The sequence below is a fragment of the Labrenzia sp. OB1 genome, from assembly GCF_001624695.1.
In the GTDB taxonomy this organism is placed as follows: domain Bacteria; phylum Pseudomonadota; class Alphaproteobacteria; order Rhizobiales; family Stappiaceae; genus Roseibium.
The window spans coordinates 57672-115342 of the sequence record NZ_JSEP01000013.1 but is presented as its reverse complement, the minus strand read 5'-3'; the positions used below and the strand labels follow the sequence as shown (position 1 = coordinate 115342).

The 57671-nt window shown below is 59.6% G+C and carries 42 protein-coding genes (2 of these 42 cut by a window edge); 30 read left to right on the top strand and 12 right to left on the bottom strand.

The features are described from left to right. The 6 genes from OA90_RS17605 to OA90_RS17580 all read left to right on the top strand — a co-directional run. Positions 1 to 590: the 3' portion of a putative hydro-lyase gene (locus OA90_RS17605; protein WP_068414876.1), read on the top strand. The gene continues 238 nt to the left of window position 1, outside the view; 590 of the gene's 828 nt are visible here — the last part of the coding sequence; the start codon falls outside the window, past its left edge; it ends in the stop codon at positions 588 to 590. A 36-nt stretch (positions 591 to 626) separates the two neighbouring features. Then, on the top strand, positions 627 to 1673 hold the full coding sequence (locus OA90_RS17600; protein WP_068414873.1) for a TRAP transporter substrate-binding protein: 1047 nt from the start codon (positions 627 to 629) through the stop codon (positions 1671 to 1673). Positions 1674 to 1685: 12 nt separating this feature from the next. Further along, positions 1686 to 2219 (top strand): TRAP transporter small permease, encoded by a 534-nt coding sequence (locus OA90_RS17595; protein ID WP_068414870.1) that lies wholly within the window; start codon positions 1686 to 1688, stop codon positions 2217 to 2219. Further along, entirely contained in the window at positions 2216 to 3496 is a 1281-nt protein-coding gene (locus OA90_RS17590; protein WP_068414867.1) for a TRAP transporter large permease, read from the top strand. The genes OA90_RS17595 and OA90_RS17590 overlap by 4 nt, the downstream gene beginning before the upstream one ends. 13 nt (positions 3497 to 3509) lie before the next feature. Continuing rightward, a complete protein-coding gene (locus OA90_RS17585) occupies positions 3510 to 4163 on the top strand; it encodes a DUF2848 domain-containing protein (RefSeq protein ID WP_068414864.1) in 654 nt (217 codons plus the stop codon). Between the two features lie 235 nt (positions 4164 to 4398). Continuing rightward, entirely contained in the window at positions 4399 to 5691 is a 1293-nt protein-coding gene (locus tag OA90_RS17580) for an amidase family protein (protein ID WP_068414861.1), read from the top strand. A 63-nt stretch (positions 5692 to 5754) separates the two neighbouring features. Here the strand turns inward: OA90_RS17580 and OA90_RS17575 are convergent, their stop codons facing one another. From OA90_RS17575 to OA90_RS17565, 3 genes are all read right to left on the bottom strand, one after another. Then, a complete protein-coding gene (locus tag OA90_RS17575; protein WP_156510552.1) occupies positions 5755 to 6114 on the bottom strand; it encodes a DUF6362 family protein in 360 nt (119 codons plus the stop codon). A 116-nt stretch (positions 6115 to 6230) separates the two neighbouring features. Continuing rightward, positions 6231 to 6641, bottom strand: a complete 411-nt coding sequence (locus tag OA90_RS17570; protein ID WP_068414855.1) for a hypothetical protein — start codon at positions 6639 to 6641, stop codon at positions 6231 to 6233. Continuing rightward, complete coding sequence (locus tag OA90_RS17565; protein WP_068414852.1) at positions 6641 to 6970, bottom strand: hypothetical protein; 330 nt, start codon at positions 6968 to 6970, stop codon at positions 6641 to 6643. Before OA90_RS17565 ends, OA90_RS17570 begins: the two co-directional genes overlap by 1 nt. A gap of 212 nt (positions 6971 to 7182) precedes the next feature. Here OA90_RS17565 and OA90_RS17560 point away from each other — a divergent pair, with 212 nt between their 5' ends. The 10 genes from OA90_RS17560 (at position 7183) to OA90_RS17510 (ending at position 22047) form a co-directional block, all read left to right on the top strand. Then, positions 7183 to 7917, top strand: a complete 735-nt coding sequence (locus OA90_RS17560; protein ID WP_068414849.1) for a S24 family peptidase — start codon at positions 7183 to 7185, stop codon at positions 7915 to 7917. 149 nt (positions 7918 to 8066) lie between these two features. Continuing rightward, positions 8067 to 8408 carry a hypothetical protein gene (locus OA90_RS17555; protein WP_068414845.1) on the top strand — a complete coding sequence of 114 codons (342 nt, stop codon included), beginning with the start codon at positions 8067 to 8069 and terminating at the stop codon, positions 8406 to 8408. Between the two features lie 258 nt (positions 8409 to 8666). Continuing rightward, positions 8667 to 9395, top strand: a complete 729-nt coding sequence (locus OA90_RS17550; RefSeq protein WP_068414842.1) for a GntR family transcriptional regulator — start codon at positions 8667 to 8669, stop codon at positions 9393 to 9395. 192 nt (positions 9396 to 9587) lie between these two features. Beyond that, complete coding sequence (locus tag OA90_RS17545) at positions 9588 to 10724, top strand: sugar ABC transporter substrate-binding protein (protein WP_068414839.1); 1137 nt, start codon at positions 9588 to 9590, stop codon at positions 10722 to 10724. A 265-nt stretch (positions 10725 to 10989) separates the two neighbouring features. After that, positions 10990 to 12513 carry a sugar ABC transporter ATP-binding protein gene (locus OA90_RS17540; RefSeq protein WP_068414835.1) on the top strand — a complete coding sequence of 508 codons (1524 nt, stop codon included), beginning with the start codon at positions 10990 to 10992 and terminating at the stop codon, positions 12511 to 12513. Then, complete coding sequence (locus OA90_RS17535; protein WP_199823756.1) at positions 12513 to 13559, top strand: ABC transporter permease; 1047 nt, start codon at positions 12513 to 12515, stop codon at positions 13557 to 13559. The genes OA90_RS17540 and OA90_RS17535 overlap by 1 nt, the downstream gene beginning before the upstream one ends. A 25-nt stretch (positions 13560 to 13584) precedes the next feature. Continuing rightward, the gene (locus tag OA90_RS17530; protein WP_068414831.1) at positions 13585 to 14535 is read left to right on the top strand and encodes an ABC transporter permease; all 951 of its coding nucleotides are present in this window, start codon (positions 13585 to 13587) and stop codon (positions 14533 to 14535) included. Positions 14536 to 14545: 10 nt separating this feature from the next. Further along, positions 14546 to 15457 carry an SMP-30/gluconolactonase/LRE family protein gene (locus OA90_RS17525; protein ID WP_068414828.1) on the top strand — a complete coding sequence of 304 codons (912 nt, stop codon included), beginning with the start codon at positions 14546 to 14548 and terminating at the stop codon, positions 15455 to 15457. 314 nt (positions 15458 to 15771) lie between these two features. Next, positions 15772 to 20076: a P-loop NTPase fold protein gene (locus tag OA90_RS17520; RefSeq protein ID WP_068414825.1), complete on the top strand. Its 4305-nt coding sequence runs from the start codon at positions 15772 to 15774 to the stop codon at positions 20074 to 20076. A 795-nt stretch (positions 20077 to 20871) separates the two neighbouring features. Next, the gene (locus tag OA90_RS17510) at positions 20872 to 22047 is read left to right on the top strand and encodes an MFS transporter (protein WP_199823753.1); all 1176 of its coding nucleotides are present in this window, start codon (positions 20872 to 20874) and stop codon (positions 22045 to 22047) included. An 83-nt stretch (positions 22048 to 22130) separates the two neighbouring features. Here OA90_RS17510 and OA90_RS17505 read toward each other — a convergent pair whose 3' ends face one another. Beyond that, complete coding sequence (locus tag OA90_RS17505) at positions 22131 to 28877, bottom strand: autotransporter outer membrane beta-barrel domain-containing protein (protein ID WP_156510551.1); 6747 nt, start codon at positions 28875 to 28877, stop codon at positions 22131 to 22133. Positions 28878 to 28898: 21 nt separating this feature from the next. Here OA90_RS17505 and OA90_RS17500 point away from each other — a divergent pair, with 21 nt between their 5' ends. From OA90_RS17500 to OA90_RS17450, 11 genes are all read left to right on the top strand, one after another. Next, the gene (locus tag OA90_RS17500; protein ID WP_068414816.1) at positions 28899 to 29120 is read left to right on the top strand and encodes a hypothetical protein; all 222 of its coding nucleotides are present in this window, start codon (positions 28899 to 28901) and stop codon (positions 29118 to 29120) included. Positions 29121 to 29259: 139 nt separating this feature from the next. Then, positions 29260 to 30243, top strand: a complete 984-nt coding sequence (locus OA90_RS17495) for a histidine kinase (protein WP_068414813.1) — start codon at positions 29260 to 29262, stop codon at positions 30241 to 30243. Beyond that, entirely contained in the window at positions 30231 to 30968 is a 738-nt protein-coding gene (locus OA90_RS17490; RefSeq protein ID WP_068414810.1) for a LytTR family DNA-binding domain-containing protein, read from the top strand. Before OA90_RS17495 ends, OA90_RS17490 begins: the two co-directional genes overlap by 13 nt. A gap of 701 nt (positions 30969 to 31669) precedes the next feature. After that, positions 31670 to 32500, top strand: coding sequence for an aldolase (locus OA90_RS17485; RefSeq protein WP_068415004.1), 831 nt, complete (start codon positions 31670 to 31672; stop codon positions 32498 to 32500). Next, positions 32497 to 33645, top strand: a complete 1149-nt coding sequence (locus OA90_RS17480) for a Gfo/Idh/MocA family oxidoreductase (RefSeq protein ID WP_068414807.1) — start codon at positions 32497 to 32499, stop codon at positions 33643 to 33645. The genes OA90_RS17485 and OA90_RS17480 overlap by 4 nt, the downstream gene beginning before the upstream one ends. After that, positions 33645 to 34310 (top strand): D-lyxose/D-mannose family sugar isomerase, encoded by a 666-nt coding sequence (locus tag OA90_RS17475; protein WP_068414804.1) that lies wholly within the window; start codon positions 33645 to 33647, stop codon positions 34308 to 34310. The genes OA90_RS17480 and OA90_RS17475 overlap by 1 nt, the downstream gene beginning before the upstream one ends. Further along, complete coding sequence (locus tag OA90_RS17470) at positions 34307 to 35344, top strand: carbohydrate kinase family protein (protein WP_068414801.1); 1038 nt, start codon at positions 34307 to 34309, stop codon at positions 35342 to 35344. The genes OA90_RS17475 and OA90_RS17470 overlap by 4 nt, the downstream gene beginning before the upstream one ends. A 37-nt stretch (positions 35345 to 35381) precedes the next feature. Next, positions 35382 to 36347, top strand: a complete 966-nt coding sequence (locus tag OA90_RS17465; RefSeq protein ID WP_068414798.1) for a substrate-binding domain-containing protein — start codon at positions 35382 to 35384, stop codon at positions 36345 to 36347. 68 nt (positions 36348 to 36415) lie between these two features. Further along, positions 36416 to 37927, top strand: coding sequence for a sugar ABC transporter ATP-binding protein (locus OA90_RS17460; protein ID WP_068414796.1), 1512 nt, complete (start codon positions 36416 to 36418; stop codon positions 37925 to 37927). Continuing rightward, positions 37924 to 38889 carry an ABC transporter permease gene (locus tag OA90_RS17455; protein WP_068414791.1) on the top strand — a complete coding sequence of 322 codons (966 nt, stop codon included), beginning with the start codon at positions 37924 to 37926 and terminating at the stop codon, positions 38887 to 38889. Before OA90_RS17460 ends, OA90_RS17455 begins: the two co-directional genes overlap by 4 nt. Then, complete coding sequence (locus OA90_RS17450; protein WP_068414788.1) at positions 38886 to 39860, top strand: hypothetical protein; 975 nt, start codon at positions 38886 to 38888, stop codon at positions 39858 to 39860. Before OA90_RS17455 ends, OA90_RS17450 begins: the two co-directional genes overlap by 4 nt. Here OA90_RS17450 and OA90_RS17445 read toward each other — a convergent pair. Then, on the bottom strand, positions 39855 to 40886 hold the full coding sequence (locus OA90_RS17445; RefSeq protein WP_068414785.1) for a LacI family DNA-binding transcriptional regulator: 1032 nt from the start codon (positions 40884 to 40886) through the stop codon (positions 39855 to 39857). The two genes, OA90_RS17450 and OA90_RS17445, sit on opposite strands and share 6 nt — an antisense overlap. A gap of 470 nt (positions 40887 to 41356) precedes the next feature. Between OA90_RS17445 and OA90_RS17440 the strand changes: the two genes are divergently transcribed. From OA90_RS17440 to OA90_RS28080, 3 genes are all read left to right on the top strand, one after another. Beyond that, positions 41357 to 42115 (top strand): helix-turn-helix domain-containing protein, encoded by a 759-nt coding sequence (locus OA90_RS17440; RefSeq protein ID WP_068414782.1) that lies wholly within the window; start codon positions 41357 to 41359, stop codon positions 42113 to 42115. A gap of 125 nt (positions 42116 to 42240) precedes the next feature. After that, positions 42241 to 42573, top strand: coding sequence for a plasmid mobilization relaxosome protein MobC (gene mobC / locus OA90_RS17435; protein ID WP_068414779.1), 333 nt, complete (start codon positions 42241 to 42243; stop codon positions 42571 to 42573). Then, positions 42563 to 44185 carry a relaxase/mobilization nuclease domain-containing protein gene (locus OA90_RS28080; protein WP_156510549.1) on the top strand — a complete coding sequence of 541 codons (1623 nt, stop codon included), beginning with the start codon at positions 42563 to 42565 and terminating at the stop codon, positions 44183 to 44185. The genes mobC and OA90_RS28080 overlap by 11 nt, the downstream gene beginning before the upstream one ends. 527 nt (positions 44186 to 44712) lie before the next feature. Here the strand turns inward: OA90_RS28080 and OA90_RS17410 are convergent. From OA90_RS17410 to OA90_RS17380, 7 genes are all read right to left on the bottom strand, one after another. Then, complete coding sequence (locus tag OA90_RS17410; protein WP_068414762.1) at positions 44713 to 46725, bottom strand: pentapeptide repeat-containing protein; 2013 nt, start codon at positions 46723 to 46725, stop codon at positions 44713 to 44715. Between the two features lie 14 nt (positions 46726 to 46739). Beyond that, positions 46740 to 48014, bottom strand: a complete 1275-nt coding sequence (locus tag OA90_RS17405; protein WP_068414759.1) for a hypothetical protein — start codon at positions 48012 to 48014, stop codon at positions 46740 to 46742. Between the two features lie 11 nt (positions 48015 to 48025). After that, positions 48026 to 49132 carry a serine protease gene (locus OA90_RS17400; protein WP_068414758.1) on the bottom strand — a complete coding sequence of 369 codons (1107 nt, stop codon included), beginning with the start codon at positions 49130 to 49132 and terminating at the stop codon, positions 48026 to 48028. Positions 49133 to 49392: 260 nt separating this feature from the next. Further along, positions 49393 to 52659 (bottom strand): hypothetical protein, encoded by a 3267-nt coding sequence (locus tag OA90_RS17395; RefSeq protein ID WP_068414754.1) that lies wholly within the window; start codon positions 52657 to 52659, stop codon positions 49393 to 49395. Further along, positions 52656 to 54791, bottom strand: coding sequence for a serine protease (locus OA90_RS17390; RefSeq protein WP_068414750.1), 2136 nt, complete (start codon positions 54789 to 54791; stop codon positions 52656 to 52658). The genes OA90_RS17395 and OA90_RS17390 overlap by 4 nt, the downstream gene beginning before the upstream one ends. Next, complete coding sequence (locus OA90_RS17385) at positions 54792 to 55910, bottom strand: serine protease (RefSeq protein WP_068414747.1); 1119 nt, start codon at positions 55908 to 55910, stop codon at positions 54792 to 54794. It lies immediately after the preceding gene. Further along, on the bottom strand, positions 55907 to 57671 hold the final stretch of the coding sequence (locus OA90_RS17380; RefSeq protein ID WP_068414744.1) for a DNA/RNA non-specific endonuclease. 2054 nt of this gene lie beyond the right edge of the window; 1765 of the gene's 3819 nt are visible here — the last part of the coding sequence; its start codon lies off the right edge, out of view — the gene reads right to left on this strand; its stop codon occupies positions 55907 to 55909. The genes OA90_RS17385 and OA90_RS17380 overlap by 4 nt, the downstream gene beginning before the upstream one ends.

The following is a 57671-nucleotide window of genomic DNA, read 5'->3' as shown; positions in this document are numbered from 1 at the left end:
CCCGCCTCGGCACCGATGTCGATATCCGTACCGACGCTGCCCGCTACAACATCTACCGTTTCGGCAAACTGGAACAGCAGGTCACCGATCTATCGGACCTTTGGCAGGACGATCTTGTCGCCTTCGCCATCGGCTGCTCCTTCACCTTCGAGAATGCGCTGCGCCGCGCCGGTATCGCCATGCGTCATATCGATGAGAATGTCACAGTCCCCATGTACCGGACAACACTCGAAACCGCGCCGAGCGGCCCGTTCGGCGGCGGCATGGTTGTCTCCATGCGGCCGGTGCCCGAAGACCGGCTGGAGGAGATCCGGAAGATCTGCGGCAACTACCCGCTCGCCCATGGAGCGCCGGTTTACATGGGTGCTCCTCGCGCAATCGGAATCTCCGATCTGAATGCTCCGGACTGGGGCCAGCCGGTCGAAATCCAAAAGGGAGAAGTCCCCGTGTTCTGGGCCTGCGGCGTGACCCCGCAGGCCGCCATAATGACGGCAAAGTTGCCCCTGTCGATCACCCATGCCCCCGGCGCGATGCTCATCGCTGACGTCGATGAACGGACCACCCCGATCTACCCCTACAAAGACGACTGATCGAAATACCAAGAAAACAGAGGATGGAACTGGAATATGAAAACCCTATTGACTCTCTCCGCCGTCTCCATGATTGCGCTATGCGCCGGAACGGTTGCCCAGGCCGAGGAAATCGCAGTGGTCGGCAGTTGGAGCGGCCTGCCGCTGCACAAGCAATATGAAGCCCCGTTCTGGAGCGAAAAACTCCCTGAAATCTCGGGGGGCGACCTGACCGCATCGCTCACCACCCACGACCAGATGGGCATCGGTGGCGGTGACGTCTTCCGCCTTCTGTCGCAGGGCGTCTTCGATGTCGGCATGACCGTTGCCGACTATGCCGTTTCCGACAGCACTGCGCTCGAGGCTCTGGACGTGCCGCTGATCGCACCCGATGCCGCCACGGCGAAAAAGGCCGTCGATGCGGCAAGGCCGATGGTCGACGACATCTACAAGGACGTCTTCAACGCCAAGGTCCTCGGAATTGCCCCCTATCCGCCGCAGGTGGTTTTCTGCAACGCCGATATCACCTCACTGGACGACCTGAAGGGCAAGAAAGTGCGCGCCTCGGGCCGCATGACCGCCAAGTTCCTGGAAGCCCTCGGCGCGGAAGGTGTAAATGTCGGTTTCGGTGAGGTGCCCGGCGCCCTGCAACGCGGCGTTGTCGATTGCGCCATCACCGGCGCCGGCTCGGGCTACAATGCCGGCTGGTGGGAAGTCTCCACACACCTGATGCCGATCCCGCTCGGCGGCTGGGATCCTGTTGTCACCGCGATCAACCTGGACAAGTGGAACACGCTCAGCGACGACCAGAAGGCGACACTTGAAAAAGGCGTACAGGAGTACATCGAGGCTCCCGCGTGGGAGAGCGCCCAGAACGCCCTTGAGAACGACATCGTCTGTTTGACCGGCAGCGGCGAATGTCCCTACGGTGAAGCCAGGAATCTGGTGCTTGTCGAGGCCAGCGATGCGGATCTGGCGAAAGCCAGGGAAGTCCTGATCACCGAAGTTCTCCCCGACTGGGCGGAACGTGCGGGCGGCGACTGGGCGAAGCGCTGGAGCGATACGGTCGGCGAAGTCACCGGCGTCAAAATCGAAACAAACTGAGGCCAAACCCCGATGACGTCCCTGGTATCCCTCATCCGGCGGTTGAATGACCGTCTCGCGATCGGCGTCGGCCTTGTGCTGATGGCATGCGTCGCATTCACCCTGGTGGAGATTGTCACCCGCCGGCTGGGGGCCTCGCTCGGGGGCGTCGACGAAATCTCCGGCTACGTGATGGCCGTCACCACGAGTTGGGGCATTAGCTACGCCCTGACGGAGCAGGCGCATGTACGCATCGACCTGCTCCGTCAACGCCTCGTCCCGTTCGGGCGGGCGGTCTTTGACATCATTTCCCTCCTCTGTCTGGCGGCAACGGCCATCGTCGTCGCCTGGCGGGGCTGGGCCGTGGTCGAAAAGACGCTCTCCACTGGCGCACGCGCCAACACCCCGCTTGAAACCCCGCTGTGGATCCCGCAGTCACTCTGGTGGGCGGGTTGGGTCTGGTTCGCCGTTTCAGCTGGCATTCTGCTCGTTGCTGTCCTGGTGAAGTTCCTGTCTGCGAACTACGAGGCCATCGATAAAATCGCCGGTGCGCGGGGGGAAGCATGATTTCCTTCACATCCTTCGGCCTTCTCGGCCTGCTGACACTCTCCATTCCGGTCGGTATCGTTCTCTTCCTGCTGGCCTTCGGCATCGACACATTCTTCAGTCCGTTCCCCCTGATGCGCGGTCTCGGCCAGGTGGTCTGGTCGTCCTCCAACAGCGCCACACTCATTGCCATTCCGCTCTTTGTTCTGCTGGGTGAAATCCTTGTGCGCAGCGGTGTGGCCCGGCGCACATATGCCGCGCTGGAGAAATGGGTCGCATGGATGCCGGGCGGCCTGATCCACGCCAACATCGCCACCTCGACCATGTTTTCCGCGACCTCCGGTTCTTCCGTCGCCACGGCGGCAACCGTTGCGACCGTTGCCATGCCGCAGGCCCAGGAGCTCGGCTACAATCAGAAACTCTTCTCCGGCGCGATTGCCGCCGGCGGCACCCTCGGCATCATGATCCCGCCGTCGATCAACCTGATCGTCTACGGCTTCCTGACCGAAAGCTCGATCCCGCAGCTCTTCCTCGCCGGACTGGTCCCCGGCCTTCTTCTGGCCGCCCTGTTCATGGCGACGACAATCATCCTGTGCGTCTTCTGGCCCTCCCTCGGCGGCCCCCGAAGCACAAGCACGGTGTCCGAAAAACTGGCCGGACTTGCAGATCTGCTGCCGATATTCGGCCTCTTTGCCGCCATTGTCGGCTCGATCTACGCCGGCTGGGCGACGCCGACGGAAGCAGCCACCGTCGGTGTCGCCATCGCCTTGCTGATTGCCGCCCACCAGAAGGCGCTGACCTGGGAAATGCTGTCCGGAGCCCTGCGCGGCTCGGTGAAGACGTCAGCCATGATCATGCTCGTGGTCATCGGCGCCTATGTCCTCAATTTCGCCCTGACGGCAGCCGGTGTCAGCCGGGCGCTGCAGGACCTTCTGGGCAGCCTCGGCCTCGGCGCGCTTGAAACTCTGCTGGTGATCATCCTGATCTACATCATCCTCGGCTTCTTCATCGAAACCCTGTCATTGATGGTTGCGACCATCCCGATCGTCGTACCGATCATCGTCGAACTCGGTTACGACAAGATCTGGTTCGGCATCCTGATGATCATCCTGGTGGAAATGGCGCTGATCACGCCGCCTGTCGGGCTGAATCTTTACGTGGTCCAGGCAGCGCGAAAATCGGGAAGCTTCAGCGATGTGATGCTGGGCTGCATTCCCTATGCGCTGGCAATGCTGGCGATGGTCGGACTGCTGATCCTGATGCCGCAACTGGCCCTTTTCCTCCCCTCAACCCTCTGAGAGAGAACTCCAAATGCAATTCAAAACGGCGACAGGAGTGCTTTCCTGCACTCCGGACCGGCTCATCATCGCCGGCTGGACCGGCCGGGACCGGGCAGCGGTTGACCACCACATCGAGGAACTGGCCGCCATCGGCGTCCCCGCGCCGTCTTCCGTCCCGCTCTATTATCAGTGCGCCCCGGCCCTCCTGACACAGGAAACCTCCATTCAGGTGCTTGGCGACCAGTCTTCCGGCGAGGCCGAGCCATTTGTCCTGAAACAGGACGGCCGGATCTGGCTGGGGCTTGCTTCGGATCATACGGACCGGGCATTGGAGACCTATTCGGTCGCCTGGTCCAAACAGGCCTGCGCCAAGCCCGTCGCGGATACCCTCTGGCCATTCGAGGACATCGCAGACCATCTCGACAGCCTGAAACTGCAATCCTGGATCCGCGAAGGCGGTGACTGGGTCGCCTACCAGGACGGCACCCTGGCCTCGATCCTGCCGCTGCACCAGTTGATCGCCGGCGCGAGCCTTCGCGACGGCACGGCGATGCTGTGCGGCACCCTTCCCGCCATCGGCGGTGTCCGGCCATCCTCCGAATTCAGGATGAAACTGGAAGATCCCGTTACCGGCCTGTCGATCTCATCGGGTTACACCAGCGCTTCTCTTGAAATCGTTTCGTGATATCCATCGGATGAATCGGAGCGAGGTAAGTCTGTTTGCTCCGATCCTGGCAGACAGCCCTGCTGCATCCCTGGTGCTCTCCCGGACCTGATCCGGAACCTGCCACAAGGCCGCGGCTCAAAACCGGGACGACGGAGTGATGATGGCATCTTCTGCTTCCGGCGGAAACGGGGTTGATGACCACGGCAGATCCGGTCCATTTCTATTGGCCTGAAGTTCTCGAGGAATCTAGTTCATGAGCGCACCGTTTCCCTGGACCGTCGAAACAGCGGAGAGCCGTCTGGAGGCATCTCTTCAGACTGCCTCCGGCGACCCGGCCGCAAAGGCGATTTTCACCGGGCTGCTTGAAGACCGGGCTCGCGGCAAGGCAAAGGCGGCTGCGAATATGGAAACACCGCTGGCCGGTGCACTCGTCAGCGTCAAGGCGCTGTTCGATGTCGCGGGAGAGATCACCACCTCCGGCACGAAGGTCCTGCGCAACACCCCTCCGGCGCAGGCCGACGCGCCCGCGATAGCCCGCCTGGATGCGGCTGGCGGTGTCTTCGTCGGACTGACCAACATGTCGGAATTCGCCTATTCCGGCCTCGGCCTCAATCCGCATTACGGCACGCCGCGAAACCCGGCCTATCCCGGCTGTGCTCCCGGCGGCTCCACCAGTGGCGGTGCGGTCTCGGTCGCTCTCGGCCTTTGCGACGTGGCAATCGGCAGTGACACCGGCGGTTCGCTCCGCATTCCGGCCGCCTTCACCGGCATCACCGGCTTCAAGCCCACCCAGGCCTCCGTGCCGATGGCTGGCGGTAAACCGCTCTCGGACAGCCTCGACAGTTTCGGACCGATGGCAAAAACCGTCAGTATCTGTGAACTCGCATGGCAGGTCATGGCCGATCGTCCCACCGTGCCATCGTCTCACGCGCGCGCCCGTCTGGTCATCCCGGGTAATTTCGGGTTCGACGAAATCGGTCCTCAAATTGCCGAGGGCTTTGACGCCGTCGTCCGGCATCTGCAGGACAAGGGCTTCGATGTGATCCGCAAGGACCTTACCTCGATGGAACTCTACGGCGATGTGCCGCCCTGGCATATGACGTCGGTGGAATCGCGCGCTCATTATGAGGATCATTTCCAGGACACGCCCGAACACTTTGATCCACGCGTTCACGCCCGCATGGCACGAGCCAATGAAATAACCGCAATCGACTACCGCCGGACCGTCAATCGGCGCGCGGCATTCATCGCTGCCTTCCGCAAGGAACTGGGCGACGACATGCTCCTTCTGCCGACCACCCCTATCCTGCCTCCGGATATCGACGCTCTCGCCGACGACGACACCTTCAACCGCATGAACCTCCTGGCGCTGCGCAACCCGACCCTGGCCAACATCGCCGACGCCTGCAGCCTTGCCCTGCCCTATCGGCACGCGGGCAATGTCCTCAGCGCCATGCTCATCGCCACCGGCGGACGGGACGAGGCTTTGCTGGCCTGCGGCAAGGCGGTTGAAGAGGCCCTGGCGGCAATGGATCGCAACGATTGAAAAAGACCGGCGTCAGCTGTTCGGTTTCCTGACGCCGGTCGTTCCCTTCGCCGGGTGAGATTTTCAGAGCCTTTCCGCCAGCTTCTTCAGCACGACCCGGTTCCGGCTCGTGACTGTTGACCGCTTCCAGCCGTATTTACGGCAGACCGCGGAGAACTTCCCGCCCCCGGCCTTGCACATGACCTCGAACTGCAGCGCCCGGCGGGCGTCCGCGTCCCCGATCAGGAAGAACCAGCCCAGCGCCTCTTCCGCCCTGCTGATCTGCGCCGGGGAGAAATGACGTCGCCGTCTGGCGATTTTGCCTTTGTAGTCCGGCCAGGCTGCCAGAATCGCGCGCGGCCCGTCCGCCTTCCTCGTCACGGCAACGACCTCCACCGCCTCGGTCAAACGGGCCATGACGTCTTCGGGTGTTTCAGGTTTCACCAGGCTGCTCCCGCTAAGTTTTGGTTTCGACGAAGACGAACATTGACGTCTTCAAGCTGGCCTTCGCGGGCGCCACCCCGCGAAAATACGCCGTTTTTCTCACGTCCCGCCAGCAATCATGCCGCCCGTGCCTCAGCCGCCATCAACCGGTCCAGCTCATAGGAGAGCAGGACCGACAGGGTGAGCGTTGGAGCGGATGGATTGATGTGTTTGGCGCGTTTGAGGAGATCTTCCAGGTCGAGCTGATCGAAGAGATCCAGAAATCCGGTGCGATCGATCCATTCCGGTTTTCTGGATACCAGCCAGGAGACCGCCGTCAGGCACGGTGCTGACCAGTTGCCCCGGTTCTGCGCGGTATTGATCAGACCGAAGACCAGACGCAGATGCTCCGGTCCGTGCTTTTTCAACAGCGTCTGACACGTGCGCCGCGCCTTGGACTGGTGGCGCCCCTCCGCCCGCCTGGTGTGATTGACGAACTGCACGCCATATTCGGCGGCAATCCTGTCCACATGCCCACCCGACGCCATCAGTCACCGCCCTTCAGCACACGAGCAGTCTGTTTGCTCCCGGGCGCCCGTTGCAGGGATCCGAAGGCCGCTTCGGCTCTTTCTCGTGCCGTTGATACTTTTTGTACATGCTTTGTTCTTATTTGTTTTCCCTCAGACGCTATCTGATTGCCCCCCGCGCGTTGACCTTGCCCCAGCTTCAAAAGCCGGAGTTCCAGTGTGAGCAATCGGGTGCGCGCTTTTTCCAGCGCGAATTCGTCTTCCAGCCGAGAGCTCGGCCGCTCCGCCCGGATGCGGCAATAGGCGACTTTTTCCCGTGCCGCCTCGATCTCATCCTTGAGTTCATTCATAAAGGCTCTCCTGCGCGCCGGCCTGAAACCATCCCCTTCACCGGCAGTTGGGCCGGACCCTCGGGACACATCTGTATTTCCATCATGCCTTCCATTCACCAAACTCATTGCTTGCAAATTCGTACGCTTTATGCGTATATATGTCAACGTGGAAATCATACGTTTTCTACTGCTATCACGTACGCACCTTAATCCGCACGGCAGGCACGAATATGGAAGAGACCACCCAATCCGCCGTATCCAGGCAGCTAGCTGATCTTAAAAACCGCAGCGGACTGTCCATACGCGCCATTGCACGCGCGATGGGTTACCAGAACGCGTCCTCCATCCAGCGCTATTTCAGTCAGGACTATTCCAAACCCGCCCTGCCGGCGGATTTTGTCGCCAAGCTGCTGCCAGTCCTTACCGGCAAGGGCGAGCAGCCGGTAACGCGGGACGAGATTCTGGCGCTGGCCCCGGAGTCCATCACGGACCTGGAGGCCACACACGCCGCGCCACAGGCGGCAATGCCACTGGATATCAAAGGCCAGGTTGCCGCAGGCCTGTGGATGGAAGCAGGCCTGTTCGAGACGGACGCCACCAGAAAAGCAACCATGGCCGGCGATCTGCGCTATCCGAATGAATTTCAATACCTTTTACAAATCAATGGCGAAAGCCTCAACCGGATTGCCCGCGACGGCGACTTTGTCCTCTGCCTCGACTATCTGGAGGCTGGAATTGATATCAGGTCGGGCGACCTGGCCGTCGTGGAACGCTCAAGAGACGGCGGGCACACGATCGAGCGCACCGCCAAGCGCATCTTTCACCGGAATGGCGGGATCGAACTGCGCCCGGAATCGGACGACCCACGATTTCAGGAGCCGATCATATTCAACGAGCTTGACGAAGAAGCAACGGAAGTCCGCATCATCGCCAAGATCCTTTCCGTTATCCGCCAGATCGTTTAGCCCCCAAGCAACGAACCGTACGTCAGAACCCTCCTGACCCGGAACGGGTCATCACCTGCGCATACCAACAGCGTATGAACACCTTTTCTACAATTGACTTATACGCATATTGCGTATAAATTTTGATTGTATTGGAAAGGAGTGTTTTGATGCCCGTGAACCTGGACATGTCGCTCTTCTGGGTGATTTGCGAAATGGACAGATCCCTCTATCTGGCGGAAGCGGATCTGGAGAATATGTCCCTTCACCGGATTATCGGCGACATCCGCGACGGCCAGCTCGAAAATGTTCAGGCCATCCTGGAAACCAATCCGGCCGAAGGCTGGTGCAACGATATCACCGGAGACGTTCTGGCCGCAGCCTTTCCGGAAAACGGACCAGACATCGATCAGGAAGACGAAGACAAGACCTCTGCCGAAAACTGGTCGGACTATAGTTCGGAGCGCCTGAACGGCAGACTTGCAGGCGTCCGGGTTCGCGTCGCCGCCTGACCTTCCTGACACGCAATTAGGCCCCTGTGGTCTGACAAATAAAATTTCTTATATTTCCTCCTGCGATCTAAAACACCTCGCACCGAACTATCAAATCGGAGAAATAACAAGATTTCTGCCATTTTTGACGAATACACCCCTCCGCACATCGATACAAACTCGCCATTGACAGCTGCAAAAACTCTGATTAGGTGTTTCTTGGTCCAACAAATATAGATTTGGCTTGTGCCACTCTGAAAACGGATTTTGAGAGCTGTAATGAGTGCAGAAGGAAGCAGCGAACCCGGAAAGACGGGCTCAGCAGGCGAATCCGCGGTCGACGCGGTTGTGCAGCAAATTCGCAACCTGATAGCGACATCCAAACTGAAGGTCGGCGACCATCTTCCGACCGAGCGTGATCTCTGCGCCCAGTTCAATGCGAGCCGCAACACCGTCCGCGAGGCCATGCGTATCCTGAAGGCTTATGGACTGGTGGATGTCCGCCCGAAGATCGGCGCCACCATCACCGACAACCGCATGACGCGGGCGTTTGAACTGTTTTCCTTCAACACCATGGAAATTTCGCGCAAGACCTTCAGCGATGTGCAGGACTTCCGCAGTCTGGTCGAAGTCGGTTCCGCAGAGCTGTTTTTCGACCGGTTGAGGCAGGAGGACCTGGACGATCTATCCGAAATCAACGCCAAACTGGCCGAGATTCACGACCTGAATGAGGCCTCGGAAATCGACTATGCGTTCCATATGCGCCTGGTCTCCATCCTGGACAATCACGCCGTCCTCGATGTCTACGCGGTGATGAAGCCCGTCATCCTGCGGATCATGCAGAAAGGCAAGACCCGCAGAATCTTCAAGACAGAAACCTTCAGCGAGCATCAGGGCGTCATCGACGCGCTCGCGGCGCGCGACCGGCTGGCCTTTCAGTACCGGCTGCGCAGTCACTTGATGATTGGATTCCGGTTTTTCAGCGAGGAGATGGAGGAAACCGCCTGAAAAACCGTTTGCCCGGAACCCACTACGGCAGGCCGGAAGCGCCGACCGGCCACAAGGGCACGGCATGATCAACGGATGACCGGTCGCATTCGGCCGGCCATCCAGAAGTTGGTCGTTTCTGAAGTGTTGGCGCATCTGGTGGTCGCATGACCGCAAGATGCGCTGGCAGGCGTATCAATGGGAGGAAATGAAATGAAAACCTTGCTGAAACTGACGACGGCCCTGTCGGCCCTCGTCCTGTCTGCAAACATGGCACTGGCCGGACCGGAAGTCGTTTCCGGACCGGGAGCCAACCCGGAGTGTTTCGCACCCTGGTCCGAAACCACCAAGTTCTTCAAGTGGGACGCCAAAGAAGGGCCTTACCGGATCGCCGTGGTGAACGGCTTCGTCGGCAACACCTGGCGCATCCAGATGATCAAGACGGCAAAGGCCTATGCTGAAGACCCTTCGATCAAGGACAAGATCAAGGAATTCAAGGTCGTCTCGACCGGCACGGACGCCCCCGCGCAGCTTGGCGCCATCGAGGATTTCATCAACCAGGGCTATGACGCGATCATCACCATTGCCGTCTCTCCGGAAGGTTTCGACCGCGTGATCCGGCTTGCCGACAAGAACGATGTCGTCATTGTTCCCTTCGACAACGTGCTCGACACGGACAAGGTGATGCAGGTCAACGAAGACCAGCTTGCAATGGGGCGCACCTACGCAACGCATGTCCTGAAAGAGCTGGCTGCCATCGGCAAATCCTCCGGCAAGGTGCTGGAAGTCCGTGGACTGGCCGGCAATTCCGTCGACCGTGACCGCTCGATCGGCATCAACGAGGTGCTCGACGAGTCCGGCGGCAACTGGGAGCGGGTGTCGGTCGTCGGCAACTGGGACGACGGAACCGCCCAGAAGGTGGTGGCCGATGCCATCGCCGTTCACGGCGAATTCGACGCGGTTCTGGCACAGGGCGGAACCACCGGTGTTGTCCAGGCGCTGCTCGATGCCGAACATCCCATGGTCCCGGTTTCCGGGGAAGCAGAAAACGGCTTCCGCAAGCTGATGGCCGCAAATGCGGACAAGGGCCTGAAAGGCATCTCCATCGGTCAGTCCCCCGGTCTCGTGGCGATCTCCATGAAGGCAGCCGTCTCCGCGCTTGAGGGCAACGTCATGCCGCAGCTCATTTCGGTGCCGCTGCCGATGGCGACCTACGACGAGTTGGAGGACGGCAAGAACTACTGGTCCGACCTGCCCGACAACTTCTTCACGGTCAACGAGTTCCCACCCTGCGGCGTGAACATCTCCGGTCCTGCGATCATGGCGCAGTCCGAAGCAGACGTGAAATAACACACCACTGCTGAGGCGGTTCCGGTCTTCTCGCCGGAACCGCTTTTCGGGGGACGCACCCCGAAGCAGGGGACCTTTTCCCTGACGGGATTCGGTCACCTTTTCTGTCTTTATGCCGGCGGCATGAAGGCAGGTTGAACCAGATCTACGGATGCAGGCTCGTAACCGGCCGACCGTCCGCAAGTCGATCGTTTCAAAGTGGTAGAGCACCTTGTCCACGTTCAATTGAACTCAAGGGAGCTCCAGATCCGGCGGGCCTGAACGCATGACCGAAGCCATAGTCGAATATCGCGGCATTTCGAAATTCTTTGCCGGGATCCGCGCCCTGGAAGGCGTTGATTTCAAATGCCGATCCGGCTCCATTCACGCCATCCTGGGCGAAAACGGCGCCGGCAAGTCCACCATGATCAAGATCATGTCGGGCGTCCTGCAACCCGATGAGGGGACGATCCTTCTGGAGGGCAAACCGGTAACCTTTTCCTCCCCGCAGGCGGCCAACGAAGCCGGGATTGTCTGCATGTTCCAGGAGCTTTCGCTGGTTCCCGATCTTTCGGTGGCCGACAACATTTCCATCTCCCACCCGCCGCGCCGCCTCGGCCTGATCGACAGGCGCGCGCAGGTGCGGCGCGCTGAATACCTTCTTGCCCGGGTCCGCTGCGAGGATATCGATCCCAACGCGCTTGTCCGTGAGCTGTCACTGTCCCGCCGGCAAATGGTGGAAATCGCCAAGGCACTCGGCCGCGACCCCAAGGTGCTCATTCTCGACGAGGCAACATCCGCCCTGACATCCCGAGACGTTCAGACCGTCTATGACCTTCTGGGCGATCTTCGGGACAAGGGCGTTGCCAGCCTCTTCATCTCGCACCGGATGCATGAGGTGGACGCCCTGTGCGACACTCTGTCTGTTTTCCGCAACGGACAGCACATCGAGACCTTCGCCAAGGGCGAAAGAAGCGAAGGCGAGATCGTGCGCCTGATGATCGGTCGGGACGTTGAGGCCCAGTTCCCACCCAGGCCGCCGCAGCCGCCGGAAGCTCTGTGCGACGCACCGCTTTTGAGCGTGAAGGGTCTGAAGTGGGGCAAGCGTCTCAACGGGATAGACCTGGAGATCCGGCGCGGCGAGATTGTCGGTCTGGGAGGACTGGACGGACAGGGTCAGAAGGAACTGCTGCTGGCGCTCTTCGGGGTGCTGCGCGATGTGGAGGGCGACGTCCGGATCGGGGACGCGAAAGGCATCCCCTCCTCGCCCGCCGCCGCCAAATCCGCGGCAACACGCCTGGCCCTGGTGCCGGAAGATCGCAAGACCGAAGGTCTGATGCTCGGCATGTCGATCGCGGACAATCTTCTGGCCGCCAGCTTTGCCAATATTACCAGCGGCCCGTTCATCAATCCGAAAAAGGCTCGGGCCGAGATCCTTTCCGGAATTTCGAAACTGCAGATCAAGGCCGGATCTCCGGCCGATCCCGTCATGACGCTATCCGGCGGCAACCAGCAGAAGGTGGTGATCGCCAAATGGCTGATGATCAATCCGGACATCGTTCTGCTCAACGACCCCACGCGCGGCATCGATGTCGGCACCAAACAGGAGATCTACAAACTCATGCGCAGCCTCGCAAACGAGGGCAAGGCGATCCTCTTCTACTCGTCCGACTATGCGGAGCTGATCGGCTGTTGCGACCGGGTCTCCGTGCTTTACGCCGGCCGTGTCGTCAGCGAGCAGGAGGGTGACGCGATCACCGAGGAAAGCCTGGTCGCCGCTTCGCTCAACATCGGGATCGAGGCAGCTTGATGCAGATGGTGTCCTTGAAACGCGGCGTGTCGCAGAACATGGGATTTGCCACCGCGGTCCTCCTTTTGCTTGCCCTCTATCTCACTTACAACATGATGCACCCGCGCGGTTTTTCTTCCGCCGTGGCCATTCAGAACTCCAACGAGACCGTTGCCATTGCCTTTGTCGCCATGGCGCAGACGCTGCCGGTTCTTCTGGGCGGGCTGGATCTGTCCGTCGGCGCGGTGATGACCCTGACCAACTGTGTCGCTTCCTTGCTGCTGAACGGTTCGCCGGCGCAGATCCTGCTCGGCATGGGCCTCACCCTGCTCACCGGCACAATGTTTGGGCTGATGAACGGCCTGATCGTCGTTTACGGCCGCATCCAGCCAATCATCGCGACACTCGCGACAGGTGCCATCGCCATGGGCCTTGCCTTGTTGATCAGACCGGAACCCGGCGGCAACGTGGATGGCGACCTGGGTTGGGCGCTCACCAATTCGGTCTGGGACCTGGCCGACACCTACGGCTTCGCGGACGGCGGCGATGCCTGGTGGCTGCGTCCATTCGCCGATATCCCGGTGCCGTTCCTCTTGGTGCTCTTCGTTGCGATCTTCGTCTGGCTGCCGTTCCGCCGCTCGGTGACCGGGCGTACGGTCTACGCCATCGGCTCTGCGGAAGGCGCAGCCTATATGTCCGGCCTTCCGATCAACCGGGCCAAGATCGCCGCGTTTACGCTTGGCGGGTTTTTCGCAGCCTGCGGCGGCCTGTACCTGGCCATACAGACCTCGTCCGGCAACGCGGATATCCAGCAGGCCGGCGCCTACACGCTGAATTCGATCGCCGCCGTGGTTCTGGGCGGCACGTCCCTGCTCGGCGGTACGGGCGGCGCCATCGGCAGCCTGATAGGGGCAATGATCCTGCGCGTGATTTCCTTCTACTTCCGGATTCTCGACATCGACCCGCTGCTGCAGCCCCTGATCGAAGGTCTCGTCCTGCTCACAGCCGTGTCTTTCGGAGCGTTCCGGACGCTGCGGGTAAAAAACCAGCTCGATCTCTTCAGATAGCCTGTTCATGAGGAACCGACCCAGAATGCGCATGTCTATTTCTATCGAAAACCGGCCAATCGTCATTGCCTCGCTCTTCATCGTGGTCATCCTGATTGCGGGAACGGCCTATACGCTGTCGACCACCGGAACCGCACCGCTGCTGTCCGCGAACTACCTTCTGCAACAACTGCAGACCGGGTCCTTTCTCGGCATTTGCGCCGCAGGCATGATGATGGTCATCCTGCTCGGTCATATCGACCTTTCCATCCCCTGGACGCTGACCGCCGCCGCCATGACGGCAACGGCCGTCGGCGGTGACCTTGCCCTGCCGACGGCTCTTGCGGTCGGGCTCGCGGTCGGGTTGCTGAACGGTTTCGGGGTCGCCTATCTGCGCATTCCCTCGATGATTTTCACCCTGGGCGTCGATACGGTCCTGCGCGGCCTGATGGTCGCCCAGACTGGCGGTTTCGCGCCGCAGGACAAGGCCACGCCCCTGATGCTGTTTCTCGCCAAGGACAAGATCCTCGGCATCCCGGCCGCAATCGTTGTTTGGGCGGCGGTTTCGCTCATCATCATGCTGGTGCTGACACGAACCGGCTTCGGCCGCTCGATCTACGCCACCGGCTCGCGTGAGCGCGCAGCCTATCTGTCCGGTATCCGCACCCGCTCGGTCATCATCGGCGCCTTCGTCGTTTCCAGCCTGTGCGCGGCCATCGCCGGCGTGCTTCTGGCCGGATATTCGGCCAAGGCATACCAGGGTATGGGCAACGCCTTCCTGCTGCCTGCCATCGCCGCCGTCGTTCTCGGCGGCACGCATATTCTCGGCGGCAAGGGCCGCTATATCGGAACGCTCATCGGCGTCATACTCATCGTGCTGCTCAATTCCGTCCTGTCGATCATGCAAATGCCGGAAGCCGGACGGCAGATCATTTACGGCAGCGTGATCATCGGTATGCTGCTGGTCTACGGGCGCAACCAGCGCATCACGTCCTGAGGGAGGCATCATGAGCGGCAAAGACTACGAAATCCGCGACGACCGGTTCGCCGGACTGATCCACAAGAACGCCGGGCCCGACACGCTCTGGACGGGCGGCCGCTGGACGGAAGGTCCGGCCTATCTCGCCGCCGGTCGATATCTTGTCTGGTCTGACATTCCCAACAACCGGATCATGCGCTGGGACGAGATGAACGGCGCCGTCGCCACGTTCGAACAGCCTTGCTGCAATCACAACGGCCACTGCGTCGACGGTCTCGGCCGGCTGATCGCCTGCGAACACCAGGGCCGCTGTGTCAGCCGCTACGAGGTCGATGGCTCGAAGACGATCCTTGCCGACAGTTTCAATGGCAAACGCTTCAATTCCCCGAACGACGTCGTGGTGAAATCGGACGGTTCGGTCTGGTTCACCGACCCGTCCTACGGCATCGACAGCGACTATGAGGGCGATGCAGCTCCGATGGAGCAGGACGGGCGGCATGCCTACCGGATCGATCCGGGCGGCAATATCTCCCGCGTCATCGATGACATGAAACAGCCCAACGGCCTCGCCTTCACGCCGGACGAAGCATTTCTGTATGTCTCCGATACAGGCAGATCCCACTTCCCCGACCACACACCCAGAATCCGCCGCTATCCGGTCGAAGCAGGCGGCACGGCTCTTGGGGCGGGTGAGGACTTTGTCTTCTGCGAGCAGGGCGTTTTCGACGGCTTCCGCGTCGATACGAACGGCAATATCTGGTCCTCGGCCGGCGACGGCATTCACTGCTTCGCCCCCGACGGCACCCTGCTCGGCAAGATCCTGCTGGACGAAGTGGTCGCCAACCTCTGTTTCGGCGGCCCGAAACGCAATCGCCTCTTCATCTGCGCGACAACGTCGATCCGGGCGATTTACGTCAGGGCCCGGGGGGCGGTGCCCTGAGAAGTATTTCCGCCTGCCATTTCGTTGGATGACCCGAGATTCGACTGCCTGGCGTTAATTTTGAATTTTCACACCAAAAGAGTTTATACTTGCGAACGAGCGCGCAGCAGTTTTCCCGCGCTTCTTATTTGAATTAGATATTTCAACACGCCGGCATGGTGAAACCATGGGGGAGCGTCATGAGTGAAGCGCAATCTTCACCCCGAAGGAAATCAGATCCCGAAGACCCGGGCTCAGGCAATCCCGGTTCTTCGAGCGGTCGGTCGTCATTATATTCCCGCCTCGACCAGCCACTCGGGAGATCCGGTATCGCCATGATGGTGGCGCTCTTTTTTGCTGTTCTCTCCTTTTACGGTTTCTCAAACTCCAAGCCGATCGGTAGTCCCTTTTACGACACGACCGGCGCTTCCTGGTTGCCTCCTCTTTTGAACCGCGACCACGAACCGGCTTACGCCCGTCACGATTTTTTACCCGTCGGTCCCAAGGACCAGCTGTTTCACAGAGCTCGGCTGGAGAAATGGGGAACGCAAGATCAACCGATTAAGAACCTCCTCAAAACGCCGGGAGCATTCCCATGGCGTATCAGCACGGAAGAGGGATCGGACCTGTCCGACATCATCGTGGACCGGCTTTTCCTCAGCGCGGATCGCAGGCACCTGGGTGCTATAGGTGTCGAAGGCAAGGTCTTTTTCTATCAGAACGAAAAGTGGGAACAGACTGACACGCTACAACGCGGTGAAGTTGCCTCTGTCAGTCTGGCAAATCAGTTTCCAAATCGGCAGACATCGGCAACAGGCGCTGCCTTCTCCCCGGATGGTACACGTTTCCTCACTTACTCCGATCTCGGCCCCACCCAGGTATGGGATGTTCAATCGGGCAGCAGGCTCACTGCGCTTCAGTCCCACACAGGAGGCGACCAGCACGCCGAGTTTTCTCCCGACGGCACGCGCATACTTACAGTGTCCCGGGACAACACCGCCGCGGTGTCCGACTCCGAAACCGGCGATGAACTGGTATTGTTCAAAGGGCATGGGTCAACTGTTCTTGACGCGACCTTCGATCCCACCGGTCAGCGTGTCGCGACCGCCTCCGAGGATGGCACAGCAAGAATTTGGGATAGCGAGACAGGAAATGAACTCGCGGTTCTCGAAAGCCTCTCGGGAAGAGTAACGAAGGTTCAATTTTTTACCGATGGGGAAAAACTTCTGACATCGTCGGAAGACAATACCATACGTATCTGGGACAGCACCAACGGCGAACAGCTCGGAATACTGCGCGCCGGAAAACTGCCGCTTGGCAAAGTAACGCTTTCAAATGACGGTCGGCATATCCTCACTTCCCACGACAGCACCGCAGTCCTGTGGGACGCAGTCACAGGGCGTGAGCTATCAATTCTCTCACACCAGGCTCCTGTGAGTTTTGCCGGGTTTTCTCCCGATGGTTCGAGTGTCCTGACCACGTCAGCCGATGGCAGGATAACAATCTGGAATACGGAAACAGGACGCACGTCCCGGCAATTGTCCGGCATTCGTAATGCATTTTTCGGCGCGGCGTTTTCACCGGACAATCGCTTCATCGCATCCGCTTATGAAGGAGGCATCTTGGGAATATGGAGTGTTTCAACCGGTGAAAGGCTCGCTTCCATTGAAGGTCTCGACTGGAACGAAGAAACGCTCCAGTTGGAACAGGGAACACTGGCGGTCGGAAGATATTTGACCTCTCTGACTTTTTCGGGAAACGGGACAAAAATACTGGCGTTCTCCAGCAACGGAGAAATTTTTATCTTCGACGTGACCTATGCAAACGATCAATCGATTCAGCCAACTGCTCTGGACGCAGCGGCGCGTCTCCTCTTCAGCCCTGATCGTCTGCAATGGATCGACAACGGGACGCCTGTCAATATTTCCAGCTTTTTTCCTGTAACCATCAATGCCACGACCGAACTGGGCGAGAACGGTATGCGCGTCGCGGTCGGCGACGAAGGAGCCATTTACCTGGGTATACCGGCCAGTCCCGGTTCTCGTCCGCAATCAACCGCCGCGGACGTGCCCGAGACTCAAGCAAACGCCGCATCTGTAGGGATTGCTTCGGAAATCGACTGGCTGGAAGTCAAAGCTCCGCAAACAGGAACCGCGTCCCTGCGAGCAGTTTATTTCGACGGCTCCACGGGCATTACGGTGGGGGATGAGGGAAGCGTTCTTGTCAGCCACGACGGAGGGTTTCAGTGGACCGCCGGGACAATCGGCGAAGATCATGCTCCGGCCTTGAGCGATGTCCGCATCGACCGTGCGCGCAACTACGCCGTTGCCGTCGGACGGCCAACTTTTGACGGGGCCCCGTCGCATGGAGTGCTCTACAAGACAGTCTCTCTTCCCGAGCCGGGCCAGGAAGGTATCGGTGAGTGGAAACATGTACCGTGGGCAGCCGGAGCACCGGTCTTTTCATATGTTTCGATTGTTCTCTGTCTTTCCGCATTGCTGGTCTGTTTCTACTATCTCCGCAAATGGTGGATCATCCGAGGCAACAGATCGCAGCCTATCGCCGCGGGAAAGTCGGACCGGGAAATCGGCTGGGAGGACGAAGATGTCCTCGGCCTGCAACAGCTTGCAAACCAGGTCTCGCTCTTTCTCAGAAACACCCAGACGGAACCGCCCCTCGTTCTGGGCGTCGCCGGCGGCTGGGGGTCCGGCAAAAGCTCGTTCATGAACCTTCTGTGGCAGGAATTGAAACAGCGCGGTACCTCAGCCGTCTGGTTCAATGCCTGGCATCACCAGAATGAGGAACATCTGCTGGCTGCCTTGTTCGAGGCAGTACGGACTCGCGCCATTCCCAGCATCTGGAGTTGGCGCGGCCTGTACTTCCGTACCCGGCTCATAGCACCCAGGCTCCAGGCACAATTTATGACGATGTTCCCGGTGGCTCTCCTCGCCGCTCTCGCGGTGGTTCTCGTCGCCTTTGCCATCACGGACGAGCAGGTATTGTGGCTGCAGCAGAAGTTCAAGGAGTTTGAAGGAACACTCTCGACAGAGGATGGTCTCACTTTCAGAGGGATAGTTGTAACGGCTGTTCCGGTTGCCGGCCTGATTTACTGGCTACGCACTCTCTGGATTGCCCTGCCGGCAAAACCGGCAAAGCTTCTGAAAAACTTTTCGTCACTTGCCCGGATCACCGATTTTCAGGACAAACTCAGCTTCCGTTACAACTTCGGCAAGGCCTTCGGCGAGGTCTGCCGCGCCCTGCGTATGCCGGGCGTCCCTGGACTGGTCATTTTCATCGACGATCTCGACCGCTGCCAGGCGAGTTCCGTGTTGTCCATATTCGAAGCCGTCAATTACTTCATGTCCGTCGGCGACTGCATCGTGGTCATGGGGTTCGACAGAGCCCAGGTCGAACACTCCATCGGCGAGGAACTGAAGCATATAGCCGACGGCATCCCCGACAGGGAGATCCCGTTTCATTTCGAAAAAGGTGATACCACCAAGCGGCGCGCCTATGCCCGTCACTACATGGAAAAGCTGATCAACCTCGAAATCACCATCCCGCCCATGACACCGGAGGCAGCCGCAGCACTCGTACAGGGCCGTCCGGTCGAGGTGCAAGAACCAAGTGCCTCGAACCAAAGGTGGTTGACGAAACTGAAGCCGGCAATTTCTCTTGGTTACAGGGGAGCATTGATTGCGCTGCAATACAGCTGTATCGGAGCGCTGCTCTGGGCGTTCTGGATCTACGGCGGAGGCCTCTACGAAAGGATTGCCGCCCGGCCGGAGCCCCAGGCTGAAGAACTCCTGCCTGTGGCTGCGGTTCCGATTGAAACCGGCGGCGAAACCCTGCGAACGTCCCTACAGACCGAAGAAGGCGCGCCCGGCACGCGCCAAAATCTGGAACAACCAACGGCAACGGAAGTCTTTGAGAACCAGGAACTCGATGGCATCGAACCTTCGCCCGGTCCGATTGAACCGGTGTGGCGCTACGAGGAACTCTGGATCCTGGTACCGCTCGTGCTTTTGCTGGCGCTTGCGGCAGTGTGGATCTATCTGAGGCGCGCCTATTCGATTGCCAAAAACGTAACTTACGATCCGGAGACATTTACCACCGCGCTCAAGGACGCAAACAAGGTTATCGAGGGTATCAATGGGACACCCCGGGCCATCAAACGTTTCATGAACCGGATGCGGTTTGCCTCCGCGAGAATGCGCGAGATCAACTACACTGTGGACTTCCTCGATCTCTTGGCGAGCTGGTTTGGCTGGATTTCAAGAGACTTCGAACACAAAGCCGAAAGCTCGCCCCAGATCGATGACGCGAAGGTGATCGCACTTGGCTCCGCCGAAGCCTTCTTGCAGGGTTTCCCCGATCCGGAAAAGATTGATAGCGACCCAAGGAAGATGATTGACGATTACCTTCAAAAGCACCAGCCGGACGCCAGCATAAAAGCAGTTGCGTCAGAAGTGAAAGGCCTGCTCGACTCCGCGAATGTTGGAAAAGAACATACGAGGATCTATGCAAGAAAATTGCATTCGTCTGCCACGGCAACCTCTCAGGAAGGACAGCAACCAGCCCCCGGTTCAAACCAGACGGCAGATCCCGCTTCCGGCGTCTCGCGTCAGCCGGCAAAATAGTCTTTCAGCAGGTCAGGCCCACCGGCTTCCAATCTGCAGCGCGTCGTTCACACCCGGTGTCCCCACTTTCCCATTGCGGCCCGTTCCAGCATGTGTGTTTCCGCCTCAATCATGTGAACGCGCATAATCGTGCGGCTGAGTTCCGCGCCGCCCGCCTCGACGCCCTCCCCCCAATCATCCTTGGCCGGGCAGTCTTTTCGGTGATCATTTGCGACGCCTGCGAAGAGGTCATGCGAAAAATGTGCAAAAATATTATAATTAGCTCCAGCATCTGTGCAAAAAAACACATCCTCGAAACACTCGCCATCGATAGGAGCTTACTTCCCCCTGCCCTGCCCGATGCGGGGGCGCCGGCCACGGCCCGGGCCATGCAGCCTTCAGCCTCTCAGGCCTGATCTTCGTCCCCAGCAGCTATGGCATCAGCCACCCGCCGGTGGAACACAGCGACTGGCAGGACATCGAACAAGGCGTCAGCATCATGCTTCAGGCCTTGATTGGACTGTGCCATGCAAAACCGGATCTAAAACGCCGTATGGAATTTCCCGGGGCCGGTCCGCCCTGATCTTGATCTGCTCTCCGGTGATTCCGCTGGGTAATCGCCCATGCGTGTTAAGACAAATGCTGCTTCGACAAGCATGAGGGCACGGGAAAGGAAAGACCGGCGACGCCCCCCCAGCCGGCACACTTGTTATTTCCGTTTTTTTCCCGCTCCATACAACGGTTCTGAATCTCAAGCCTGTCACTCCGTTCCGGCAACTCCGAACGGCAGTTCATCCCCAAATCCGGAGGTGCCATTTGTCCCGGGCACAACGCATCTGCCTGATCTTTTTTCTCCAGCCAATCGCCTTTGGCGCCTGGCTTCCGCACATACCCGGCATTCAGACCAGTCTCGATCTCTCCAACGGCGGACTGGCCATCGCCCTGGCGGGTTTGCCGGCGGGAACGCTAACGGCCCTTCTCTTCGCCGGACGGCTGGCCGATTGGCTTGGCGCACGGCGGCTCACGCTTCTGTTCTATCCGGTTTTCCTGACAGCCATGCTGCTGCCTCTTCTGGCACCGTCTCAACTGCTGCTGATGGCGTCCCTCGCTCTGGTTGGCGGGGCCATGTCCATTCTGGAACTCGGCCTGAACGTGCTTGCCGACGATTATGAGACCGCAACTAGCCACAGGATCATGAGCAAGGCCCATGGCCTGTGGAGCTTCGGCTTGCTGACCGGCACGCTGATCGGCTCCCTGGTCGCCGGATACGCGCTGGAACCGGTTTACACTGGCCTCGGCATCGCAATTCTGGTTCTGGCTGCGGCCACCACCGTCATCTTGCGTCTGCCTGCGCCCGGATCCGTGTCAACGAATGGCGGAAAGGCTCCGCGAAAAGGCTTCAGGCTGCCGCATCCCCTATTGCTCGGCGTGTGTTTCTTCACCTTCGGAACGACACTCGTGGAAGGAGCCGTCGCCGACTGGGCCGCCATTTTTCTGCGCGATACCTTCACCGCCAATCTCGGCATCGCGGGCCTCGGCGTTTCCGTCTTCATCCTGACCGTCGCCGTGACGCGGCTTGCCGGGGACCGACTGCGCCGGAAACTATCCGCCGGCCGGCTGGCGCAATGCCTCGCCCTCATCGGGCTCTTCGGCCTTGCCGTCATCTGGTTGGCCCCGGCCATACCCGCTGCCATGGCAGGCCTGTCAATCCTCGGCATAGGCGCCGCTCTGGCCTTTCCGCTCGGCGTCACTGCCGCCTCCGCCGCCCCCGGCACAAGCCCGGCCTCCAACGTGGCCATCCTGTCTTTCATTGCATTGACCGGGTTTCTGGCCGGTCCGCTGCTGATCGGAACTGTGGCCGATCACACCGACATCAGGATTGGTCTGATGGTCCTGGCACCGATGTTGTGCCTCAGCTTCCTGCTGGCGCCGTTTCTGACCCGGGCAGGACACAGAGGTTCTCAGGCATGTTTTGAAGCGGCAGGAACATGATCGCGAGACCGCGAGGTGGGGCGTTACCGCTCCATCCTCGCCCTCGCGCCTTGCGTGACATTTCCCTGCTGCCGCATACACGCTCAGAAGGGAATGCTAACCCGGAATGAGCCGCTGTTCGTCGCCATTTTCTCGGAGAAACGTCCATCATACTCAAGCCGAAGATCGAACCCGTCGATCGAAGTGAGCTGCAGGCCCGCTCCGATTGAAGCAAACACATCTTCATGATCCAGCGTGGTTGTGAACTTGCCGGTGCCTGCGGGCGCTGAAGTGAATTGCGCGCTCGTTTGCCAGTCATCCTTGGCAAGAACGGTCAGGCCCACCCGTCCGAAAAACCTCAGGCTTGCTCCGCTGTCGTAGGTATACCAGCTTCCCAATTCCAGCGATGGCGAGACAGCGAAGTTCCATTGATCGGTCTCGTCGAATTCCAGACCGTATACACCTGTTTCCTTGTATTCGCCGACGCGCGAATAGACCGCATCGAGATCGACATACGGTTTTGCATAGAAGTCCGTCGCCGCGAAAGTACGCGCGATCCTTGCGCGAATGGCACCGTTGTAGACATTGGGAGAGCTGGAAACGGTTTCGGAAACGTTGGTGATCGAAATCCGCCGGTCCAGGTCGTATTGCCCATAACCGCCCGACACTGCTCCCGACAGTGTCCAGTCGCCGATTTCATGTTTGAGACTGACACCGGCGAAGCCTCCAATTCCCTCTCCCGAGACGGAGTTGGAGGCCTGGGAAATCCAGCTCTGCTGAAAGGCAGCCGCAGTGCCGACGAACCAGCCCGGTGCGATTTCCTTCTGGGCTCCCATCGTGTAGGTGACCGCATCCGCGTTGTAGCTCGGCGCGGTTCCCATCGACTGCCGATGTCCCGTAGCCGCCGTGAGACGCGCCCAGCCGCAAGATCCCTCCGACAGGAAGGCGTTGTCGGCCTCGAAAACCGGGCAACTCATGAGACTGTTGCCGAAGGCGAGCATTTCGAAGGATTGCTCAACTGCCGGAGCGAGAGCCGCCCTAGGCCGCAGTTCGTCGAGCGTGTCGCCATAATCGCGCCCCGCATTGTCGACTTCATTTGCTATTGCGCCGAAAAGCGACCCGAACGCGTTATTGCCTCCAAGGTTCCAGATGGACTGCAGGTTTTTCGCCAGCCGTATCTGGTCGTCGTTCATTTGCGTCTTGTCCACGGGCGTGAAGTCCGCGCCCTCGACAGACAGATAGTGATCTGTCCCGATCTTGTTGATTGCATAGTCGAATATCAGCGAATCCTGTGGCGTCAGCGAACCGCTGAGGGTGCCGCCAACAGTAAGGAACCTTGTCCTGCGGCTTGGCAGCAGACTGATCGCATCGACGCCGAGCGTGCCGTCGAGACTGGCGTCTCCGCGGATGTCGAAAAGATCCGATCCATAGTTGTTGAGATCGATGTCGGCGACAAGCTTGCCCGCGTCCGACTGTATGAAATTGCCCGTCAGGACGGTCGTTCCGGTGTCGTGTTCCCGGTTCAGCACAAACCGGCCGTTGTTGACAATATGCGCTCCGTAGAAATAGCCGCCGGCAAGAGTGTTGGACGAATTGTTCGTGACCGTTCCCGCCGTATTGCCGTCGGCATTTTCCAGCAGAACATCACCGTGAAGCGAGGCCGTGTCATTGACCGTCACATCGAGGATGGCGCCCTCTGCGGTCGTTCCGCTGCCGGAATAGCGAACTGCGTAGTTGTCATCATAATCGTTGCCGGTCACATAGGAGCCGGACTCGACGACCGAATCGCCATTGAGAACAAGGCTGTTGCCGTTGCCGCCGGCCACCATGACAGCAGAAGACGAGTCGCTGTACCCGCCGATGATCTGGCCTCCGGAGTTTGTCGTGATCATGACCTGTTCATTGCCGTCCGGTCCCTGGCTTTGCGCAAAGACACCCATGCCGCGCGTGCCCGTGGACGAGACCTTGTCCGATATCGTCAGGGTAACGTCGCCACCGGTTCCCGACCCGTCGGAGGAGGTAACCCCGGCGAAGGCGCCGGTTCCCGAACCGCCCAGGCCGCCGCCACCGCCGATCGATTGCGCAACCACGCCAATCGCATCCTGACCGGTTACGGCAATGGGAGCTGCGATATCGAGTGTGATCGTCCCTCCGTTGCCACTCGCACCACCGGAAGCGTTGTCGCCCGAAGTCAGCACACTTAGCACACCTCCGGTCGCATCGCCGCCCAGGCCGCCGCCGCCACCAATTGACTGGGCAATGACGCCGTGGGCACCAATGCCGCCAGTGGCAACGCCGGTGCCGCCGGTGAGGGAATAGGTGACGGTATTGCCGTCACCTGCGGCACCGCCAGTCCCTCCGATGGCCAGATCCAGATCGTCTCCCACCGAACCGGTCACTCCGAGCCCGCCGCCCCCGCCGATGGACTGCAGCAGAACGCCGTGGGAGCGATTTCCAAGCGTCACAATACTGGTGTCAGCCTGGAGATTGATTGTGCCGCCATCGCCTGCCACCCCACCCGAGCCACCAACCGATACACTCAGTTCATGGCCGTCGGCCCGCGTTGCCTCCACGCTGCTGCCAACGCCTCCGGTGCCGCCACCGCCGCCGATGGCCTGCGCGATCAGGCCTGCTGCATCCGAACCATAGGTGTTTATGAAGATGTCGCTGTCATTGTAGGTGTAGACTGACCCGCCGTCGTTGCCGGCACCACCGCTGCCGCCCCAATCACCACCGATTGCCATGGTTCCGGTCTGGCTGTCGGAACCGTCCCCACCCTGACCGCCGCCGCCGCCGATCGACTGCATCAGGAGACCGGCAGCACCATAGCCGTGAGTTTCAACGAGATTGCTTCCCTGCCCGGATACCCAGATCGCGGCCTCGCCACCAACGCCTCCGGAACCACCGGTTCCCCCGACGCTGACTTCGATATTCGCGGTCACATCGCCGCCGGTCGCGACAGAAGAGCCCCCTTGTCCACCGCCGCCGCCGATGGACTGAAGGACAACACCGTCCGCCCAGTCCCCATAGGTTGCCACGCGGCCTGCCTGGTAATATTTCACGGTGCCGCCGTCACCGCCGTTACCACCCTTTCCGCCGACATCAACCGTCAGCTCGTAGGAACTGCCCGCGTCGGTAAGGCGCGATAGGTTGTTTTTTATTTTGCCGATCTGGTCGAGGATCTTGTGAGAAGACGCATCGCTGCCGAGCGAACCGCCGATGCCGCCCCCGCCACCGATGGACTGAAGCACGATCCCGTCCGCGTCGCCGCCGAATGTTTCGGTAACCCCGTATTCTTCCACATAGACGCTGCCGCCCTCGCCCCCACTTCCGCCGGTCGCGCCGACGCCCACATTCAACCTTCCCGAAAAACCACCGGCATTCGCGGCAAGATAGAGAGTCCCGCCCTGTGAGTTTCCGCCGCCGCCGCCGATCGATTGCGCAACGATACCCCTGGCGCCCGATCCCTGGGTTTGCACTGTGTAGCCGGCAAAATTATGCACCGTGACGGAGTTGCCGTTGCCACCCGAACCGCCTTGACCGCCAAGTGAAATATCGGCCTTCAGAGACGCCACGCCGCCTTGTGCATAGGCGTTGCTGTTACCCACGCCCCCGTTGCCGCCGCCACCGCCGATGGACTGTGCGAGCACGCCATGCGCGCCATCGCCGACCGTCAGCATGGTCCCGTCGGGTGCCAATGTGGTCAAACGGGTGGCACCGGTGCCGGACGCATTGGTGTATTCGCCGTAAGTTCCCAGTGTGACGGAAACACTGCCGCCGGCGCCACCGCCCGAGGTTGTATAGCTGTAGCCGGGATTGAAATCGCTCATGATGTTGCCGGCACCGCCGCCGAAGGCAACACCTGCGGTGACCTCGACAGTATCCTTGTCGCCCAGTGTGGTGGAAAGCACCGACGCATCGCCGCCGTTGCCGCCGCCGCCGCCGATCGACTGTGCGACGATGCCATGTGCCGCATCGCCGATCGTCGTCAACCCGGAGTCGTTGTCGAAGGATACGGTAACGCTACCGCCATTGCCCGCATTCGCACCGTTTCCGCCGACAGCGGCCTGATAATTGAAGGCAACCGGCACACCGGTTCCCGTCGGTGCGGCAACAACGAAATCGCTTGCCGAAACAGCCCCGCCGGAGCCCCCGCCGCCACCGATGGACTGGGCCAGGATACCGACCGAATTGTTCGGAGCGGATTGTGTGGTGGAATTGGTGATCAGGCCTGTCGCGATATAGGCGTCGGTCAGATCGAGATTCAGCGTTCCGCCGCTGCCGCCAGCGCCACCACTGCCCCCGACGATGAAGGCGGCGTTGAACCCGATTGTGGCGTCGTAATAGCTGGCGCTTCCGCCCGTGCCGCCGCCGCCGCCAATGGACTGGGCGATCAGACCTGGCGACTGCGCACCGGATGTGTTGACCGCAAATTCGTCCTGGACGAACCGGACAGTCCCGCCCGCACCACCGGCACCGGCCGAACCGCCCATTTGAAGGGCGAAAAACGACAAGGCGCTGTAATTCTTGTCGCTGCCGCCGTTGCCGCCACCGCCACCGACGGACTGAGCAACCACACCGGGAGCGAAATCGCCGATTGTGGTGACGCGGGCATCACCGTCATCTTCAGGACTGGCGAGGCTTGAAAGATAGGGAACAAACGTCCCGGAAGAATTGTTGGCTCCGCAAACAGCCGAATTGTCTATGCACAGCAGACCGCCATCACCACCGCCTGAAGCCGAGCCTCCGATCCCGATGGAAGCAATGGTCGACAGGGTCAGCGTGCTGCCGCCGTTCCCGCCACCGCCGCCAATTGACTGGAACACCGCACCTGGCGATGAATCGTCATATGTCGTGATCGTGCCGATATTGGGTATCGCAATGATGCCGCCATCGCCACCGGCCGCTCCCTGTCCTCCTACCCCGGCAATGCCCGTCGCATCTCCACCGGAGCCCCCGCCGCCACCGATGGATTGTGCCAGGATCGCGATTGAGGACTCCCCTTTTGTGACGACGCTTTCGGTATTCGAGATGCCGACCGTGCCGCCGTCGGATGTGGAGCTCCCTTGCGCGTTGCCGCCCACGCTCACCAGACCGGAGGCCGAACCGGCCGCACCGCCGCCGCCGCCAATGGACTGGCCGATGATACCCAGTGCGTTGAACCCCTGCGTGGTGATCGGTGTGCTGGAGTTGATCGTCACCGTCCCGACTGATCCCCCGCCGGCACCGTCCCCCCCAAGTCCCACCAGGGTCGACGTATCGATGCCGCCGGTTCCACCGCTGCCTGCAATCGATTGAGCGACTATACCGAACGAGTGATCGCCACTCGTCGTCAGTCCCTGGGCATCAAGGGAAACAAGCACATTCCCGGCATTGCCACCGTTGCCGCCGTTGCCGGCCTGACCGCCGAGGACACTGACGAAATCTCCCCCCGTGCCGCCGCCGCCACCGATCGAGTGGGCCGCGATAGCCGGGGCATAGTCGCCATTGGTCGAAACGGAACCAGCCCAAATGTCGACAGAAACCGTAACATTGCCTGCGTTGCCGCCAAAGCCGCCACCGCCGCCGGTTCCCGCCAGCGCGGTTCCATCGCCGCCGTCACCGCCCTCTCCACCAATGCTCTGGCCGAGAATACCGTAGACGTAATCACCAGAGGCGGCGAGGTCTCCATCATTGTTAAGCGACAGGGAAACGGCACCCGCCGTGCCGCCGGATCCACCATAATGATCCTCGGCAGGACCGGTGCCACCGTTGCCGCCAGCGCTCTTGCCTGCCAAGACGGCACTGATTTCCCCGACAGTGCCGAGCACATCGAGAACAAGCCCCTCACCATTCGAAATGGTAACCGTCCCGCCGTTGCCGCCGTTGCCTCCATTGTCGCTGTTGTCGGTGGATGTGGTGCCATCGCCACCCTGGCTGAGCCCCGACAATCCGAAAAGGCCCGTTCCGCCGCCTGCGGTCACGTCCCAGTAAATGCTGCCATCGAGATCTCCGGTAATGCTTACCGCCCCGCCCGCCCCCGCATTGCCGTTGTTGAAGCCACCTTGTCCACCAACGGATTTCGCGAAGAAACCGCCTCCGCTGCCCATTCCCGTGAAGCGGCTGGAACTCGAGCCGATATCAAAACTGGCCAGACTGTTGTTTACGATCGTGATTGCACCGCCGGATCCGCCCTGACCGCCCCGCTGATCCGACAGGACGGAATCGTTTTGCTTGCCGCCCATACCACCGTAGCTCTCGCCAAGATAAATAACGAAACCGGCGTTTGAACCTCCATCCACGTCATATCCAGCGATCCCGTCGCTGGTAAAATAGAGCGAACCGCCGTTGCCGCCGGTTCCTCCATTTGAATCGTTGTCGCGATTGTCCTGGTCGCCCGCCCCCCCAAGAGAACGGGCATTCATGCCCACCGCTAGGCTGGACGTATTGCCGACCTGATAGTTGATGTAGCTGTCGTTATAAATTCTGATCTCACCGCCGTTTCCGGCGGTTCCCGTGTCCTGCCCCTGCGCTCCCGTGGATTGCAGAAACCAGACCTGATCGTGTCCGCCGCTCGTCGGGACATCCATCTCCAGATCGTTATAGTTGTTCACTGTCATCCCGACGCCATCTTCGCCGTATGACTGTCCTGTTTCCGTAAAGTAGATACTTGAATTGTCCTCCCCGAAAGTGAACGTACAGGTCCAGGGATTGCCCGAGGTGTCGCAGCCGTCATCGGCAAAGGCTGGCGCGGCCACGAGCAGGCAGGATAGGGAAACGGTTGTCAGCAGAAACGACCTGTGCCGGCGGAGACCGGGAAAAGTGGCATCCTTGCAGATTAAAAAATGTTCATTTGCAATGCTGCCACTCATTATTTTACTCCGGATAAAAACATGGCCGCCCTTTCAGTTTCCAAATACCCAACGGAAGGCATCGGTTGCGAAAAGGATCGGCGAACGAATTTGACACTTCTTGCAGGGGACAAACGCAGACTCACGCTGGATTCGATGAACCCGCTAAAATTCTCGATGAAACTGCATCCTGAAAACGATTTGCGAAAAGCCTTTCGCTATTGCAGAATCGGAAAAAATAACTATCGGCTGCAAGATGATTGACGCAGAGGTATCTTCAGGCCGGTCACCGGTGCGGAGCCCGTATTGGCGGGAAACCAGCAGACCGGCAGAACAGCCTTCCGACGAAGGACAACCTGAGAACAACCGGACATTCTGGAAACTGCACACTGGCGGGTGGGCTATGATAGCCGCTTACGGTTTTTCAGCCCGAACACTCGCCTTTTCCGACATTGGAACAGCTTTCTCGCTCACGCTGGCAATGGACAGCATCGGTTTTCTCCTGACCGCGCTGATGCATCTTTTCTTGCTGTCCCGGGTGCGGAAGATCACTGCGGCACCCGTCATTTTGACGGTTGCCGGCCTGTGTGTGTTAGGAGGCATGTTGCAGACGTGGATGGCCTGGCTTCTGCGTGACCAGTTTTTTCCGCTCGCTCAAACCTTAAACTCTCCTGTCACGCCGGGGATATTCTACACGTCTGTCCTCCTCGGATGGGCCCTCGCCTACTACTGTCTGCGAGCGGACTACGAGACAGGGCGGGAAAGGCTGCGGCGCAGCAAGGCCCAGACGGAGGCCATGCGCTCGGAGTTGGAGCAGTTGCGGCTCCAGCTCGCTCCGCACTTCCTGTTCAACGCCCTGAATTCCGTCACTGCGGAAATCCATGAGAGGCCCGATATCGCACTTCAAATGGTGCGCGAGATCGCGGGCTATCTTCGCTATTGCCTCAACCAGCGAAAGCGGAATCTGTGTCCACTGTCGGAGGAGATCGAGGCAATGCACGCCTATCTCCACATTCAGGAGATCCGTTTCGAGGACAGGCTGACCTGCACAGTTGCCGTTGATCCCGCCGCCAGAGACTTTCTGATACCGCACATGATCCTGCAGGGCCTTGTGGAGAATGCGGTAAAACATGGATTGAAGCACGACACCGACACGACCCACGTTAAAGTCGAGGTCAAGAAAATCGAAGCGGCTACCGTAAGGATCAGGGTCTCGAACACTGGCGTGCTGACCCCGCCTGACGACAAACGTCAATCAATCGGACTGACCAATACAAAACAGCGCCTGAACCTCCATTTTCCGGAGGCAAACGAGCTTTCCATTCGGGAGGTGCAGGGGTTCGTGGTCGCCGAGATCATTCTGAAAGGTTCCGCATGCGCCGTGTAATCCTCGTCGATGATGAACCTTCGGCGCGACGCGGTTTGAGAAGGATGCTCGGCCAGTATGGCGGTATAGAGATCGTTGCCGAAGCTGGCAGCATTGCCGCCGCGCAGGGGCTGATCGGCCAGCATGAACCGGACGCAGTCTTTCTGGATGTGGAACTGATCGGCGAAACGGGTTTCGAACTGGCTCACGCCCTGCCGCCCCGCACAGCCGTCATCATCGTCAGCGCGCACGAAAATTATGCGATCGGCGCATTCGACATCGCGGCGATCGATTTTCTGTTGAAACCCGTGTCACCGAAGCGCCTGGAAACCGCGATCGAGCGACTCCGCGAGAAAATGCAAGCCCTGGACAGGGAGCCGGCTGTGAGCGGCAATCACGCGGCAATCGGCACCGGCGGCAGGATCCAACTGAAAACCTCGTCGGCATCGATGATGATCTCTGCCCACACAATCTCCATGCTGCAGGCCGAAGGCGATTATACACGCATATTCCTGCAATCGGGCCAGAGCCATCTGGTCGGCAGGTTATTGCGGAAATTCGAGCCGGAACTCCCCAGCCCGCCCTTCCACCGCCTGAGCCGGTCGCTGATCGTCAACAGGGATCACATAGACAAAGTGGAATGGGGCAGCACAAGCGGCAGCTGCCTGCATTTCGTCTCCTGCAGCGAAACCGTCGACCTCGGCCGCACCGGCACAAGGCGTCTGCGGGAACTCCTCAAGATCTAATACCTCAACACCCAACCCTCCCCCGGGAATGCCAGGCTGACATCCGGATCACAGGCTCGGGTGAAGCTATGGGATAAGACCGCGTCTTCATAAATGGTGGTGGGTCAATCCTGAAGCCGCCCGTCCGGCTTCGCTGGCACAGACCATCGGCCGCGCCGGGAACTGCTTACTCCCCCCAACGCAGACGTCACTTCGCGCCCCCGACATGAGGTGATCGAAACGCTGGAAAAGGGAGTGATGACCAGCTCTGCCACAAAAGACTGAACAGGAACCTCTGGCGAAGTCTGCTTTTGACCGTCTGAAAATTTCAACGGGTCTGAAAAACAGCCGCTTCCTCCCAACGACAAATCGTGTGCGGCAGAAACAGGAATACTGCCGGAAAATCAGCAATCCAAAAGCGAAAATGATGAGACCGGAGGAAGCGCCCACCTCCGCCGAACGACCTGGAAAGCCGGGCGTTCTCTGGTGAGAAGCGGAACACAATATCCCCCTTTTGTTTCTCTGTGCGTCAGATCAACAGACGCAGCTCATCGGTTGCCCACCCATTTTTTCGGCTTCGGATTTAGATCATAAACTACTGAATTAATTAGATTAATTAAGAATAAGGGAAAGAATATTGACAAAATGATACGAAATGGACAATCGTATTGGAAACGTTTCCAAATTTGATAACAGCGGAAACACACATGGGAGTGGCGCAGGTGAAGACTGCACGCATAAATCGGTTATTCGGTATTTCTGGCAATTGTTTCGACGTGGCTATCGACCACGGCATGTTCAATGAACGCAGCTTTCTCGGCGGGATCGAGAATATGCATGATGCCATCGCGACGGTCGCAAGCGCGGCCCCGGATGCCATTCAACTTCCTCCGGGAACAGCCACAATCCTGCAGGCCATTCCCGGCAAACAGCGCCCTGCTCTGGTCTTGCGCACGGATATTGCCAACGTCTATGGCAACCCATTGCCCAAATCACTGTTTTCCGAAGTAATTGCCGATCCTGTCGAACAGGGCCTGGCCCTTGATGCGGCTTGTGTCGTGGTGAATCTTTTGATGCTGCCGGACCAGCCTCAAATCCATCAGGCCTGCGTTCAAAACATCAACCGCTTGAAACGCGCTTGCGATCTGTCAGGCATGCCATTGATGGTCGAACCGTTGGTGATGCAAGACAATGCAAAAGCAGGTGGCGGTTATATGGTGGATGGAGATCTGGACAAGATCCTTCCGCTGGTGCGCCAGGCCGTGGAACTGGGTGCCGATATCATCAAAGCGGATCCCTGCGATGACGTTTCTCAATACCACCGCGTGATCGAAATTGCCCAAGGCGTGCCGGTTCTGGTCCGCGGTGGCGGCAAAGTCTCGGATGAGGTCATCCTGAACCGCACTGAAGAGCTGATGAAGCAAGGTGCGCGCGGCATTGTCTATGGCCGCAACGTGATCCATCACGACAATCCCGCTGGCATGACGAAAGCGCTGATGGCTGTGGTGCACGACGGCGCATCTGTTGAAGATGCACTGGGCATGATCTCATGAGCCGTGTTGTTAAATTCGGTGTCATCGGTTGCGGGCTTATGGGCCGCGAATTTGCTTCGGCCGCCGCGCGTTGGCTGCACCTGACCGACACCAAGGCGCGCCCGGAAATTGTCGCGGTTTGTGATACCAACACCGGTCTGATGGATTGGTTTTCGGACAATCTGCCGAGCGTCACGCAAAAGACCACCGATTATAAAGACATGCTCGCCAACCCCGAGGTCGAGGCGATCTACTGCGCCTTGCCACATGTGCTGCACGATCAGGTTTACCCCGAAATCCTGGCGGCTGGAAAGCATCTGCTCGGCGAAAAGCCCTTTGGCATGGATGGCGCTGCGAATGCACGCATTCAGGCTGCGATCGACGCGCACCCCGAGTTGATGGTGCGGTGTTCTTCCGAGATGCCATTCTACCCCGGTGCGCAAAAGGTCATCAAACTGGCCCAGTCGGGCGATCTTGGAGAGATCATAGAAGTTGAGGCAGCGTTTCTGCATTCCTCTGACCTTGATCCCGACAAACCGATCAACTGGAAACGGATGATCGATGTGAACGGTGAATATGGCTGCATGGGTGATCTTGGCATGCATGTCCTGCATGTGCCTTTGCGTCTGGGCTGGAAGCCCGCACGGGTGTCCGCATCGCTGGTCAATCGCTTCCGCACCCGTCCGGACGGCAAAGGCGGCACCGTGCCTTGCGAAACTTGGGACAATGCCACCATCACCGGCCATGTCGAAGACGAAGGAGGTGGATTTCCGCTGGTGCTGAAAACGTGGCGGATTTCGCCAGGCGATTCCAACAGCTGGAGCCTGCGTGTTCTTGGCACCAGGAAAAGCGCCTGCTTCACCACCAAGAACCCGCGCCAGTGGCAATGGATGGATTACACGGGCGGTGATCAGGTCTGGCAAGTGCAGGATATCGGTTTTCAAACCCTGTTCCCTGCCATCACCGGTGGCATCTTCGAGTTCGGCTTTCCAGATGCTTTGCAACAAATGTGGGCCGCCTTTCTGGACGAACTGGCCGGGGGGGATGCAAAGGGTTTCCATTGCGTGACGCCCGCGGAAGCCGCCGACCACCACGCCATCCTGACCGCAGCCCTGAAAGCCGGCACCGAAAATTCGGTCGTCAAGGTCAACTACGGGACGGCCTGATGAAACGATCGGAAATCAATCAGGCCATTCTCGCGGCAAAGGAGCTTTTGGAAGACTTGCGCTGGTCATTACCCGCATGGGCGGACTGGGATGCAAAGGCTTATGCATCCAATTCCGACCTTGGCGATTGGTTGCAAGCCCATCAAATGGGCTGGGACGTGACTGACTTCGGTTCGGGTGATTTTGCGCGGCGCGGCCTGACTCTCTTCTGTCTTCGAAACGGCATCCAATCAGATACGGCGAGCCTGCCCTACGCCGAGAAGCTATTGTTTGTGGGGGAAGAGCAGGAAACCCCGTTTCATACCCATAAAAACAAGATGGAGGACATCATCAATCGCGGTGGCGGCGACCTGATGATCGAATTTCGCCAGCCGGCAGGCGTGAACGAACCGATCGTTCTGCGTAGCGATGGCATTGTTCATCGGCTGGAACACGATGAGCCCCTGTGTCTGAAGCCAGGGTCAAGCGTCACGATACCGCGCGGCCTTTATCATCGGTTCTACGCCCGCTCCGGCGGCGGCACGGTGTTGGGCGGCGAGGTTTCCCAGGTCAATGACGATGGTGCTGACAACTATTTCCTGGATCCTCTGGGACGGTTCTCCGACATCGTTGAAGACGCAACTCCGATACATCCATTGTGGAACGAAGTGGGGTCTATCTCATGACCCGGCGCTCGGGGATCATTTGTGCGGGCAACTGGATCGTGGACATCGTTCACGAGATTGATCACTGGCCTCAAGAAAGCGACCTTGTTCGCATTGGCAGGCAGAACAAGGATATCGGTGGTGGTGCCGCCAACGTAATCTCGGCTTTGGCCAAGCTTGAAACCGGATTGCCTTTATGGCCGATGGGTGCGATCGGTGCAGATGATTTTGGGCAATATGTTTTGGCGCGCTGCCAGGAACGGGGCCTCCCAACCCACCTGCTCACGCAAAAACCAGACATTGCAACAGCGCATACTCATGTGATGTCTGTTCCGGGGAAGACCCGCACGTTTTTCTATCAAGGTGGGGCGAATGACAGCCTGTCGATAGAAGATTTCGCACCTGACGTTTTCAAGGCCCACACCGCGCGGATCTTCTACCTCGGGTATCTGACGCTCCTGGCGGAGCTGGACCGGATCACACGTGACGGCACACCGCAGGCGGCAACGGTTCTCGCACGAGCCAGCGCCGCAGGCATGATGACCTGCGTAGATCTTGTTTCGATTGATCGTCCGGATTTTGCCAGCATCATCGCGGCCGCCCTCCCGCATATCGATTACTTGATCTTGAACGAGGTTGAATTGGCCCGCGCGAGCGGCCAGCCGGAACCGACGTCGGGGCAAGCGCCAGGTGATCAGGATCTGATATCAATGGCGGCAACCTTGACCGAACTTGGCGTTAAGCAAGCCGTGATCGTTCATTGTCCGCAGAAGGCACTTTGGGTCGGCGCTGACGGACAGGTCATTTCGAGTCCTATCACGCCCTTACAAAGTGAAGACATCGCAAGCTCCTTGGGTGCGGGCGATTGTTTTTGTGCCGGTGTTTTGTACGGGCTTCACGAAAGCTGGACACCGCTGCGGGCCCTTGAACTGGGCCATGCTGTTGCTCGTGCATCCCTGCGCGGCGTTACAGCCACCGAAGCGGTTCCGAACATGAGCGAACTGACCGGTCCAACGGACCGGCAGCAAAGAGGCATCTCGCGGCACATGATGTGAATTGATGCCAAAAACTGTCTTCAGAGGAGGAAAGACAATGAGGAATATTACCAAACGCGGATTTCTGGCACTGACCACCGCAGCCATGACGGCAATGCTCCCGCTTGGCGCGGTGGCAAACGATGCGCCCGTGATTGCAAGTATCGTCTTCCAGGGCGACCAGTTCATGCAGTTCCTGCAAACCGGTGTCCGCGAAACGGCCAAAGCTGCCGGTGCCGAAGTGCTGGAAATCAACATCGACGGTGATCAGGCGCGTGAAATTCAGGCTATCGACACCTATATCTCCCGCGGCGTGGACGCGATTGTAATTGCCCCGCTTTCTGCTGAAAATTCTGGCCCTGCTTTGAAGCGCGCGCGCGACGCCGGCATTACGATCATCGCGCTCAACGGAGGATTGGCAGATGCAGGCATCGCACATGCCACCTTCTCGACCGCGAACCGCGATCTTGGTGCATCCACTGGTGGCGCCGCGGCGGCGTTTATCCAGGAAAACCTTGGAGGCAAAGCGAATGTGGCGACATTGGCGTTCTCGTCGCTATTGCCAGAGCAATCCGGCGACCGGACGGGCGGCTTCAAGGCTTCAGTCGGGGAAGGCAACACGATCAACATCGTGTCCGAGCAGGACGCCTGGATGCCGGAAGCTGCAGTGACCGTAGCCACGGATATTTTGACTGCCCATCCGGAAGTCAACGTGATCTATGCAGCAAATGAAGGCGGCACCGTGGGGGCCATGCAAGCCGTACGCAACGCTGGCCGTGCCGGGGAGGTTTTTGTCTTTGGCATCGACGGGTCGGAACAGTTGGGCAAAGGTCTTTTGGCCGGCGACAACGTCCTGCAAGCGGTAACCGCCCAGGCACCGATCCAAATGGGCGCCATGGGGGCAGAAGCTGCATTGGCCGTTTTGGCAGGCGAAGCTGTTGAGGCACAAACAACCGTTCCTGCGCTGCTGCTCAGCCGCGTTGATCCGGACGGCGTCAAGGCATTCCTCGAAAGCATCCAATAGCGTCATTTGCAAGGGGCCCGCACCGGGCCCCTTGCAAGACCAATACCGCAATTCAAAGGTAGGTCACCGTGACAAATCTGATCCTTGATCAGCTCACCAGGCATTACGGTTCGGTCAAGGCGCTGGATGGTTTTACGCACGAGTTTGCGGCAGGCCAGGTTCACGCACTGATCGGCAAGAACGGCTCGGGCAAAAGCACCTTCGTCAAGATGATGTCAGGCGCGATCCAGCCGACATCCGGGTCGATCGGCATCGGCAACGCAAAGATCGTTTTCTCTAACCCGCGTGAAGCACAAAGGGCAGGCATCGCAACCGTCTATCAGGAACTGAGCCTCGTACCTGAATTGTCTGTGGAAGAGAATATTTTCCTTGGCCGCCTGCCGGAAAAACGCACGGGTCTGGTTGATTGGGCAGAGCTGCGCCGCACCACCGCGAACCTGTTTGAAGAGATCGGTGGGCTGGACATTGCGCCCAATACCCGTGTCGCGGATCTTTCGGTCGGCCAGCAACAAATGGTCGAAATCGTCAAGGCGATGAGCTTTCGCCCCAAGGTGCTTCAACTGGACGAACCCACGTCAGCATTGGCCCAGGCCGAGGTTCGGCAACTTTTTACCCTGGTTCGCCGCCTTCGCGACCTTGGTGTCACCATCATCTATATCACACACCGGCTGTCTGAACTTGACCAGATCGCGGACACCGTGACCGCGATCCGGGATGGCAAGTTTGTGGATTCAGTCCCGATCAAGGACGCCGGCGCGTCTGTGATCCTTGACATGATGTTTGGCGATTTACCGCCGCTTGAGCGTCCTGTTCATACGATAACACGGGACGAGCCTGTGTTGAGCGCTCGCCATCTCGCGCTTGCGCCTCATTTCGAAGACGTCAGTTTCGATCTCTACCCAGGCGAGGTTCTTGGCATTGCGGGCATGTTAGGCTCTGGGCGCACTGAGCTTTTGCATTGCCTGTTCGGCGCGCTCCTGCCCGACCAGGGTGAAATCGCCGTAAACGGTCAGGTGGTGACCCGGCCCGACATCCGAACGATGAAGGCTCTGGGGATCGGCTATACGTCCGAGGATCGCAAGCATTCCGGCCTGGTGCAGCTTTTGTCCTCTCATGCCAACCTTTGCCTTGCCGGACTTGGCCGGATCGCACCAAAGGGTTGGATCAGCCACACCAGTGAACGGCCATTTGTCGACCTTCAGATTGCCGGGCTTCACATCAAGGCGGGTGATCCGATGCTGCCGGTGTCGTCTTTGTCCGGGGGCAATCAGCAAAAGATCGTTGTTGGCAACTGGATGAACAACGCCCCCGAAATTCTGTTGTTTGATGAGCCTGCCCGTGGCGTCGACGTGCAGGCAAAGCGGCAGATTTACGAGCTCATCTGGGAAAAGGCACGCGAAGGTCTCAGTTCGATCGTCGTTTCTACCGAATTGGAAGACCTGACCGAATGCTGCGATCGCATCCTTGTTTTGCGCGATGGCCATATCGCGGAAGACTTCATCAATGAAGGTCTCGACACAAAAGACATCTACGCAGCTTGTATGGCTGTTTCCAAAAACCAACCGGAGAGCGATGCATGAGCCGCACCAAATTCATTTCTCTTTTGCGCCGCAATTCGATGCTGATCATCCTGATGGTGTTATATGTGATCGTTGCCACGACAGCACAGGGCTTCTTTTCGATAAACAACCAACTGAATATTTTGCGGAATATCGCGGTGCCGGGCATGATCGCCTTTGGCATGGCGCTTGTGATTATAGTCGGCGAAATTGACCTGAGCGTGGGTTCCATGGTTGCCGTTTCCGCCTGTTTGACCGCTTGGATCGTCGAAAAACTGGCAGGTAACGCATTTGAACCCGCCGCATGGACAGTCATTGCGGCTTTTGCCGGAACGCTGCTGTTTGCGGCCTCGGTCGGTTTTTTGTCGGGCAAGTTGCGGCAATTGGTGAATGTGCCAACCTTCATCACTTCGTTGGCGATGATGGCCACGCTGGCAGGGCTGGCCAACCTGATCACCAACGGCGTTCCGATCTCGAGCTTCCCAAGTTGGTATTATGTCATCGGTTCGGGCCGCTTTTGGGGCATTCCCGTTCCGGTCTACCTGCTGGCCATCGCCTTTGTCATCACGTTCACGATCGCCAATTTCACCGCTCTGGGCCGGTCGATCTATGCAGTCGGGGGCAATATGGAGGCTGCGCGCCTGTCGGGCATCAACGTCTGGCGCACCAAGACCATCTGTCTGATGACGACCAGCGTCTTCGCAGCAACAGGGGGTATCATCTATTCCTCGCTGGTGAATGCGGGCAATCCGACAATCGCGCGCGGACTCGAACTTGAGGTGATTTCTGCCGTGATCATTGGGGGGATCAGCTTGTTTGGCAGCAAGGGCACGATCTGGGGCGCTTTTATCGGCGTGCTGTTTCTGGGCGTTTTGCTGAATGCGATGACCCTGTGGGGCTTTAATCCCTATGTGCAGCAGGTGATCAAGGGAGGGCTGATCCTCGGCGCGGTGTTCATCAACTTTTTCATTGATCGCAGATGACATGGCTGGACTGGGATAGCGGGCGCGCCCGGCTCGCCAGATGCGGGGCGAAACTGGCCGAGCTTGAGGTTGACCTGCCGGACGGGCGCCGCGTCGCACCGTTGCACAAAGCCCCGTGGCTAGGGGAAGATTTGCCCGGGAACATCCCGCCGCTCCTGGCCGGCCTGAGTGGCGAGTGGCCTTGTGTACCCTTTGGCATGGCGCCAAAGGAACCTCTTGCCGGGGACTGGTCGGGCCTATCCCCCTTGCCCGACCCCTGGCCGCATGGGTTTGCCGCAAATCATGACTGGGAAATCTCCTCCGCCGGATCACACGCGCTGCAGGCAAAGATAACCTATCCAGAAAGCGATCCGGTCCATCATCTGACCCGGCAAGTTCGCGGGGTCAGCGGAAAGGCGGCGGTGGAGATAAGCCTCGGCATTCATATGCGCAGAGAAGCCTCCTTGCCAATTGGGGTGCACCCGGTGTTTCGCCTGCCCCCGGAAACGGGTCAGGCACGGCTGTGCCCGGGGGATCATGATCAGGTCTATTGCTATCCCGCAGACACCGGCGGCATGCCTGCGTTCTCCCGCTCCGCGCCATTCCGGATCGAAGATTTAACCGGCCTCGGGTTTGATCCCTTGGCCCTGCCCTACCCCGAAAGATCCGAGACACTCCTGTTGCTCACCGGCAGCGACGGGAGGTTCTCGCTCGAGAACCACGTGGAAAACTACCGGGTCACGCTGAACTGGGAACCAGAGGTGTTTCCATCGCTTCTTTTGTGGATCAGCAATGGTGGGCGCAGTGCGGCACCATGGAACGGGCGGCACTGGGCGCTTGGCGTCGAACCGGTTTGCGCCGCATTTGATTTGGGGACTTCAGTTTCAGCGGCGGATAACCCGCTGCAAAGGGCCGGGGTGCGCACAGTCCGGACGCTGACGCCAGATCACCCCTTCACAACCAATTACAGCATTTCCGTCGCAGCGCTATAAGACTTGCGGAGCCACACCCGTGCTGTCACGCTCGATAATTCGTAAGCTCAACTGCGAAAGATCCGGCTGCACGAACCGCACGGGGTCGATCCTGTTCAACAGCATTTTTGCGGATAACTCTCCCAGCAAGGAAATAGGCTGCTCCACCGTGGTCAATGTCGGAATTATATGGGCGCTCTGAGGCAGATTATCGAAGCCAATCACCGAAATATCCTGCGGAATGCGCAGACCGCATTCATGGGCCGCATGGATGGCCCCGATCGCTGCAATGTCGGTCGTTCCAATAAGCACGGTTGGCCGCGAGTGCGCCAGCACGCTGCGCGCAAGGGCAAAACAGGCATCAAAACTATGCTCTTCTCCAAGCGATACGCTGACCGGCTTGAGCCCGTGTTCCGCCAAAGCCTCTTCGATCCCCTTCAGGCGCAGGGTGATGGGCATCGAATGGGTGGGGGCCGCGACAATGCCAAATTGGCGATGCCCCAGGCGCAACAGATACTCGGCCATCAGCCGCCCACCTTCTTGATGATCCACTGACACAAGATTGTCCGTGATTCCGTCTGGCGAACGGTCAACGGCAATGATGGGTATGTTCTGATCCGACAGGCGCTTGAAATTCTCTGTGGTTGCAACTGCAGCTGCAATAATCCCATCCACCTGCTGGCCAATCAAGGTCGATATATATCGCTTTTCATTGTCCACATTCTCCTCGGTATTGCAGATCAGACAGTGATAGCCATTGGCAAACAAGGCCTGCTCGAGTCCCTGTGCCAGAATACCAAAAAAGGGAACATCGAGGCTGGGCAGCAGGACTCCGACAAGCCCGCTGCGTCCACTGCGCATCTGACGTGCACCGGCATTTGGCTCATACCCGAGCTCCGCGATGGCCTTCTCGACCTGCGCGCGCGCCTTCGCGCTCACCGAGGAGCTCTTGTTCAGGACTCTCGATACGGTTCCAAGCGACGTGCCTGAAAGTCTCGCGACATCCTTTACACTTGTCGGTTGCTGTTTTGGGTATTTTGATGACACGCGAAATAGCTTTCCCTGAAAACGGCAAGCTTAAATGCCTGCCACAAGAAAGGCCAGTTGGGTTTTCTGCAGCATACACAGCCCGTTGCGATACCGATCTGACTTTAGCGTCTATCTGCGCGAATAGGCCCAAAGGGCCCGAAGCTGCGATTTTGGCCAACTTGCAAACGTTATGAGAACAGATTGAACAATCGCTTGATTGCCATCTGATACCCTCCGATTTCCCAATCCCTGAGAGTGAACGAACTCTTTGGCGAATGATCAGAAAACATGCAGGAAAATCAACACCTCAAAAGAGGAGTGGTGGGCCCGGAGGGCCTAGCCAAACTGAAGAAAATCAATAGCTTAGCGAAGTGTGGGACAAAACACCTGCCTAAAGGATTTCAATGGCTTACAAAAGCCGTTGTCCCACCATTTTGCCGCTCTACCTCACGCAAAATTGCCGCCCAGGCGGGTCTCTGGAGGCACGCATGAGCGAGCGCCGTCCGTTCCGGGAAGTGAAGCTTCAGTGGCTGCGTCTGCTGAGCTGCGATGCCAATATCAACGACAATGCCAAGTGCGTCGCGCTCTATATCGTGACCGCACATGTAAACGGCCACACCGAGAAGGCGTGGCCGTCCTACAAGACCATTGCCGAAGCAACCGGCAAGAGTGTCAAATCCATCCAGCGTGCCATCCGCGATCTTGAAGAAGGTGGCTGGCTTGGCGTTCAACGCGGGAATGGTGTCGGGCACAATACGGAGTATCGCCCTACCGACGCCTCGATCCTAAAGGCTTCAGAGCTTCGAGAAAAGACGGACAAATCTGTCCCCCTTGCCCGGTCGGAAGGCGGACAGATCTGTCCCGAAAGGCGGTCAGATGTGTCCGGCGAAGGCGGTCAAATCTGTCCACCAAACTTAGAGAAAGAAATAAATAAAAAACCTAACGCGCGTGAGGCGCGCGCGGAGGCGGCTCCTCGCCGTTCCATTCCCGTCGTCGTTCTTCCAAAAAACCAGACCCGGCAGGTCGAGGAATGGAACGCCTGGCTTTCCGAAAAGACCCTGCCCGACCTGGCGCGGTTCAATCTCGCAACCAGCGTGAACGGTTCATCCGGATACCAGCTTCCCGGCCGATGGCCACCGGAAGCGGACTCGGACAAAGAGCAGGATTGCCTGTCGTATTTCCTGAACCGACTGCCGGCAATTGCACACCGATCGGCCTCGCAAGCAGCCTGTAGGCAAGCGGCATGACTGCGGCGGATCTGACAAGAGCAAGGCGACCCGTGTCATACGACACAGGACCTTGCGAGGGGCGGCAGGCCTCCCCTTCGAACCCCTCCAGACCGCAAACGGCCCGTCTCGCCGAGACGGTTGTTATGCGCTGTACGACCGAGGAAAAGAGACATCTCAAGCGCCGCGCCGCCGCCGACAAGATCTCCGTCTCGGAGCTGTTGCGCGGAGCCTTGGGGCTGATCAAAGCCTCGCGCCGCCGTGCCACTCCGCAGGTCGATCCGCAGCTTGTGACGGCGCTCAGCCGCATCGGCACCAACCTGAACCAGATCGCCCGCGCCGTGAACGCCGCCCAGGCGGCCGGCGACATGCGTCAGCTCGACGGCCTGCAGCTGCTCGCGGAGCTGATCGGCATCGAGCGCCAGATGGCGGCCCTGCTTGCCAGCCATCACCAGCAGGATGCCGATCATGCTGATTAAGCTGTTCCGCAGTGGCAAGGGTGGCGGCGCGGCACCGGTCGATTATCTGATCGCCTCTCATGTGCTTGCGTACGACGGAAATCGCGATCTCATCCGCGACGATGCTGGCGTCCCGCTGATGAAGAGCCGCGATCCGTTGCCGGAGGTGTTGGCGGGCAACCCGGACCACACTCGTGCCCTGATCGACGCCTGCCCGCACGCCTGGACGTACCGGGCGGGCGTGATCAGCTTCGATAGGGACGATCATCCGACCGAAGAGCAGCAGCAGGCAGTTATGGATGCCTTCGACGAGCTTGCCTTCGCCGGTCTGGATCGCGACCAGGTGCACATGCTCTGGGTCCGGCACAGCCATGAGGGCCGCGTGGAACTGCATTTCTGCACGCCGCGCATGGAGCTGACTTCCGGCAAGAGCCTGAACATCGCCCCGCCCGGCTATCAGAAGGCGATGGATAGCCTGCGCGACATGCTCAACAAGGAGCATGGCTGGGCCGATCCACAGGATCCGGCCAGATCACAGGACATCAAGCAGCTACCGGAGAAGAAACTTCGGGCCCAAGGTCGCGAAGACATCCAGCACTGGCTGGAAGACCTGATCGTCGCCGGTCAGATCTCGTCCCGGCCGGACATGGTCGCCGCGCTTGAAGGCGCCGGCTTCGAACTGCCCCGCCAGGGCAAAACCTATCTCACAGTCAAGGACCCGGACAGCGGCACCCGCTGGCGGCTCAAGGGAGACATTTTTCATGCAGATTGGACCAGAGAGAAGACCGCTGAGAGAGCGGCTGAGCGAGACCATCGAGCAAGCGCACCAGGATCAGAACGCCTCGCTGCTCGAAGCCTTTCAGACCTCAGAGACAAATATCGAGCGCATGTTGAAAAGCGCAGGCTCTACAATCAGCAAAGATATCCGCTCATCCCAGGAGCAGCTGAGCGCGACCTTAGAAAGGCACTTGAGGTCGAGCGAGGAACAGATCCATCAGCTGAAAATAAGCATGGCGGAAAACGAGAGATTGGCAGCGAAGAACCGCTTGTTGAAACTATCGGCAGCGGTCCTGGTCTCGGTCGTCCTGACCCTCGGCGGGGTCCTGTTCCTGGAGAACCACTTGAGAGGGGCGCTGATCGCCTCGGCTTTCAATCAGACAACCTACACGGACTTTCCCATCCTGATCTTCGACACGAAAACCGGCACGTACGAGCGTTGCCGGGACATAGACGGGAATTTCTCCTGCCACCTAACCGAGTAGAGCACCATGACAGACGACAATCCCTCCGCACCGAATCTGCCATCCCAACAAACCCTGACGCCGCTCGAGCGCGGGTTGCTAAGCTTGGTCGAACGCTTGACCAACGCCTTCGAACATTCGACCGCTCAGCTGGAACAATTGGAAAGGCGCTCGACCGGCTTGCTAGAAGAGCGGCTGACCGAACTCGAGACGTTGCTCGACAGGTCCATCAGCTCGCAGCAGGCCTTCAACGAGGTTTTGCTCGACTTGCTCAGCGCGTCGAAATCCCCCGGCAGATCGGTGGACGAGTTATGCGAGGCACTGAGGGAACTCAGCAGCGTTCAAAGCAAAGGGCGATGAAGACACCTCGCCATAAAGAAATGGAACGCTAGCGTTGGGCAACGAGTTTCTGTTTGTAGAGCTCAAAGTTTAGTGACCAGAATGGGGCCGTAAGTCGACAGTCCGGTTCTCACAATTGGATCACCAAAGCGGACATCCCAGCTGCACCTAGGGTGCGGAGACTTTTGCCCTAAGTTGACTTCGGGCACCGTCTCAATGAATGGCTGCTTCGCACCCCGCTTCAGACATTTTAGAATACATCCTAAGAAAGACTGTTAGCTGCAAAATAATTTTGGACTTCTCAATTGTACCGTGACCGTTCAGCAATGGTTCAGGCTGAAGACGCTAGAAGAGTGTCTAAACGCGGAGAAGTTGCAACCTTGAAGCGACATGCACTTTTCGCTACAATCATACCGAAAGGATTATGTGATGCTGCGTAAGTTTAAAAATCTGAGCCTCATTCGTATGGCGACGGTCTGTGCTGTCCTGGCGATTGCGGTGTCTTTCGGCGGTGCTCTGAAGAATACAGCTGAAGCGAGCCCGTGCCCAAACAATAGCTGCCTCTACGCGCGCTAAAACCTTATCGGCAATCCACTTTCAGCGGGATCTCAAGGAGCACGCGCTCGTGCGTTGGCTTGAAGAGCTTGTCCTGGCCTGTTTCGCAAATGGTTCGTTCGACCAGCGCAGTAGTTTCGGGATCGGCCGTCTCCGGGTCGCTGTTCCCCTTGAGCGCCGCCCAGAAATAATACAGCCATTTCGGATCCATCGGGACCACACTGCCCTGGGCAGTCCTTTTCGTTTGAACCGGAGGGAACAGACCCGGATCAATCGTCAGAAATTCCTGAAAGACCGTCACAGCTTCCGTGTAGCGCCCTTTCTGCAGAAGAATATAACCGAGCGTATTGGCGACAGAATGCGGCGTCTTTGCCATGGCAAGCGCCTCGCGGGCGATATTCTCGGCATCCCCGCCCGCCGAAACGCCGTAGACGGCGCCGTTGATTGCCTTTGACCAGGCCCAGCTGTTGCGGGCGTCCACCAGACGGTCTTCCAGCAGGGACTTGTCGTATTTGGCGACGCCGGTGATGTCGATCTGTTCGTAGAGTGTCCTGGCGCGCCGCACATCCAGCTCTTTCTCCAGGTCCTGTGCCGCCCGGTATTTGGCAAATTGTACGTTTTCGAGGATCTGCTTCAACGGATAGTCCGTGTTCAGGCGTTCAAACTCCTCTTCGTCCCAGTGGGCCGTCCACCAGGCAAACAAGGGCTCGTGGATGGTAACGACAGCGCCATCGAAATCGGCACCGGTAACGTCGGCGTAGTCGAACACGGTATCCCGGATATCCGCGCCCCTGAAACTGGCATTCCTGAGATTGGCTTCGACATAACTCGTGTCGGCAATCTCCGTGTTGTCGAAATGACTTCCCTCGAGATTCGTGCTTTGGAAAAAGGCGTTCGAAATCGTGCATCCCGTGAAGCTGGCGTGCCGCGCATCTGCGGCTTTGAAGGACGTGAAATCATAGCCTGTGCCCTGCGGCGGCGTGTAGGTGCTCGTAATCTGGCAATCGTCGAAGATCGCGCCGAGCAGGGTGGCGTTGAGAAACCGGGCATCCTGCAGGGAGGCGCTCGCGAATGTCAGCTCCGGCGCTCCGGGGCGCCGGATGCCCTGCATCTGCAGCGCAATCAGCCTAGCTTCCGTCAGGTTGATGGGAAAGTCGATTTCCTCGTAGAAGAGGTCGAGATAATCGATCGTTCTTCCGGAGAAGAGATTGATCGACTTGATGTCCTTCAGTTTCCTGAGAGCGGCGACGCGACCCGCCGCGGCCTCAAGATCTGCCGGATCGGCCTTGGCCACCACCCGTTCGATTTCGTCGCGGTTCAGGGAGTGCACGAGGATGGCGTCAATTTTCCCCCACGAGGCATAGGTCAGCGCGGAGCCTAGGAGGATTGCACCGAAAAGGCTCAAGGCGTACTTGAACCTCCTGATCTTCTGGTCATGCGCCTTGCTTGCATCGAGGTAGGAGGCGATATCGGGATCGCGCCGGCCATAGCCGGCATCGATCGCCGTCTGGAGCGCTTTTCCACGAATGAGATAGTCCCTGGACCGGCCTCTCGTGCGCCATTGACGCGCAAATGAGCTCAGCCGGATGAGTTCGCGGCTGTCCCGGAGGACCTCCGCGGAAATTTCCTCCCCCTGATCGCTGTCGTCGGGCTGCCGGTCCGGGTCCGAAGGCTGGGAGGGCGCGTTCTCCGGCACCGGGGCGAAAGGCAGAGACGGTGCCGGCCCTTCACCCGCCGGCGGGGGTTGCCGGTCCTTGTAAGGCGCGATACGGGGCAGGGTTGCCGTCAGCTTATGTGTCGGCGCGAGAAAAAGAAGCTGGGCCGACCAGTAGTCGAGCTTTGCCTGCGCGGATTCGCGATCCTGCGAGCGCCGCAACCCGGAGCCGCTTTCGATCAGCGACTGCATCAGGCTTTCGATTTTTTTCAGGAGTGCGGGATCGGCCTCCTTGCCAGGCTTGGCAGTCTCGGCCTGTCGCTTGAGCGCGGCATGTTCCTTTTCCAGGCCCAGGAGCGCTTTGTTGTCAGTGGATTTGAACATACGATGGCCCGCCGTCAGTGAAATGTCTGCTGAATGTTTTCGAGAATGGCGTTGAGTCCTGCGAGGCCCGCCAGTTCGGCGGCGACTTTCACCGCCTGTAGATCGGCTTGTTTTGTCGCAAAATCCCGGTAGTCCAGCAGCCTGTCGCGCAGGTCTTCCAGAGCACTCGGCAACCCGGCCTCCGCGCGCAGCTTCGCCCCCTCCACGGCGGCATGCCGCTCGTCTTCGTCGCGGATAGCAGCTTCCGTGCCGGTGTCTTCGGCGGCAAGAAGGCAAAGGGTCCGCACCATGGTTCGCGAAACGGGCCAGTCCGTGGCGGCCGCGACGAGCCAGACGTCGTTCCTGCGTCCGGCCTGAAGCGAAATTCTATCGATCAGCGCATCGAGGTCTTTCACCGCGTCGAGCCAGCGGATGTAGATGTCCCCCTTGTGCAACACGATGCCGCGGCAGTTCAGCATGGGGCGCTTGAACGGATCGGTTTGCAGCGCGACATAGCGCAGGATGACCGCAATGTGCTCGAACGACACGCATTGCGAATGCTGCAAGGCGGGTAGGAGAAGCAGACCCGTCAGCGGCTTCAGCATATAATTCACCACATTGGCGGCGCTTTGAAGCTGGGCCTTGTCGCCCGTCTGAACCGCACCGTTGAAAATCTGGATGGCTCTGTCGAGCCCGTCCCGATGCCGTGGGTCGATGTCGCCGTTGCAGATCGTGTCGAGCTTCTGTTTGATCCGCTTCAGACGGCCTGCGATCTCCGTTGCCGTGTCATCTGTAGCGGCCGGGTCAGCAGCTTCTTGCCCGTCGAAATTTTTGAGCAGACGATCCAGATCGCCTGCAAGGTCAATCAGGTCCTTGAGCACGCCCGGGTGATGGAGGGAGCCGGCAACATGGGCCACGAAGCGCCCGAGATATTGCTGCATCGCCTGCTGCAACGGTTCCAAGTTCCGGTGCGCATCCAGCGTTTCCGCGATCATGCGTACAGCCGCCGCGACATCCTGCATCTTCCGGCTTTCTGTCCGGATCTTGTCAACAAGTGTCGTGCGCAGGTCTTCATCGACATTGCTCAGCCGCGCCAGATTCATGAAAAAGGCCGCAATGGTTCCGTGGCGCAGGAAGTAATTGATGCATTCCTGAGCGAACTTGTAATCCGACTGGCCTTCAGCATTACATTTTTCGTAGACACATTCCTCGAGATACAGGGTTTTCAGGATGGTTTTCAAATCTTCCTTTGTCAGTCTGCAGTTTATTGTTGTTGCGAAAGCGCTTGAATCCAGGGTTTCGAAAAACATGGTCCATCCTTTCAGCCGAGATGGCTTTCCTTGCCGGCACTTTTGATCTTCTGGCGAATGAGATGCGCGGGAATGCCCTGGTTGAAGACCGGTTTGCCCCAGGCCGGGTCGCCGAGATGATGCAGCGCGACCAAAGCCCATTCCATCGTCAGGCACGGGGATCCGGACGACCCGTTCAGCGTGTTGGTCGAGTATCGGATCCGCTCCGGAACAGGTGAATCGAGCACCGCTTCGGTGTCGATCGCCAGTTTCATGGGCATGCCGTCCGGGTGCTGCACGATGATCAGCGGATCCCCGGTCTGCAGATCTGCTTCCTCCGCGGGAAGCGTGATCCATCCGCGTTCCTCGCCGGCCACGAATTCGCTGCCGATAGGCCGGTCGAGCGCCAGCAGGGCAAAATCCAGTTCATCGGCGGTCGGCGGCGGATCGTCAGGCGTCTCGGTTACCTCCGCCTTCGCATAAGGGCTGAAGGCAAGGGGCGCATTGCCGCTGACGGACACAGCAACTCCTTCGTCCCGTCCGCCGGTGACCAGCGCCTGGTAGTCGAAGCGGCAGACGATTTGCACGGTGCCGGCATGTTCGACGACATGCCAGTTGGTCAGTACGCAATCTGGCCCGACGAGAAACCCGGTGCCTGCGGCCGCTCCGCCGATTTCGAGCCGGCAGACCTGGCGTTGCACTCTCAGTAGGTTCTTTGCCCAGGTGCCGATATTCTGGTGATGCAGGTGCGGCTTGATCACCCGTTGAAGCCCGGGAGCGTAGCTTCCCGAAGAAACCGACGCCTCGGCAACCCCACTTTTCTGCATGGCGAACTCGGGAGGAGCCCGACTGGCCAGGTCGACGATTTCCGGAAACAGAAGGGCGATCTCGATGCGCACGTCGTTGCGGTTCGGTCTTTTCCGGTAGACCTCCGCCAGAAATTCCCGGGTGATGCCCTCCAGCTCGGTCTCTTTCAGAAAATCCTGAATGGTCCGCTGCAACGGCTTGCCTTCGCCGACCCAGAATTCGAAGAGGCCGTCGCCAGTGCTGAGTTCCACGATGTCTTCAAGATCGTCCTTGCTCAAGGTGCCGGCTAATAACCGGGCCAGATCCTGAACCTGTTTTGGAGTGAGCGTCATTGTTCACGCCATCCCTATATCTAAATCAAATGTCCTGCGCCGGATAATGCTGTCGAGGTTGCAGGTTGTTTTTCATACTACCGAATGCTTTGGCCGGGAGACACCAACTTGCCCCCGTCGAAATTTCTATTCAGGGTTGATTGTTGAATGTAAACACTGTCAAAATCGACAATCGGAGGATCACAATCATGGCACCGTGAACAGGTTCGGAGTAGTTCCGCAGCCCGGCCGGCCCTGTCTGATCCCGGGGCATTCCGCAGTCAGGTAGGGGCCGCAAACCGTGTGTTCTGCTGCACGCGGTCCCGAATTTCGAGTAGGGCCTTCATGCATTCGCCTCCGTCGCGCGGCTTGTAATCCATCAGCAGCCGTTTGATCGCGCCGTCGAGATCCGACGCGTTGTCGGCCCAGGTCAGAAAGCCGACGACATCGCGCGGAGCCCTCGACTTCCGCTTGAAGAGGCTCGGTTTCCAGCTGTTCTGGGCCTCGAGATCGTAGTTGTCGCCGGACATTCCTCGCAAACCGTCCTGCCAGGCCCCGCTCAGGCCGTCCGCAAGCAGATAGGCGAAAGGTACAATCCATTCAGGCTGCCGCATCCCGACATAAGTGCGGAGGGCTTCGGCCATGTCCGGAATGTAGCCTGCTTCCTGCGCATATGTCTTGAATGCGTCGGAAAGCAAGGCAAGGGTGCCCTGATCGGAGATGGTGAACTTCCCTCCGTCGCGGAGCAGCTTCTGCGAACGGACCTGCTCCAGCAAGTGCAAGAGCTTCGACCGGCTGTCCGATGGCGATGCACGGTTGGACGAACGGAAGAAATCTTCGAACACCGGGGCAATGACGGAAAATTCCGCAAGCGACATGCCTTTCAGCACACGGGACGATTCCAGCAGGCACCAGCCGCTGAGGGCCTGCGGCCGGCATTTCGTGCCGTGAACAACGAGCGTGCGCAGCGCGATCTCGACGGACCTGGATGAGGTGGTTCTGGACAACTGGCTTTCGCAGAGCTGGTCGTCGATCAATTCCGCAAGTTCCGGATCGTATCGCCTGGCCACGACAAGTGCCATGGACAAAGCCTGCCAGTTCTTGCGTCCGCGTGCATCCGCAATGCGGTCTATCAGTTGCGGGTAGAGGTCTTTCCACCATTCGGCCGGGGTGCGTCCGGCTTCGGTGAGACGGGCCGCCAGAAATGCAAACAGAAAGTCTTCCGCCGGTCCGGACGGCAGGATGAGCCGGTCGAGCTTGAGACAGTTCCAGAGGCCGCTCTTGACCTGCAGGAACTGATAAGTGCGACTCGAGCCGGAAGGTTGCCTGTCCGACTGGATCGCGAGTAGGACACGTGGTTCTATCTGACGGTCGTCAAGGCTGATCATGCTGGTTCCGGCCCTGTCCATGTGTTGCCACAGCAGGGCTCGGGGTAGCTTTTTCAAATGCTCCAGCGCCATCGGCCGCTCGGCAAACCGGGCTTCCAGCAGACACCAGCCGGGTGTGTCGACCTCCATGTCGCTGCGGGCGTCGGCGAGCTGGTCGAGCAGCCAATCCTGGTTCTGAAGCAATTCGATATCGTCCGGTCGTCCGCGCAACAGCCGGTAATAGGCCCCTTCCACTGGGTCGAATGACGATGGCAATTCGAAATAGCCGATCAGGGCATCCACAACGCGGTCGAACCGTGCCTGGTCGTGACGGCGCATCATCGGCAGCGTGCGCGCCCTGAGATCGCGGCGATGACGCAGCAGGCCGTCTTCGTTCTCGACGATCCAGCCTTCGTGGGAGAGGGTTTCGAATGCCTGCTGGGCTGCGTCCGGGGAGAGCTCGCAAAGTCCGGCGAGCAGGTCCCGGACAAGGTCCCGCGAGACGGTGCGCGCCACCAGCCCCGGCCAGGCAAGCTTCTGCGCGTCGGTGTCCCGGATGTGGTCCAGTATTCGGCGCTCGTAAAGGGCCCCGACGAACCCGTCATCGGCGCGTTCGCCCATCGCCTCGATGTCTTTGATCAGGGCCGGCCGGTTCTCCGGGTCTGTGTCCCGGACGATTTCCACGGCAAGCCTCAGCGTCAGGGGCTCGCGCCTGATATCTGGACTGGCGCTTTTCCCGGCAAGTTTTGTCGTCCAGTCGTCGTTCCAATCCGGTCCAAGCAGCTTTTTGCCGAGACGGCTCACCATCTCGCGGGCATCTCGGACGGAGAACGCCTTGAGTTCAAGCTGCTGCCGTTCGAAGTCGAGGCCCCGCGCAGCGATGATTTCGTCAAGACCGCTCCGCCCGGCTGCTGCGACGCAAAGCTCCGGAAACCCGGTATCGGTCAGGCCTTGCAGCAGTGTGGTCACCCCGTTCATCGCGGCGGGATCGGCCTGCACGATTTCCATCGTATCGAGCGTCAGCAAGAAGGTGCTCGCGCCGCACGCGTCCAGCACCATCGAGACGATGTCCCGGAAACGGGTGTAATAGGTGTGGGACGGACTGATGGCCCTGCTGGCCAGAGCGGCCCTGATGTCCCGGCGCAGATTTTGCGTCTGCTCTTCAAAATCAGGAAACAGGGTTCCCACCTGCCGGGCCATCTCCACCAGAAGCTGCTCCGGAGAGCGCGGCTGCAGGGAGGCGCGGTCAAAATCGAGGAACGCGAACGGAAACCGGGTCTCGTCGGACCTAGCATGGTCGTAGACGAACTTCGCGACAAGTGTGGACTTGCCCAGCCCGCCCGGGGCTTCGATTGTGATCAGCCTTGGCTTGCGGCCGGTCAGGCTGTCCGACGCATAGCTCAATATCCGGCCGGTTCCGCGGGTCAGGGCCTCGGACAGGCTCTCCGAGCCCAGAACGTCCACGAACGCCCTAAGAGCCGTCATTTCCTTGTTCCGCCCTACAAACCGGTCGTTCCGGTTGCCCGGCTGCTTCTGGTCCAGCCCGATCATGATACTGAGCGGATCCAGGAGTTCGGAGAGCGCCATCTGGCGCCTGCATTCCTGCAGGCTCGGCACGTTCGCCGCCAGCATCGATACGCCTTCGAGTGCGGCCCGGGCAAGCGTCAGCGCCCGGAGTTTCACGATCCCCAGTCTGCCCGGGTCCGCTTGAACGTTGCCGCGTAGCAGTCCGCGCAGATAGGCGTTCTTCAGCGCCTGCCGGTCGGGATCGGGGTCATGCAGGATGCGGTCATCTTCCTTCTCGATGCGCCCGAGGACCTCTTGAATGTCCTGGCTTGCGGCAGGATGATCGAGGATGCGCCTGCGCTCGCCCTCGTGCAGTTGGAGCTGCTTTGTCCGCCCGCCCGGCACAAGAGCGGCGTTCGCGGCGACCCAGCCGGTTTCCCGGGCGCTCAGCCCGATGGTCTCGGGATCAAATTCGAAGGAAAGCGCCGCCGCCACCAGGCCTCGCGAAATCGGCCGGTCATCCGCCGGATCGCTCTTTTCCAGCCTGGAACGTATCGACTGCGCCCAGCGGTCCATCGATTGCAGCACCTGTTCGCCACCAGCCTTCAGGGCCTCCTGCCTCATGTCAGTATCGGTCAGGAGCTGTGCCAGAAACTTTCGAGAGGATTCCCTCATAGCGCTCGCCCCTGACCCTCGTAGTCCCGTTTGATCTTGTAGCTCACCAACTCCTGGCAAAGCGACAGCGCCGTTTCAGGCGTCTCGTCCCGCATGCGTGTCAGGAACAGCTCGACATTCGCCAGCAGCGTATCGACCTGGCTGGCCAGAGCCTCGTCGGTGATTTCAAGATCGCAATCCTGATAGGCGCTGGAAAAGACCGCCTTGACGGCCTCGACTGAAGGCAGGGTGTTTTCAAGATGCTCGATGGTCACGTCTTCATTCATCAGGAAATCCGGAACATATCCCAGGAAGAGCCAGCGAATATCCTTGCGGACATCCCGTATCGAGCTTTCCATGATATCCGCGCCGATCAGGCCCGAGACGAAACTCTTCACATGGGAGGACATGGAGCGGACATTCAGATCGTCCAGTGCGATCCAGGTTCTCGACCACCTGTTGCCTCGCTCGATCACGTCGGGCACGGCGGTGGCGAGTTTGCGGATTTCCTCCGGTGCGCCGGTTCCCATGAGATCGACCACCGCCTTTGCCTGCTCCGTCCTGTTGACTGTGCGCAGCCTGTGTTTTTCGAGCAGGGCCGTGAACCAGGAAACCATCTTGTGGGACGCCCAGCGGTCGACCTTGTCGCCATCGTCGGACTCGCGCGGCAGCTCCGTGCCCGGGCGGACCGGCATGTTTTCCAGTTCGCTCTGCGGAATGCCGTAGGCTTCCGCGAGTGCCGTTACAAAATCCTCCAGTCTGTCCGGTAGCAGTTCAGTATCGCCGCCCAGCACGACGACAATGTTTGTCGCCTGAGCGCCCGTCGCCGATTTCAGGATTTCCGTCGTGAAGGTCTTGCCGCATCCGGGAGCCTGGCCTTCCGTGGCGTAGATCCGCTCGCTGCGGGAAAGCGGGCGGTCTTCGACGGTGAGGGACTGGTTGATCCAGTCCTGCAACACGCCACGCCCGAAAATGGGCGACAGTGCTCTGTCTGCCGCGTCGATCCGCCAGGCCCTGCGATACCCACTCCCGTTCAGGACGGAATTGCCGAGTGCGTTGCGTATCAGGGGCACTATGGCGTCGAACCGGATGGCCTGGTTGCCCTCGGCGGGGCCGTTTGGCGCGTAGTAGGCGTTGTGGACGCCGATGACCCGCAGGTCGCTGTTGAGGCAGGGGGCGCCGGACGTGCCCTGCATGCTCTCGATCTCGGACACCATGCGCGTGTTGCAGGGGGGAAGACGGCAGACGCGGCCAAAGTCCCACGTGCGTGGCGAGCCGCCCGGATGTTGCGGCATGATGACCCTGCTGCCGTTACGGTAATCGGTCGGGCTGACCGGCTCGAAGCTCAGCCACCCTCGGGGCCTGAGGTAACCCGGCCGGACGGGCCGGTCGCCGACGGCTTCCGCGAGCCGGATGAGCGCGAAGTCCAGCTTCCCTCGCAAATCGTCGATATCTTGCTGCGACAGCTGGTCCCTCTTCCCGTCCCAGTCAATCGCGTCGCTGGAAACGACGAGCCAGTCCTTGTGAAACTTCACCACGCGAACCGAAGTCATGCTTTGCAGTTTGCAATAGTCGGAGATCTCTTCGCCGCTGGTAAAATCGAAAACCGCACAGAACTTGAGATCCTCGTCGGGCCGCCGACGCCACGCTCCCGCGACGACATGCCTCGACGTCAGCACAAGATCCGGACCGACAAGGAAACCTGTGCCGGAGGTGGTCGCGGACACGCCCATGTCATCGATCTCACCCACGATGCAACATACACGCGGGCCCAGCTCGCCGACGGCGGATGACAGTTTTTCGTCCGACAGAAAATGATCGCGCCGCTGCAGCAGGGCCTGGTGATTTTTTCCCCCCAATCGTGCCGATCTCGTGTGAGGGCCGGCGGCCGCCTGGAAATCCGGAGACCAGGACATTTCAAAATAAAGCTTTTCCACTACGTCGCAGGCCAGATCGTGCTCGTTGAGCAATTCCAGAAAGGCCATTGAAAGCGCCAGACTGACATCCGCCGCACCGACCAGATGCCGCTTCTTGAGCGCTTCGATATCTTCGACGAGCCTCGCCTCCAGCACGAAGCGTTCAAGCCGGCCGGGATTGAGATAGCGGGCACAGGCTTCGGCAAGATTCTTCAGGTCTTCCGCTTTCAGTTTCATCTAGAGCAACGCTCCAAGCACCGGATGCTGCCGCAGTGCCTTTGCCGAAATGGCTCGGTTGCCGGCAACCTGGTCTCCCCAGTAGTGAAGTCCATAGACGGCCTGATCCATGAAACCGTGGAGGGCGGATCCCGAAAATCCGCCGGTCGTCGATGCGTCGTGAACAATGTTCTGCTGCCCCTCCACGACGGGGTCCATCAGCTTTCCGAAACTCACCCGCTTGCGCTCGTCGGGATCGCCGAACACCAGTTGAATGTTCTCGGGCACATATTTCAACTTGCCCGGATGCCCGACGATGTATAGGCGGTCAATTTCGTAGACGTCTTTTTGAGTGACCGGCAGGGGGTCGGGCGCGAAACCGCTGACCGGCTCGACCTTCAGGACGGCCGCATCCACCGGATCGGAATCCTCGGCGACAAAGGGAATGTCCGTGATCCGGTATTTCGCCTGCCGGGGCGCTCCGTCGTCGAACGCAAAATCCAGCAGCACCTCGTATTCGCGTTTCAGCCTGGCCTGGGTCGTGCCGGGGACGCGCCGCGCAAGGCGCGTGCCGGCCGGGGGAAACAGGACATGCCGGTTGGTCAGTGCCAGATCGGGCTTGATCAGGAACGCCGTCCCCTGAACCCAGGAGAAACTCTGAAGCAGCGTGTCGCGGACCCAGACCGCCGATGCCGCCGAGGTGGTCTTCTGCAGCTTGGCGCGGTGCTTGTCCGCCAGCATCACCCACATGTCGGCATCCGGATAATGCCGGATGTCCTCAAGCTCGTCGCCCAGAACCCGCACCGCGGGCCGGCCGCGCACATGAATGACCGCCTCGAGCGCGACGGTCTCTTCAAAGCTCAGCGCGCCGGCCGGGCCTCCGTCGATGCTTTCCAGGCCTTTTTGCGCTGTGGCGACAATAGACCGAGCCACTCCCTCGGCTTCAATCTTGCTCATCCTGGAACGGCCTGCTGACGCCCCGAGGAGGCGACGGGCAATTGCCGAGATGTCCTGTTGACCGGGCGAGGAACCGCCGCCTGTGGATTCCTGGCCGCCTCCCTCACCGCCGGCACCGCCAGATGAAAACAGCCTGCGAATCCGCTTCGGGGATTTTTCGAAGTCAAAACCTTCGTTGCTCATCTGACACCTCCGCTGCGGATCAGGTCCAGAACGTCGCCCTGCAGCATTGTCTTCAGGCCGCTCGAAACGCGCATGGGGGGCTGGGCCTCCAGGCTGCGCGACGCGCGTTTGCGCACGCTTGAGGCATCGAGGCCGACACAGGCGAGTTCCAGTTCGCTTTGCTTGTCCTGAAGCACCGGAGCCGCCGATTCCACTCCGCCGCTCCCGGCAACCTCACGGAGCAGTTCCGCGACGAGTTCGCCCGAGGTTCGTGTGCGTTCCGCAATCGTTTCGAGGCCCAGAAGCGTTGCCGGATCGCGCTTGACGAGCGCTTCGGCATCGATGATGCCGGCGCCGTAATTGTCCGTATCGAATCCGGCCGGCACGCGCGCGGTCGATGCGATCATCGCCTTGAACAGGTCCTGAAGCGTCTTTCCCGGGCGCAGCTTCGCAATGAGGGCGTCGCGGCCGTGATGCGCCAGCCAGCAGGCCGCAATTCCGGCAAGGTGAGCCGTCGCAAAGGAAGTGCCCTGTCCGCCGCCCACCTTCGACAGGTCCGCGCCGTCACGGGCATCTGCCCTCAGGACAAGTTCCGCAGGACCGGATATGTCGACGCTGCGGCCCGAGCAGGACCCTTTCCAGGGCAGATCCTTGAAATTGATGCCGCCGACGGCAATGACCTCGTCATAGCGTGCGGGCCAAACCACCGTCTCGACACAGTTTCCGGCTGCCGCAACCACGATGATGTTCGCCTTCACCGCCTTGCGCACCGCGCTGTGCAGGGCCCAGCTTGGCACACCGCCGAGGCTCATCGTGATGACATGCGAATCGTTGCGGCGTGCATGGTCGATGGCCTGGGCGACCCGGCTCTGGTTGAAGACCGCGACGGACCGGATACACCTGACCGGCACGAGTTCCGCTTCCGGGGCCGTTCCGCGGACCCGGCCGGCTTCCGGGCTGGCGACAACGCTGCCGGTCGCCGTTCCATGTCCCAGATTGCCGCTTCCGCGCATGGGGTCGACGGGCCGCTGGCCCGGTTCGACAAAATTGGCGGATCTTGGATTGTCGGCCACCCGGGGCGGCATTTCCGTGTGGGCCGGCACCACTCCGGTGTCCGGCTGGAAAACCCGGATGCCCCGGCCCTTGGCCGGTTTGCCCTTCTGGCTGGAAAACGCCCAGGCCTTCGGCACGCCCGTCTTGTTGACCGCCCAGTCCGCGTCATCCGGCTTGATGCCGGGATCGTTCTCGTCCACCCAGCACCAGAAGGCGACATTGGCGCCTTCCGCGCTGCCTTCGGTCGCCGGCCCGCCTCCATCCGAATCGTAGTAGCGCGTGTCGAGATCGGGCTCGACGGTTTCCGCCTCGAGCCGGGTGCGGATAGCACGGGCGACGTCGAAGAGATCCGCCCGGTCGTCCCAGACGACACCCGGAATGTCGATGGCCCGGTAGCGGTCCAGGTCCGGGTCGCTGTCGAACAGGCCGGCAACGTCGACGGTCAGACCGAGGAGGTCCTCGACCTCGGCCTTGATGGTCTGATCCGTCATCGACTTGCCGAGCGACACCACAAAACGGACGATATCGAAGTCTTCGAAACTGCGGCCTTCCGATTGCAGTTTCCGCCAGTCGGCAAGGATGTCCCCGATATCGATGCTTGCCGCCTGACCGCCCGCATTTCCGGCTGCCTCGCCCGAACCGCCAGGCGGTGTCACGCCGGCCGCCTTCGCGAAGGCAACGGCTTCGTTCGTGCCGGACTGATCGGCGCGCCGGATGGTATCGTGAAAG

Coding starts and splice junctions, on each gene's coding strand:
- OA90_RS17530 (WP_068414831.1), top strand. CDS start 13,585: ATGCGCATGTCTATTTCTATCGAAAACCGGCCAATCGTCATTGCCTCG.
- OA90_RS17385 (WP_068414747.1), bottom strand. CDS start 55,910: ATGAGCAACGAAGGTTTTGACTTCGAAAAATCCCCGAAGCGGATTCGC.
- OA90_RS17490 (WP_068414810.1), top strand. CDS start 30,231: ATGCGCCGTGTAATCCTCGTCGATGATGAACCTTCGGCGCGACGCGGT.
- OA90_RS17410 (WP_068414762.1), bottom strand. CDS start 46,725: ATGTTCAAATCCACTGACAACAAAGCGCTCCTGGGCCTGGAAAAGGAA.
- OA90_RS17570 (WP_068414855.1), bottom strand. CDS start 6,641: ATGGCGTCGGGTGGGCATGTGGACAGGATTGCCGCCGAATATGGCGTG.
- OA90_RS17405 (WP_068414759.1), bottom strand. CDS start 48,014: ATGTTTTTCGAAACCCTGGATTCAAGCGCTTTCGCAACAACAATAAAC.
- OA90_RS17550 (WP_068414842.1), top strand. CDS start 8,667: ATGAGTGCAGAAGGAAGCAGCGAACCCGGAAAGACGGGCTCAGCAGGC.
- OA90_RS17565 (WP_068414852.1), bottom strand. CDS start 6,970: ATGAATGAACTCAAGGATGAGATCGAGGCGGCACGGGAAAAAGTCGCC.
- OA90_RS17585 (WP_068414864.1), top strand. CDS start 3,510: ATGCAATTCAAAACGGCGACAGGAGTGCTTTCCTGCACTCCGGACCGG.
- OA90_RS17590 (WP_068414867.1), top strand. CDS start 2,216: ATGATTTCCTTCACATCCTTCGGCCTTCTCGGCCTGCTGACACTCTCC.
- OA90_RS17580 (WP_068414861.1), top strand. CDS start 4,399: ATGAGCGCACCGTTTCCCTGGACCGTCGAAACAGCGGAGAGCCGTCTG.
- mobC (WP_068414779.1), top strand. CDS start 42,241: ATGCGCTGTACGACCGAGGAAAAGAGACATCTCAAGCGCCGCGCCGCC.
- OA90_RS17595 (WP_068414870.1), top strand. CDS start 1,686: ATGACGTCCCTGGTATCCCTCATCCGGCGGTTGAATGACCGTCTCGCG.
- OA90_RS17600 (WP_068414873.1), top strand. CDS start 627: ATGAAAACCCTATTGACTCTCTCCGCCGTCTCCATGATTGCGCTATGC.
- OA90_RS17475 (WP_068414804.1), top strand. CDS start 33,645: ATGAAACGATCGGAAATCAATCAGGCCATTCTCGCGGCAAAGGAGCTT.
- OA90_RS17470 (WP_068414801.1), top strand. CDS start 34,307: ATGACCCGGCGCTCGGGGATCATTTGTGCGGGCAACTGGATCGTGGAC.
- OA90_RS17455 (WP_068414791.1), top strand. CDS start 37,924: ATGAGCCGCACCAAATTCATTTCTCTTTTGCGCCGCAATTCGATGCTG.
- OA90_RS17505 (WP_156510551.1), bottom strand. CDS start 28,877: ATGAGTGGCAGCATTGCAAATGAACATTTTTTAATCTGCAAGGATGCC.
- OA90_RS17555 (WP_068414845.1), top strand. CDS start 8,067: ATGCCCGTGAACCTGGACATGTCGCTCTTCTGGGTGATTTGCGAAATG.
- OA90_RS17400 (WP_068414758.1), bottom strand. CDS start 49,132: ATGACGCTCACTCCAAAACAGGTTCAGGATCTGGCCCGGTTATTAGCC.
- OA90_RS17440 (WP_068414782.1), top strand. CDS start 41,357: ATGAGCGAGCGCCGTCCGTTCCGGGAAGTGAAGCTTCAGTGGCTGCGT.
- OA90_RS17520 (WP_068414825.1), top strand. CDS start 15,772: ATGATGGTGGCGCTCTTTTTTGCTGTTCTCTCCTTTTACGGTTTCTCA.
- OA90_RS17500 (WP_068414816.1), top strand. CDS start 28,899: ATGGCCGCCCTTTCAGTTTCCAAATACCCAACGGAAGGCATCGGTTGC.
- OA90_RS17525 (WP_068414828.1), top strand. CDS start 14,546: ATGAGCGGCAAAGACTACGAAATCCGCGACGACCGGTTCGCCGGACTG.
- OA90_RS17395 (WP_068414754.1), bottom strand. CDS start 52,659: ATGAGGGAATCCTCTCGAAAGTTTCTGGCACAGCTCCTGACCGATACT.
- OA90_RS17465 (WP_068414798.1), top strand. CDS start 35,382: ATGAGGAATATTACCAAACGCGGATTTCTGGCACTGACCACCGCAGCC.
- OA90_RS17560 (WP_068414849.1), top strand. CDS start 7,183: ATGGAAGAGACCACCCAATCCGCCGTATCCAGGCAGCTAGCTGATCTT.
- OA90_RS17540 (WP_068414835.1), top strand. CDS start 10,990: ATGACCGAAGCCATAGTCGAATATCGCGGCATTTCGAAATTCTTTGCC.
- OA90_RS28080 (WP_156510549.1), top strand. CDS start 42,563: ATGCTGATTAAGCTGTTCCGCAGTGGCAAGGGTGGCGGCGCGGCACCG.
- OA90_RS17390 (WP_068414750.1), bottom strand. CDS start 54,791: ATGAAACTGAAAGCGGAAGACCTGAAGAATCTTGCCGAAGCCTGTGCC.
- OA90_RS17495 (WP_068414813.1), top strand. CDS start 29,260: ATGATAGCCGCTTACGGTTTTTCAGCCCGAACACTCGCCTTTTCCGAC.
- OA90_RS17480 (WP_068414807.1), top strand. CDS start 32,497: ATGAGCCGTGTTGTTAAATTCGGTGTCATCGGTTGCGGGCTTATGGGC.
- OA90_RS17535 (WP_199823756.1), top strand. CDS start 12,513: ATGCAGATGGTGTCCTTGAAACGCGGCGTGTCGCAGAACATGGGATTT.
- OA90_RS17450 (WP_068414788.1), top strand. CDS start 38,886: ATGACATGGCTGGACTGGGATAGCGGGCGCGCCCGGCTCGCCAGATGC.
- OA90_RS17545 (WP_068414839.1), top strand. CDS start 9,588: ATGAAAACCTTGCTGAAACTGACGACGGCCCTGTCGGCCCTCGTCCTG.